This window comes from Pseudomonas sp. TNT2022 ID642 (assembly GCF_028656995.1).
In the GTDB taxonomy this organism is placed as follows: Bacteria; Pseudomonadota; Gammaproteobacteria; order Pseudomonadales; family Pseudomonadaceae; genus Aquipseudomonas.
Genome location: NZ_JAMDGW010000018.1, coordinates 115034 through 166983, shown reverse-complemented (window position 1 = coordinate 166983; position 51950 = coordinate 115034). Strand labels below are relative to the sequence as shown.

The 51950-nt window shown below is 59.5% G+C and carries 47 protein-coding genes and 1 pseudogene (1 of these 48 cut by a window edge); 24 read left to right on the top strand and 24 right to left on the bottom strand.

What is annotated here, in order from left to right; genetic code table 11:
- Window positions 1-262: 262 nt before the first annotated feature.
- From M5G26_RS18235 to M5G26_RS18220, 4 genes are read right to left on the bottom strand one after another with little or no spacing between them, the layout of a single operon-like run.
- Window positions 263-1576, bottom strand: a complete 1314-nt coding sequence (locus tag M5G26_RS18235; RefSeq protein WP_122597046.1) for a sensor histidine kinase — start codon at window positions 1574-1576, stop codon at window positions 263-265.
- Complete coding sequence (locus tag M5G26_RS18230) at window positions 1573-2241, bottom strand: response regulator transcription factor (protein WP_007915592.1); 669 nt, start codon at window positions 2239-2241, stop codon at window positions 1573-1575. Before M5G26_RS18230 ends, M5G26_RS18235 begins: the two co-directional genes overlap by 4 nt.
- A 3-nt stretch (window positions 2242-2244) precedes the next feature.
- Window positions 2245-2556 (bottom strand): PepSY domain-containing protein, encoded by a 312-nt coding sequence (locus M5G26_RS18225; RefSeq protein WP_007915591.1) that lies wholly within the window; start codon window positions 2554-2556, stop codon window positions 2245-2247.
- The gene (locus M5G26_RS18220) at window positions 2556-2864 is read right to left on the bottom strand and encodes a PepSY domain-containing protein (RefSeq protein ID WP_273916156.1); all 309 of its coding nucleotides are present in this window, start codon (window positions 2862-2864) and stop codon (window positions 2556-2558) included. Before M5G26_RS18220 ends, M5G26_RS18225 begins: the two co-directional genes overlap by 1 nt.
- Before the next feature lie 256 nt (window positions 2865-3120).
- On the opposite strand from M5G26_RS18220, the gene M5G26_RS18215 reads away from it, so the two are divergent.
- From M5G26_RS18215 to codA, 5 genes are all read left to right on the top strand, one after another.
- Window positions 3121-4200 (top strand): patatin-like phospholipase family protein, encoded by a 1080-nt coding sequence (locus M5G26_RS18215; RefSeq protein ID WP_134176992.1) that lies wholly within the window; start codon window positions 3121-3123, stop codon window positions 4198-4200.
- Between the two features lie 85 nt (window positions 4201-4285).
- Window positions 4286-4642 (top strand): 6-carboxytetrahydropterin synthase QueD, encoded by a 357-nt coding sequence (gene queD / locus M5G26_RS18210; RefSeq protein ID WP_007915588.1) that lies wholly within the window; start codon window positions 4286-4288, stop codon window positions 4640-4642.
- 207 nt (window positions 4643-4849) lie between these two features.
- Window positions 4850-5662, top strand: a complete 813-nt coding sequence (locus M5G26_RS18205) for an alpha/beta fold hydrolase (RefSeq protein WP_273916155.1) — start codon at window positions 4850-4852, stop codon at window positions 5660-5662.
- Window positions 5663-5960: 298 nt separating this feature from the next.
- Entirely contained in the window at window positions 5961-7232 is a 1272-nt protein-coding gene (gene codB / locus M5G26_RS18200) for a cytosine permease (protein ID WP_273916154.1), read from the top strand.
- Between the two features lie 15 nt (window positions 7233-7247).
- Window positions 7248-8495 carry a cytosine deaminase gene (codA, locus tag M5G26_RS18195; protein ID WP_273916153.1) on the top strand — a complete coding sequence of 416 codons (1248 nt, stop codon included), beginning with the start codon at window positions 7248-7250 and terminating at the stop codon, window positions 8493-8495.
- A gap of 264 nt (window positions 8496-8759) precedes the next feature.
- Here codA and M5G26_RS18190 read toward each other — a convergent pair whose 3' ends face one another.
- Window positions 8760-9740 carry a diaminopimelate epimerase gene (locus tag M5G26_RS18190; RefSeq protein ID WP_273916152.1) on the bottom strand — a complete coding sequence of 327 codons (981 nt, stop codon included), beginning with the start codon at window positions 9738-9740 and terminating at the stop codon, window positions 8760-8762.
- Window positions 9741-9977: 237 nt separating this feature from the next.
- Between M5G26_RS18190 and M5G26_RS18185 the strand changes: the two genes are divergently transcribed.
- Window positions 9978-11129, top strand: a complete 1152-nt coding sequence (locus tag M5G26_RS18185; RefSeq protein WP_273916151.1) for an MFS transporter — start codon at window positions 9978-9980, stop codon at window positions 11127-11129.
- 88 nt (window positions 11130-11217) lie between these two features.
- Here the strand turns inward: M5G26_RS18185 and M5G26_RS18180 are convergent, their stop codons facing one another.
- The 7 genes from M5G26_RS18180 to M5G26_RS18150 form a co-directional block, all read right to left on the bottom strand.
- A complete protein-coding gene (locus M5G26_RS18180) occupies window positions 11218-13644 on the bottom strand; it encodes a TonB-dependent siderophore receptor (protein WP_273916150.1) in 2427 nt (808 codons plus the stop codon).
- A 98-nt stretch (window positions 13645-13742) separates the two neighbouring features.
- Window positions 13743-14726, bottom strand: a complete 984-nt coding sequence (locus M5G26_RS18175) for a FecR family protein (protein WP_273916149.1) — start codon at window positions 14724-14726, stop codon at window positions 13743-13745.
- 88 nt (window positions 14727-14814) lie between these two features.
- Window positions 14815-15306 carry a sigma-70 family RNA polymerase sigma factor gene (locus M5G26_RS18170; RefSeq protein ID WP_134177000.1) on the bottom strand — a complete coding sequence of 164 codons (492 nt, stop codon included), beginning with the start codon at window positions 15304-15306 and terminating at the stop codon, window positions 14815-14817.
- A 103-nt stretch (window positions 15307-15409) separates the two neighbouring features.
- Complete coding sequence (locus tag M5G26_RS18165) at window positions 15410-15787, bottom strand: c-type cytochrome (protein WP_273916148.1); 378 nt, start codon at window positions 15785-15787, stop codon at window positions 15410-15412.
- 207 nt (window positions 15788-15994) lie between these two features.
- Window positions 15995-20464, bottom strand: a complete 4470-nt coding sequence (locus tag M5G26_RS18160) for a hemagglutinin repeat-containing protein (RefSeq protein WP_273916147.1) — start codon at window positions 20462-20464, stop codon at window positions 15995-15997.
- A gap of 97 nt (window positions 20465-20561) precedes the next feature.
- A complete protein-coding gene (locus tag M5G26_RS18155) occupies window positions 20562-22289 on the bottom strand; it encodes a ShlB/FhaC/HecB family hemolysin secretion/activation protein (RefSeq protein WP_273916146.1) in 1728 nt (575 codons plus the stop codon).
- 108 nt (window positions 22290-22397) lie between these two features.
- The gene (locus M5G26_RS18150) at window positions 22398-23531 is read right to left on the bottom strand and encodes a multidrug effflux MFS transporter (RefSeq protein ID WP_273916145.1); all 1134 of its coding nucleotides are present in this window, start codon (window positions 23529-23531) and stop codon (window positions 22398-22400) included.
- 98 nt (window positions 23532-23629) lie between these two features.
- Here M5G26_RS18150 and M5G26_RS18145 point away from each other — a divergent pair, with 98 nt between their 5' ends.
- The 3 genes from M5G26_RS18145 to M5G26_RS18135 all read left to right on the top strand — a co-directional run bounded on the left by M5G26_RS18145 (window position 23630) and on the right by M5G26_RS18135 (window position 27189).
- Window positions 23630-24394 (top strand): AraC family transcriptional regulator, encoded by a 765-nt coding sequence (locus tag M5G26_RS18145; protein ID WP_273916144.1) that lies wholly within the window; start codon window positions 23630-23632, stop codon window positions 24392-24394.
- Window positions 24395-24490: 96 nt separating this feature from the next.
- Entirely contained in the window at window positions 24491-25600 is a 1110-nt protein-coding gene (locus M5G26_RS18140) for an HlyD family secretion protein (protein WP_273916143.1), read from the top strand.
- A complete protein-coding gene (locus M5G26_RS18135; protein ID WP_273916142.1) occupies window positions 25597-27189 on the top strand; it encodes a DHA2 family efflux MFS transporter permease subunit in 1593 nt (530 codons plus the stop codon). The genes M5G26_RS18140 and M5G26_RS18135 overlap by 4 nt, the downstream gene beginning before the upstream one ends.
- Before the next feature lie 108 nt (window positions 27190-27297).
- Here M5G26_RS18135 and M5G26_RS18130 read toward each other — a convergent pair whose 3' ends face one another.
- The gene (locus M5G26_RS18130) at window positions 27298-27738 is read right to left on the bottom strand and encodes a carboxymuconolactone decarboxylase family protein (protein ID WP_034156377.1); all 441 of its coding nucleotides are present in this window, start codon (window positions 27736-27738) and stop codon (window positions 27298-27300) included.
- A 186-nt stretch (window positions 27739-27924) separates the two neighbouring features.
- Between M5G26_RS18130 and M5G26_RS18125 the strand changes: the two genes are divergently transcribed.
- Complete coding sequence (locus M5G26_RS18125) at window positions 27925-28224, top strand: hypothetical protein (protein WP_110720605.1); 300 nt, start codon at window positions 27925-27927, stop codon at window positions 28222-28224.
- Between the two features lie 224 nt (window positions 28225-28448).
- Here the strand turns inward: M5G26_RS18125 and M5G26_RS18120 are convergent, their stop codons facing one another.
- Both M5G26_RS18120 and M5G26_RS18115 read right to left on the bottom strand, forming a co-directional pair.
- Window positions 28449-30017: a sensor domain-containing diguanylate cyclase gene (locus M5G26_RS18120; RefSeq protein ID WP_273916141.1), complete on the bottom strand. Its 1569-nt coding sequence runs from the start codon at window positions 30015-30017 to the stop codon at window positions 28449-28451.
- Window positions 30018-30369: 352 nt separating this feature from the next.
- Entirely contained in the window at window positions 30370-31035 is a 666-nt protein-coding gene (locus tag M5G26_RS18115) for a ribonuclease T2 (RefSeq protein ID WP_273916140.1), read from the bottom strand.
- A gap of 166 nt (window positions 31036-31201) precedes the next feature.
- Between M5G26_RS18115 and M5G26_RS18110 the strand changes: the two genes are divergently transcribed.
- A complete protein-coding gene (locus tag M5G26_RS18110; RefSeq protein WP_273916139.1) occupies window positions 31202-31672 on the top strand; it encodes a hypothetical protein in 471 nt (156 codons plus the stop codon).
- 6 nt (window positions 31673-31678) lie between these two features.
- On the opposite strand, the gene M5G26_RS18105 is transcribed toward M5G26_RS18110, so the two are convergent.
- On the bottom strand, window positions 31679-32533 hold the full coding sequence (locus M5G26_RS18105) for a LysR substrate-binding domain-containing protein (RefSeq protein WP_273916138.1): 855 nt from the start codon (window positions 32531-32533) through the stop codon (window positions 31679-31681).
- Window positions 32534-32635: 102 nt separating this feature from the next.
- Between M5G26_RS18105 and M5G26_RS18100 the strand changes: the two genes are divergently transcribed.
- Both M5G26_RS18100 and M5G26_RS18095 read left to right on the top strand, forming a co-directional pair.
- On the top strand, window positions 32636-33277 hold the full coding sequence (locus M5G26_RS18100; RefSeq protein WP_273916137.1) for an FMN-dependent NADH-azoreductase: 642 nt from the start codon (window positions 32636-32638) through the stop codon (window positions 33275-33277).
- Between the two features lie 104 nt (window positions 33278-33381).
- A complete protein-coding gene (locus M5G26_RS18095; protein ID WP_273916136.1) occupies window positions 33382-34173 on the top strand; it encodes a transporter substrate-binding domain-containing protein in 792 nt (263 codons plus the stop codon).
- Between the two features lie 3 nt (window positions 34174-34176).
- Here the strand turns inward: M5G26_RS18095 and M5G26_RS18090 are convergent, their stop codons facing one another.
- From M5G26_RS18090 to M5G26_RS18075, 5 genes and pseudogenes are all read right to left on the bottom strand, one after another.
- Window positions 34177-34389, bottom strand: coding sequence for a hypothetical protein (locus M5G26_RS18090; RefSeq protein WP_273916135.1), 213 nt, complete (start codon window positions 34387-34389; stop codon window positions 34177-34179).
- Window positions 34390-34565: 176 nt separating this feature from the next.
- Window positions 34566-35345 (bottom strand): S6 modification regulatory phosphodiesterase RimA, encoded by a 780-nt coding sequence (rimA, locus tag M5G26_RS18085; protein ID WP_273916158.1) that lies wholly within the window; start codon window positions 35343-35345, stop codon window positions 34566-34568.
- Window positions 35346-35486: 141 nt separating this feature from the next.
- Window positions 35487-36266 carry a methyl-accepting chemotaxis protein gene (locus M5G26_RS29560; protein ID WP_443218392.1) on the bottom strand — a complete coding sequence of 260 codons (780 nt, stop codon included), beginning with the start codon at window positions 36264-36266 and terminating at the stop codon, window positions 35487-35489.
- Window positions 36267-36344: 78 nt separating this feature from the next.
- Window positions 36345-37421 (bottom strand): annotated as a pseudogene (locus M5G26_RS29555) (methyl-accepting chemotaxis protein); the annotation flags it as partial.
- 412 nt (window positions 37422-37833) lie between these two features.
- Window positions 37834-38334, bottom strand: coding sequence for an Lrp/AsnC family transcriptional regulator (locus M5G26_RS18075; RefSeq protein WP_103306326.1), 501 nt, complete (start codon window positions 38332-38334; stop codon window positions 37834-37836).
- Between the two features lie 119 nt (window positions 38335-38453).
- On the opposite strand from M5G26_RS18075, the gene M5G26_RS18070 reads away from it, so the two are divergent.
- From M5G26_RS18070 to M5G26_RS18060, 3 genes are all read left to right on the top strand, one after another.
- The gene (locus M5G26_RS18070; RefSeq protein ID WP_007915526.1) at window positions 38454-39488 is read left to right on the top strand and encodes a histone deacetylase family protein; all 1035 of its coding nucleotides are present in this window, start codon (window positions 38454-38456) and stop codon (window positions 39486-39488) included.
- Between the two features lie 50 nt (window positions 39489-39538).
- Complete coding sequence (locus tag M5G26_RS18065) at window positions 39539-40591, top strand: ornithine cyclodeaminase (protein ID WP_273916133.1); 1053 nt, start codon at window positions 39539-39541, stop codon at window positions 40589-40591.
- A 127-nt stretch (window positions 40592-40718) separates the two neighbouring features.
- A complete protein-coding gene (locus tag M5G26_RS18060) occupies window positions 40719-42134 on the top strand; it encodes an amino acid permease (RefSeq protein ID WP_273916132.1) in 1416 nt (471 codons plus the stop codon).
- A gap of 86 nt (window positions 42135-42220) precedes the next feature.
- Here M5G26_RS18060 and M5G26_RS18055 read toward each other — a convergent pair whose 3' ends face one another.
- Together M5G26_RS18055 and M5G26_RS18050 are read right to left on the bottom strand one after the other, a co-directional pair.
- Window positions 42221-42583 (bottom strand): DUF6124 family protein, encoded by a 363-nt coding sequence (locus M5G26_RS18055; protein WP_122608670.1) that lies wholly within the window; start codon window positions 42581-42583, stop codon window positions 42221-42223.
- 521 nt (window positions 42584-43104) lie between these two features.
- The gene (locus tag M5G26_RS18050) at window positions 43105-44007 is read right to left on the bottom strand and encodes a hypothetical protein (protein WP_273916131.1); all 903 of its coding nucleotides are present in this window, start codon (window positions 44005-44007) and stop codon (window positions 43105-43107) included.
- Between the two features lie 446 nt (window positions 44008-44453).
- Here M5G26_RS18050 and M5G26_RS18045 point away from each other — a divergent pair, with 446 nt between their 5' ends.
- A complete protein-coding gene (locus M5G26_RS18045) occupies window positions 44454-44858 on the top strand; it encodes a DUF7079 family protein (RefSeq protein WP_273916130.1) in 405 nt (134 codons plus the stop codon).
- A 121-nt stretch (window positions 44859-44979) separates the two neighbouring features.
- On the opposite strand, the gene M5G26_RS18040 is transcribed toward M5G26_RS18045, so the two are convergent.
- On the bottom strand, window positions 44980-45342 hold the full coding sequence (locus M5G26_RS18040; RefSeq protein ID WP_273916129.1) for a DUF6124 family protein: 363 nt from the start codon (window positions 45340-45342) through the stop codon (window positions 44980-44982).
- 646 nt (window positions 45343-45988) lie between these two features.
- Here M5G26_RS18040 and M5G26_RS18035 point away from each other — a divergent pair.
- The 7 genes from M5G26_RS18035 to M5G26_RS18005 form a co-directional block, all read left to right on the top strand.
- Complete coding sequence (locus M5G26_RS18035; protein ID WP_273916128.1) at window positions 45989-46810, top strand: hypothetical protein; 822 nt, start codon at window positions 45989-45991, stop codon at window positions 46808-46810.
- A 117-nt stretch (window positions 46811-46927) separates the two neighbouring features.
- Window positions 46928-47125, top strand: coding sequence for a hypothetical protein (locus M5G26_RS18030; protein ID WP_273916127.1), 198 nt, complete (start codon window positions 46928-46930; stop codon window positions 47123-47125).
- Window positions 47126-47128: 3 nt separating this feature from the next.
- The gene (locus tag M5G26_RS18025; protein WP_273916126.1) at window positions 47129-48844 is read left to right on the top strand and encodes a hypothetical protein; all 1716 of its coding nucleotides are present in this window, start codon (window positions 47129-47131) and stop codon (window positions 48842-48844) included.
- Window positions 48845-48857: 13 nt separating this feature from the next.
- Window positions 48858-49280 carry a hypothetical protein gene (locus tag M5G26_RS18020; RefSeq protein WP_161548786.1) on the top strand — a complete coding sequence of 141 codons (423 nt, stop codon included), beginning with the start codon at window positions 48858-48860 and terminating at the stop codon, window positions 49278-49280.
- Between the two features lie 99 nt (window positions 49281-49379).
- On the top strand, window positions 49380-49784 hold the full coding sequence (locus M5G26_RS18015) for a hypothetical protein (protein WP_273916125.1): 405 nt from the start codon (window positions 49380-49382) through the stop codon (window positions 49782-49784).
- The gene (locus M5G26_RS18010) at window positions 49732-50031 is read left to right on the top strand and encodes a hypothetical protein (RefSeq protein ID WP_273916124.1); all 300 of its coding nucleotides are present in this window, start codon (window positions 49732-49734) and stop codon (window positions 50029-50031) included. Before M5G26_RS18015 ends, M5G26_RS18010 begins: the two co-directional genes overlap by 53 nt.
- Window positions 50028-51950: the 5' portion of a transglycosylase SLT domain-containing protein gene (locus M5G26_RS18005; protein WP_273916123.1), read on the top strand. 852 nt of this gene lie beyond the right edge of the window; only the first 1923 of its 2775 coding nucleotides appear in the window; it begins with the start codon at window positions 50028-50030; its stop codon lies off the right edge, out of view. Before M5G26_RS18010 ends, M5G26_RS18005 begins: the two co-directional genes overlap by 4 nt.

Sequence of the window (51950 nt, the reverse complement as noted above, 5' to 3'; positions counted from 1 at the left end):
ATCAACCCCAGCCCTCTCCCCCCAAGGGGGGCGAGGGGGAAAGGGAGCCGATCTCCGTGCCATTCAAAACCTGAGTTCGACTCCATATTTCAGATCACGGTGATGCTTTCAAAACCTGAGTTCGACTCGGTGTCTCACGTCACAGGGAAGCTTTCAAACCTGAGTTCGACTCGGTATCTCACGTCGGTGTACCTCTCCCAAACAACGCGGTCAGTCCCCTCTCCCTCCGGGAGAGGGTTAGGGTGAGGGGCTTCTCAAAGACTCACCGCCGAGGCAACTCGATCACCACCTTCAGCCCGCCCCATTCACTCTCCCCCAACACCAGCAACCCGCCCCAGGTCTCGACAATATCGCGGACAATCCCCAGCCCCAACCCATGCCCGTGGGTCTGCTCATCCAGCCGCGTGCCCCGGCTGAACACCTCAGTGCGCTGCTCTTCGGGAATCCCCGGGCCGTCATCTTCCACGCTCAGGGCAAAGCCATCCGTACGCTCAATCACACTCAGACGCACCTCGGCGTCCGCCCACTTGCAAGCGTTATCCAAAAGATTGCCGAGCAACTCGAGCAAATCCTCACGATCCCACGGCAGTTGCAACCCCGCCGGGGCGACATAGCTCAGCGCCAGATGCTCGCCATGAATCATGTTCAACGTCGCCAGCAACCCCGGCAGTTCCGCGTCGCAATCAAACAGCGCCCCCGGCAACGCATCACCGGACAGCCGCGCACGGTTCAACTCGCGATTGAGCCGCTGCTGCACCTGCTCCAGCTGTTCCTTGAGCACTTTGCGCAGCTCAGGATGCGCATCGAGTTTTTCACTGGACGCCAGGCTCAACAGCACCGCCAGCGGCGTTTTCAACGCGTGCCCGAGATTGCCCAAAGCATTGCGTGAACGCTTGAGGCTGTCTTCAGTGTGCGCAAGCAAATGGTTGATTTGCGCCACCAGGGGCTCGAGTTCCACCGGCACCTGATCATCCAGTTGTGAACGCTGCCCCTGCTGCAATTGCGCGATCTGTTCGCGAGCCCTTTCCAGCGGTTTCAGCGCGCGGCGCACGGTCAATCGCTGCAAGAACAGAATCAGCAACAATGCCGCCAGACCGAGGCCGAGGCCGATCTGGCGCATGCGCTGAAAGCTCTCGCGCACCGGCGTGTAATCCTGCGCGACGCTGATCGAAATCGATTGGCCCAGACGCCGATAGTCCGAGCGCAGCACCAGTAATTGCTGACCGTCCGGGCCCAGTTGCAGATTGCTATGCAGACCGGGGTGGTCGAGTAGCGGCAGATCCTGATCCCACAACGAGCGTGAACGCCAATGGCTGTCGGCAAAATCAATGCGGAAATAGTGCCCGGAAAACGGCCGCTGATAGGCCGGTGAAAGATGACGTTCATCCAGCTGCAAACCCTGCGGGCCGCGGACTAACGCGACCAACAGGCTCTCGCTGTCATTGCGCAGACCGGCTTCGAGATAACGCTGCAAACCCACTTCGAACAACCACAGACTGGTTTGCGCCACCACTACACCGACGACCACCATCACGCTGATCAAACCCAGGCTCAAACGGCGCTGGATCGACCTCACGAAGCTTGCCCGCCGAACAGGTAACCCTGGCCGCGACGGGTTTCGATCACGCTTTTGCCGAGCTTGCGGCGCAAGTGATTGACGTGAACTTCGAGGACGTTGGAATCGCGCTCGGTTTCGCCGTCGTAGAGGTGTTCGGCGAGGTGGCTTTTGGAGAGGATCTGCTCCGGGTGCAGCATGAAATACCGCAGCAGGCGGAATTCCGCGGCGGTCAGTTGAATGTCGGCGCCATCGCGCACCACGCACTGGCGGCCCTCGTCCAGATGCAAACCGGCCGCCTGCAATGTCGGCTGATTGGCCTGGCCTTTGGAGCGGCGCAACAACGACTGAATGCGCAGTTGCAGCTCTTCAGGATGGAACGGTTTGGTCAGGTAGTCATCGGCGCCAGCCTTCAGGCCTTCGATGCGTTCGGCCCAGGAATCGCGCGCCGTGAGGATCAGCACTGGAATCGCCAAGCCGCCGGCGCGCCACTGCGCCAGCACTTCGAGCCCCGGCACGCCGGGCAGGCCGAGGTCGAGAATGATCAGGTCATACGGCTCGCTGCTGCCCTGATACAGCGCATCGCGGCCATCCGCCAGCCAATCCACCGCGTAGCCTTGGCGTTGCAGGCCGGCGAGCAGTTCGTCGGCCAGCGGTACATGGTCTTCCACCAATAGCAAACGCATCGATCAATCTTCCTTGTCTTTCACAAGTTCGCCGGTATCGGCCTTCAAATGCAGCTCACGGGCGACACCTTCGACGGTGAGCAACTCGACTTCATAAATGTAGACGTCGTGTTTTTCTTCCAGCTCGACTTCCAGCAGTTTCGCGCCGGGATAGCGATCCATCGCCTGCTGCAACACTTGTTCCAGCGGCAGGATCACGCCCTGCTTGCGCAAATCAAGCGCTTCGTCCGGGCCGAGGTCGCGAGCCATCGCCGTCGAGCAACACATTACCAGCGCCAACGCCGTACGGCGGGTGGCGCGAACATTAACCTTCATTACGTATCCTGATGATCCTTGAGAACCTGCCCAGTCACCGCGTCTAATTCCAGATCCCAATTGACGCCCTGCGTATCACGTATTTCGATCTGGTAGATGTACTTGCCGTACTGCTCTTCCAGCTCGGTGTCGGTGATCGTCGAACCCGGGTGTTTGGCTAACGCGGCGGCGTTGAGCTTCTCGAAGGAGACGATAGTACCAGCGTCGCGCAGACGCAGGGCTTCGTCAGGGCCGAGATCGCGGGCATGGGCGAGGCTGGCGGTGCAGCCGATGATCGAGGCAATGGACAGGGCAGTCAGGGTTTTCATGGAGTCTCCGTATTTTTATGTGTTGCTTACGGTGGGCACCTTAGCGGGATGAACTTAACTGAAACTGAATTGCCATCATTGCCCCAGCTCAATACATGCCCCCGTGTAGGAGCTGCCGCAGGCTCGGGCCGCGTTCGGACGATCTTTTGATCTTGTCTTTTAAAAACAAAATCAAAAGATCGCAGCCTGCGGCAGCTCCTACAGGATTTTGCAACATGTGCTTATAATTGTTCGCTTGCTAACGATCGAGACCGGTATGACCGCCATCCACATCAAATTCCCCGCCCTCACCCTCAAGGCCGGCCCGCGTGCCATGGCGCGCATTCGTGCGCACGGCCTGAACGCCGCCGACGTCGGCACCCTGCCCGGCGCCGCCGGTGGGCCGAAGGCGTTGGGGATTCAGGGACTGGATCTGGCGCTGTTCGGTGAATGGCTGCCGAGCGCACCGCGTGAACGCTCGCTGATCGGCGCCTCGGTCGGTTCCTGGCGCTTCGCCAGCGCGTGTCTGCCCGACGCCGCCGAAGGCATTCGCCGTCTCGGTCATCTGTACGCCGAGCAGAATTTCAACAAAGGCGTGACCATGGCCGAGATCAGTCAGAGCTCGCAGCGCATGCTCAATGACCTGCTCGACGGCCGCGACGCAAGCATCCTCGACAACGCGCATTACCGCCTGAACATCATGGTGGTGAAAAGTCAGGGACGTCTGGCCGATGACCATCGCGGCCGCCTCGGACTGGCACTGGGTTCGGTGATTGCCGACAACTTACGCGGTCGCGCGCGGCTGTCGCGGCACTTTGAACGGCTGATCATCCATGACCCGCGCCTGGCCCCGCCGGTGAATGCGCTGAACGATTTCCCGTCGCGCTTCGTTGCACTGAATGCCGGCAACCTGCGTCAGGCGCTGCTGGCTTCGGGTTCGATCCCGATGGTCATGGAAGGCGTGCGCGATCTGCCGGGCGCCGGTGCCGGCACGTTCCGCGATGGCGGTCTGCTCGATTATCACCTCGACCTGCCGTACAGCGGCGACGGCATCGTGCTCTATCCGCACTTCACTGATCGGGTGATTCCCGGCTGGTTCGACAAGACCCTGCCATGGCGCAAGGCCTCGGTGGAGCGCTTGCAGGACGTGCTGTTACTCGCGCCGTCGAAGGAATATCTGGCGCGCCTGCCCTACGGCAAATTGCCTGACCGCAACGACTTCAAACGCTTCATGGGCGATGCGTCGAGCCGGCAGAAATACTGGCACGCGGCGATGAGCGAAAGCCGTCGCCTCGGTGACGAGTTCCTTGAACTGACTGCCAATGGTCGCCTCGCCGAGCGCTTGCTGACCCTTTAGTCAGCACGGCCAAACACAAGCTGATAAACTCGCCGCCTGCCCGAATCGCTGCGGCGAACGCCATCTGAACAGAGCTGAAAATACCGTGGAAATCTTCAAAGAATTTACCTTCGAGTCCGCCCACCGCCTGCCGCACGTCCCGGACGGCCACAAGTGCGGGCGTCTGCACGGTCACTCGTTCAAAGTGGCGCTTCACCTCAGCGGCGACCTCGATCCGCACACCGGCTGGATCCGTGATTTTTCCGAAATCAAAGCGATCTTCAAGCCGCTGTACGAGCGCCTCGATCACAACTACCTGAACGACATTCCCGGTCTGGAAAACCCGACCAGCGAAGTGCTGGCCAAATTCATCTGGAATGAAATGAAGCCATTGCTGCCGGAATTGAGCGCGATCCGTATTCACGAGACGTGCACCAGCGGTTGTATCTATCGCGGTGAATAACCTGGGATAGATCTCCCTTGTAGGAGCTGCCGAAGGCTGCGATCTTTTGATCTTGGTTCTTAAAAGCAAAATCAAAAGATCGTCCGAACGCGGCCCGAGCCTTCGGCAGCTCCTACAGAGGGATTGGTTTTTTGCCAGAGAACAGCCTTCACGGCTGTTTTTTTACGCCTATGCTTTTTGGCTCTCACCCGCCAAGAGGACAGGCCCATGACAGACTGGCTGCTGGATCAGGTCTTTGACTTCAACGGCCGACAGATACGCTACGCCGTACACGGCGACGGCCCGCCGCTGGTGTTCGTGCATGGCACGCCGTTTTCGTCATACGTGTGGCACCGGATCGCGCCGCACTTTTTCGCCACGCATCGCGTGCATTACTTCGATCTGCTGGGCTACGGCCGCTCCGAGCACCCTGACGCCGATGTCTCTCTCGGCGTGCAAAACCAACTGTTGGCGCAGTTGCTCGATCACTGGAATCTACAATGCCCGGACGTGGTGGCCCACGACTTCGGAGGCGCCACCGTGTTGCGTATGCATCTGCTCAACGGCAAGGATTACCGCAGCCTGACGCTGATCGATCCGGTGGCGCTGACGCCGTGGGGTTCGCCATTCGTGCAGCATGTGCGTCAGCATGAAGCGGCGTTCAGCGGTCTGCCCGACTACATCCAGCGCGCCATCGTGCCGACCTATATTCGCGGGGCGATTCACCGCGATATCCCCGACGACGAACTCGCACCCTACGTGCAGCCGTGGCTCGGCGATCCCGGGCAAGCGGCATTCTATCGGCAGATTGCGCAGATGGACGAGCGCTATACCCGTGAAGCAGAAAGCCTGTACCCGACGATCCGCTGTCCGGTGCAGATTCTCTGGGGCGAAGAGGACCAGTGGATCCCCATCGAGCGTGGCCGAGCGTTACATCAAATGATCCCGGGATCACAATTCCACCCGATTGCCAACGCCGGCCACCTCGTCCAGGAAGACGCCCCCGAAGCCATCGTCGCCGCCCTGCTGCGCTTCCTCTGACCTTGATCGTTCCCACGCTCTGCGTGGGAATGCCTCAACGGACGCTCCGCGTTCGGCTTTGAAGTGGGGCGCGGAGCGTCCCGGGCAGCATTCCCACGCAGAGCTTGGGAACGATCAAAAACAAGATAAAAAGATCGCAGCCTTCGGCAGCTCCTACATTGGGGCTCCGGTGTATTCAGGTGCACTGTTTTCGCGCTTGCCGACGCGACTCGTCTATACATAACCCGCGCCATCCGGCATTTGGCACGACCACTGCAACCCTCCCCCGCGTCTTCCCTACTCCAGCAAGGACCGCCCCATGACGCAGAACGATCCCGGCAACGATTACCCCCTCAGCGAAGTCCCGATGCACGCGCGCAAAGGCCTGGCCTCGACGGCGATGGTGTTACTGGGCTTCACGTTTTTCACCGCAACCATGTTTGCCGGCGGCAAGCTGGGCGTGGCGTTCAGTTTCGCCGAGATGATGGCGGTGATCATCGTCGGTAATCTGCTGCTCGGTCTCTACGCGGCAGGCCTTGGCTACATCGCCTTCAAAAGCGGCCTCAACTCGGTCCTGATGGGCCGCTTCTGCTTCGGCGAAGTCGGCAGCAAGCTCAGCGACCTGATTCTCGGTTTCACCCAGATCGGCTGGTACGCCTGGGGCACGGCGACGGCTGCCGTCGTGATCGGTAAATACTTCAATCTCGACGAAAGCACGGTGCTCGGCCTGATGGTGCTGTTCGGTCTGCTGTTCTGCGCCACGGCCTACGTCGGTTATCGCGGGCTGGAAATCCTCTCGTACATCGCCGTGCCAGCGATGATGTTGCTGCTGATGCTGTCGATGTGGGTGGCGACGGTGAAAGTCGGCGGTATCGAAGGCTTGCTCAGCGTCGTGCCGACAGGCTCGCTGGACTGGTCGACCGCAATCACCCTGGTGTTCGGCACCTTCGTCAGCGGCGCCACGCAGGCGACCAACTGGACACGCTTCTCGCGCTCGGCGCGGGTGGCGGTGCTGGCCAGCCTGATCGGATTCTTCATCGGCAATGGCCTGATGGTGCTGATCGGTGCGTATGGCGCCATCGTCTACCAACAACCCGACGTGGTTGAAGTGCTGCTGTTACAAGGTTTCGCCATGGCCGCGATGGCCATGTTGTTGCTGAACATCTGGAGCACCCAGGACAATACCATCTACAACTTCGCCGTCGCTGGTTGCAATCTGCTGCGCACCGGCCGACGTAAAACCGTGACCCTCGCCGGTGCGGTGATCGGCACCCTGCTCGCACTGCTGGGCATGTACGACATGCTGGTGCCTTACCTGATTCTGCTCGGCACGGTGATTCCGCCGATTGGCGGGGTGATCATGGCGGACTTTTTCTTCCGTTGGCGCGGGCGTTACCCGCGTCTGGCCGACGCACGGTTGCCGGCGTTCAACTGGCCGGGGCTCGGGGCCTATGCGGTCGGCACCGTTGCCGCGTTCAACTCGCCGTGGGTCGCGCCGCTGGTAGGGATCGCCGCTGCCGCGCTAACGTATGTCATCGTTACCGGCGTGCTCGGCGCTCGCAGCGCGACCGCGCCACTACAAGACCTATAAAAAAGGATTCGCCTGATGCACATCATTAACGCCCGTTTGCGCAACCAGGAAGGTTTGCACGAATTGCACCTTGAAGACGGCCTGATCCGCAGCATCGCCCGGCAGACCGAAGCACCGACCCTTGGCCCGAATGACCTCGATGCCGGCGGCAATCTGGTGGTGCCGCCCTTCGTCGAACCGCACATCCACCTCGATGCCACGCTGACCGCTGGCGAGCCACGCTGGAACATGAGCGGCACGCTGTTCGAAGGCATCGAATGCTGGGGCGAGCGCAAGGTCACCATCACCGAAGAAGACACCAAAAACCGCGCCAAGAAGACCATTCAGACGCTGGCGGCCCACGGCATTCAGCATGTGCGCACTCACGTCGACGTCACCGACCCGCAACTCACCGCACTGAAAGCCATGCTCGAAGTGCGCGAGGAAAGCCGTCACCTCATCGACCTGCAAATCGTCGCGTTTCCGCAGGAAGGCATCGAGTCGTTTCGCAACGGTCGCGAGTTGATGGAAGAAGCGATCCGCATGGGCGCGGACGTGGTCGGTGGGATTCCGCATTTCGAATACACCCGCGATCAGGGCGTGAGTTCGGTGAAGTTCCTGATGGACCTGGCCGAGCGCACCGGTTGCCTGGTCGACGTGCATTGCGACGAGACCGACGACCCGCATTCGCGCTTCCTCGAAGTGCTCGCCGAAGAAGCGCGCAGCCGCGACATGGGCGCCCTCGTCACCGCTAGCCACACCACGGCGATGGGTTCTTACGACAACGCTTACTGCGCGAAACTGTTCCGCCTGCTCGGGCATTCCGGAATCAGTTTTGTCTCCTGCCCGACCGAAAGCATCCACCTGCAAGGACGCTTCGACAACTTCCCGAAACGCCGGGGCGTCACCCGTGTAAACGAACTGCTCGAAGCCGGCATGAATGTGTGTTTCGGCCAAGACTCGATCGTCGATCCGTGGTATCCGCTGGGCAACGGCAACATCCTGCGGGTGCTTGAGGCGGGGCTGCACATCTGCCACATGCTCGGTTACCGCAACCTGCAAAGTGCGCTGGATCTGGTCACCGATAACAGCGCCAAAGCCATGCACCTGGGTGAGCGCTATGGACTGGAACAGGGGCGCCCGGCGAACCTGCTGATTCTGTCGGCGGACAGCGATTACGAGGTAATCCGCAGTCAGGGCTTGCCGTTGTATTCGATTCGCGGCGGCAAGGTGTTGATGAAGCGGCAGATGCCGGTGGTGGAATTCAGTACCGCGCTGAGCTGAGACTTGTGTTGACGCCGATGGCCCCATCGCTGGCAAGCCAGACTCCCACAGGGTTTGATGCTGAACACAAAACTGAGTACAGCCACTATCCACTGTAGGAGTGAGCCTGCTCGCGATAGCGGTGTATCAGGCGATATTATGTTGAATGTATTTCCGCTATCGCGAGCAGGCTCACCCCTACAGGGTTATGTGTTTGAACATACTATTTGTGTTCACCACAAAACCCTGTGGGAGTCTGGCTTGCCAGCGATGGCGGTTTTGAATTCAGCCCATCAGCCGTGCCGTACCAAACAATCTGACCCGCACTAATTCTCCGTCCGCCTCTACCAGCAAAATCGGCGCCGTGCCACCGGGCATGACCACTTGCACTTCTCCCGCCGCGACCCAACCCACTCGCCACGCCGCGCAAGCCACCGCACTGGCGCTGGTCCCGGATGAAGCCGTCGGCCCTTCGCCACGCTCGAACACCCGGGCGAGGATTCGCTGCGGCGACTCCAGCACCGCCCATTGCAGATTGACGCCCGCCGGGCACGGATCACCGCCACCGGTGGGCATGGCGTAGGCGATTGCAGTCAACCCTTCGCTCAGGGGGGATTCACGCATCGGCTCGTTGCCCGGCAACGCCGCTTCGTCGGCGAGCAGGGTTACGCAATGCGGGTTGCCGATGCGCACGAACTGGCTGTGCGCCCACTCGCAATCAAGTTGTGCCAAGGGCGCGACGTGGCTCACGTCCCGACCGTTGAACTGAAGGCTTTCAACCACCTGCGCGCCCACGGCATCCGGCCCGAATCGCGGTTGGCCGAGATCAAGCCAGAAACCTTGAACGCCTTCGACTTCAGCCGGTTTCACCGAAGTCTCCACCGCGCCACCCTTGTCGTGATGCACGCGCAACAACACGCTCTCCTCTGGCATCAAGCCTTGCTCGGTCAGCGCCTGCGAGAAAATCGTCAGGCCATTGCCACTGCGCTCGGCAAGTGTGCCGTCGGTGTTGACGATCAATACGTCGAACGGCGGCGACGTCTGGAACGGGCCGATCAGCAGGCCGTCGCTGCGATGGGATTTGCTGTTCGCCGGGCGCTGGCCTTCGGGCCAGTCGCAGCAGAGTTTGATTGCTGCTTCGCTCCACGACTGACGCGAAGAGGCGCATTCGGTGGCGCTGGCAGGCAAGGCAAGGCCCGCGTCGCGCAGTGCCTGCGGCGCAATCACCCCGTAAATATTGCCCCGTGCATCGTAAAACTGCGTCATCAGTTTTTGTCCCTGTTACAGAAGAAAGCCAATGTAAACCGCAATCTATTGTAGGAGTGAGCCTGCTCGCGATAGCGGTGTGTCAGACAAAAAATATCGACTGACAGTACGCTATCGCGAGCAGGCTCACTCCTACAGGTTACGATGTTGCCTGTACTTCCCCGAATGGCCGGCGATCGAACCTCGTCGCTGAATCACTGTCCTTCGGGGACGCGAAGTTTTTTGCCAAGGATCGATATGACCAGCCTCAACTCCCAAGACACCTTCGTCCCCGGACGCCTGCAACAAATGTCCACGCGCATCGCCTTTTTCATCGCCGGACTCGGCATCGCCGCGTGGGCGCCCTTGGTGCCGTACGCCAAGGCACGCGCCGGGCTCGACGAAGGCACGTTGGGGTTGTTGCTGTTGTGCCTCGGCGTCGGTTCGATTCTGGCGATGCCGCTGGCGGGGATTCTGGCCACGCGCTTCGGCTGTCGGCGCGTCGCCACCGGTGGCACGTTATTGATCTGCGCGGCGTTGCCGTTACTGGCGACGGTGTCGTCGATACCGGCGTTGATCGCCACGCTGTTCATGTTCGGTGCGGGCCTGGGCACGGTGGATTCGACCGTGAACCTGCAAGCGGTGATTGTCGAACGCGCCAGCGGCAAGAACATGATGTCGGGTTTCCACGGTTTGTTCAGTCTGGGCGGGATTGTCGGCGCAGCGGGTGTCAGTGCCCTGCTCGGCCTGGGTTTGACGCCACTGGCCGCCATGCTGGTGGTGGTGGTCGTGCTGATCGCGGCGCTGTTCAAGTGCGTGCCGCACATGTTGCCTTACGGCAGTGAAAGCTCGGGACCGGCATTCGCCATCCCTCATGGCATCGTGCTGTTTATCGGCGGGATGTGCTTCATCGTCTTCCTGACTGAAGGCGCGGCGCTGGACTGGAGTGCGGTGTTTCTGGCACAGGAACGCGGGATCGACACGGCGTACGCGGGGTTGGGCTACGCGGCGTTTGCCCTGACCATGACCGCCGGACGTTTGCTGGGTGACCGGATTGTGCGGATTGTCGGTGCAACGCGGATCATTTTGTTTGGCGGTCTATTGGCAGCGGCAGGCTTGTTTCTGGCGACCTTCGCCCCGAGCTGGGAAGCGGCGCTGGTCGGTTATGCGCTGGTCGGCGCTGGCTGCTCGAACATTGTGCCGGTGCTGTACACGGCGGTGGGCAAGCAGACGGTGATGCCGGAAAGCATCGCCGTGCCGGCCATTACCACGCTCGGTTATGCAGGGATTCTGGCCGGGCCGGCGGTGATTGGCTTTGTCGCCCATGCCAGCAGTCTGAGTTTCGCCTTTGGCTTGATGGCGGTGCTGTTGGTGGCAGTGGCCATCGGCGGCAAAGTCCTGAAAGTCTGAAGCAAAAGATCGCAGCCTGCGGCAGCTCCTAAAGGAACGCATTCCAATGTAGGAGCTGCCGCAGGCTGCGATCTTTTGATCTTATGCTTTAGAAGCCGACGCTGGCCTGCACAAAGAACGTGCGCGGCGCGCCGACATACATCCCCGAGTTGTTGTCGCTGGAGCGGGTGAAGTACTGCTTGTCGAAGATGTTCTTCACCCCGGCGCCCAGCTTCAGGTTCGACACCTGCGGCCCGAAGTCATAACCCCCACGCACGTTCCAGGTCACGTAACCCGGAATGTCGCCGTACTGCCCGTCCGCCGTGCCGTCGGTGATGTAGTTGCCATTGAAGCTGCCGTCGGCGTTGACACCGGTGCCCGGCGAGCGCTGTTTCGACTGGGCGAAACCGTCGAGGTTGTAGGTCCAGCGGTTGATGTCATAACGCAAACCAACGGTCGCCACCTTACGCGAATAGAACGGCAGATCACGGCCCTTGAAGCCCGGAATCTCACCTTCATAAGTGGCGCGGGTGTAGGTGAAGCCAGCGTTGGCGGTCAAGCCATCGAGACGCGGATCCAGTGCCGCCATGTCGTAGTGCACCGACGCTTCGATGCCTTGGTGCTTGGTCGCGCCGAGGTTGGTCCAGCCGACATCGTTGCTGATGTATTGCAGTTCGTCGTCGAAGTCGATGTAGAAAAGCGTCACTTCCCCGCCCCACACATCGTCGTTGTAGCGTGTGCCGATCTCGTAGGTCTTGGCCTTTTCCGGCTCCAGACCATTGGCGGTCTGATCACCCGAACCACCTTGGCCGAGCTGGAAATACTGCAGGCTGCCAAACGAGGTTTCGTAGTTGGCGAACAGTTTCCACGCGTCCGACAGGTGATACATCACGCTCAGCGCCGGCAGCGGTTCGTTGCTTTCGATGCTGCGGTTTTTCGCCTGCACCGGTTTGCCGGCCGTGTCGAGCACCGCGCGGTCATGCCAGTCGGTGCTGATGTGTTCGAAGCGAATGCCAGGGGTGATGGTCCAGTTGCCGACGTCGATCTTGTTATCGATGTAGACCGAGTTGGCCTCGGTACCGCCCGTGCGGTCCTGGAATACATGACCATCAGACGTCGGCGTGAGCACCGGCTGGTTGTTGACCAGCGCCACTCGGCTCGACGATTCGTGCATCGCCTCTTTCAAGTAACGGTAACCGACGCTGACTTCCTGGGTGGTCGGGCCGACATCGAATACCCGCGACACCCGTGGCTCGATGCCCAGCGTGTAATACGAACGCGGGTAAGAGCTGAGGGTTTTCTGATCGCGGGCGGCGATGGTGCTGCCACGGAAACTGTCGGTGTAATAGGTGAGGATTTCCGCCTGGGTGCGTTCGTCGATCTGACGGATCCATTTGAACGACACGTCTTTGCGCCGACCGGTGAATTGGTCGTAGTCACGCACCGAGTCGTACGGTTTATCGTCGTACTGCTTCTGGGTCAGACCGCCGGGCATATCGGCCGTGGCGTCGTAGTAGTGGAAGTTGAGGCTGAAATCGTCCTGGTCGGTGGGCGCCCAGTGGGTCTTGAGCAACACGTCATCGATATCGTTGCCGTTGTTGCGCTCGCGGTAGCCGTTACCGTTGACACCGGAATACAGCAGCGCCACGCCCATGCCGTTGTCGGCAGTGCCGCCGAGGAACGCGGTGTCGATGTGTTTCCAGCCACCGTACTGAGTGGTTTCCAGGGTGGTGCCGATTTCGCCGGTGGCTTTTTCCGGGATCGCCCGGGTGACGAAGTTGATCACCCCGCCGACGTTTTGCGGCCCATAACGCACCGAGCCGGCGCCACGTACCACGTCGATGCTGTCGAGGTTGCCCGAGGAAATCGGCGCCATCGACAGTTGCGGCTGGCCGTAAGGGGCGAACGCCGCCGGCACGCCATCGATCAACACGGTAGAGCGGGGCGACAGGCGCGAAGTCAGACCACGCACGCCGACGTTCAGGGAAATGTCACTGCCGCCGGTACCGTTGGAGTCCTGCACCTGCACACCCGGCACGCGCTTGAGCACGTCACTGACGTTCATCGCGCCCTGCTCGACCATCGCTTCGCGGCGGATCACCGTGCGCGCACCGGGGTGGTTCTGCACCACGGCGGCGTTGGCATCACCGAGCCAGTCGCCGACCACTTTGATGTCGGTCACGCCCAGCTCCAGTGGGCCGTTACCGGCGGCGGAAATCGCGGCTGGCGACAGCGTCACCGAACCTTCGTTGATCTGATAATCCAGACCACTGCCCTGCAGCAATTGGCGCAGCGCCTGCTCCGGGGAGATATCGCCGTCGACCGCCGGCGCCTGTTTGCCGGCGACCAGGTCCGGGCTGAAAAACACTTGCAGCGATGTCTGCTGACCGAGTTCGCTGAGGGCCTGACCCAGTGGCTGTGCGCGGATATGGATCGCTTCGCCAGCGAAGGCCAGCGGCATCGCAGCGTTGACCGCCAGCGCGAGAGCGAGCGGTAACCAAGGGGATTTTTTGTTGTTGGCAATGGTGTTTTTCACGTCGTACGTAGTCCTGTGGATCGCAAGAGTGTGCGGCTGTTAATGCAAACCAGTTGCAGTTGAACAGGAAGACGATGAACTCGAAAAAAACCTGAATTTTATTTTGCGATTATTTCCTGACTGCCATCTGCGAGGGTGCGAACGGCCACCGGCAGGATGCTCGGCAAGGCTTTGAGCAAAGCGTCGGTGTTGTCGGATTTGAACACGCTGGTCAGGCGCAGACTGGCCACGGTCGGGTTGGCCACGGTCAGCGGCTTCTCACGATAGCGCGACACCTCGGCCACCACTTCGCTGAGGCTGGCGTTGTTGAACACCAGTTTGCCACCGCGCCACGCCGTCAGTTCCGCCGCGTTGACCGCATAGGCAGCGGCGACTTTGCCCTGCGCGTCGACATAGGTGCCGAGGCCCGCTGTCAGGTTGATGAACTGATCATCCGCTGCATCACGCCCCTGCACTTTCACCGTGCCCTGCTCCACCGCCACACGGGTTTGCGTGACATCACGGCGCACATCGAAACGCGTGCCGGTGACCGTGACTTTGCCATGGCCGGCCTCGACCACAAACGGTCGCGCAGTATCGTGCGCGACGCTGAACATCGCCTCGCCTTCGCTCAACTCGATGACTCGGCGATCTTTTTCATAGCGCACCTGCAAGCGGCTGCGGCTGTTCAGATCGATCACCGAACCGTCCGGCAGCGCCACGTGTTTACGCTCGCCCAACGCCGTGGCGAATTCAGCGCGGTAACCGCCCGGATGATTCAAACCACTGAACAAACCCAGCCCAATTGCTACCGCCAGCACACTGGCGGCCACTGCATAACGCAACAACGGACGGCGTTTGCGACGGCTCGGCGGTGTTTCGACAAGCGCTTGGAGGCGTGGCGCCGGCAGCAAATCCGCCGCAGACCACAAGCCCTTCAGCAACTGGAATTCATCACGGTGTTGCGGATGTTGATTCAGCCACGCGTCGAAGCGCTGCTGCTCGTCGCCATCAATAGCCGGCTCCTGCAAACGCACAAACCAGCGAGCCGCGTCATCGCGCACCGTTGTTTGCCCGCACGCGCAATCACGCGTATCCATCATGGAATGTCCTGTTTGGCCGGGAATATAAATACACACAGCCCTCTGTAGGAGCTGCCGAAGGCTGCGATCTTTTTGCCATGACGCACATTCACGATTGCAAACCATCCAGTCGATCACGCAGATGCCGCAGGGTGCGGATCATATACTTTTCGACCATGTTCTTGGACAGCCCCAGGCGTTCGGCGATTTCCGCCTGGGTCAGGCCCTCGATCTTCTGCCAGACAAAGATCTTGCGACAATTGACCGGCAGCTCGCTGAGCGCCCGCTCGATGGAGTCGGCCAGCTGGATCGCCTGCATGTAATGCTCCGGGTCGCCGGACGACGACTCACTGTGATCGATGGCCTGCAACTCCATGGCGCCGCGCCGATCCTCGCGCCGATAGCCGTCGACCGCGATATTGCGCGCGGTCTGGTGCAAATACGCCCGTGGCTGCTGCACCGCCGCCGAATCCGACTCAAGCACCCGTACAAAAGTGTCGTGCGCCAGATCCTCGGCCTGCGCGCGGTTGCGCAGGCGACGAGTCCAGGTGCCGATCAACTCTTCGTAATGCTCGAAAAAGCCGGGTCTGCGGGGACGCATGGGGGTTTGGGCGGCGTGCTGAGGAAAGGGCGTGAATAGTAATGGTTACCATTAAGCCGAAGCAATGGATTCCTCGACCGACTGTCCGCGCAGCAACTGAAGATCAGCGTTTTAGCGCAATCACGCCGCTCATGTATTCATGCAGATCGCGCAGATCCTTAACGCTCCAGGCGTGTGGCGGTATCTTTACCCCGTTCTCCTGCAACGTTTTCGGAATCAGGTTGCCGTTCGGCCGAAGGATGATCGACGACACAATCACGCCCGGATATTCATTCAGGCGTTTTTTGAACGCAGGCGTTGTCAGGTCAGGAGTGGGCGGATTGCTTTTGTGCGCCAGTGGCCCTGTTCCTTTGATATCGGCGCCGTGGCACACAGCGCAGCGCTGTGAATAGAGGTTTTTGCCGTTGCTGTTATCCGCGAAGGACACGGATGGTTGGGCGATCAACAAAGCCGCGAGTACAGCGACGAATGCCGTTTTCATTGTTTGCCTCCCTGGCGTCTTTAAGGTCGCGCATGATGCGCGAGATTTAACGCCCGGCGCAAAACAATGTGGGAGCGAGCCTGCTCGCGAAGGCGCTACATCAGTCACTTAATGCATCGACCGACCGGACGCTTTCGCGAGCAGGCTCGCTCCCACAGGGTTCGGTGATGGATGCAGGTTCAAGTGCATCCACCACTGGCCATTGGATCAGCCTTTTTCGTCGATCCCGGCTTGCAGGGTCTGGGTGTCCAGATGCCCGCTCAGGGTGACCGGGCCGACTTTCAGGTTGCCGTTTTCCAGGGAAACCTTCGGTGCGTTTTCCTCGGGTTTATGCGGCAAGTCCAGCCCGGCCTTCACGCCATAATCGCGGTTGCTCAGATCGGTGCTGCTGACCTTCGAACCACCCAGATCGACCTTCCCTTGCGTCGCCGAAATCCGCGCGCCAGTCAGTTGCGTGCCGCCGTCAACCGCGAGGTTCACGCTCTGGCTGGCATTGATCGCGGCGGCTTGCGCCACGCTGTCTTTGTGGGCGTACTCACCCTGCGCTTTCAGCGTCGGTTTGTAGTCGGTGCTGGCGAGTTTCTCTTTGTCGCTCGGTGGATTTTTCTTCGCAGTCAGGCCCAGATCGACATCGACCTTGGCGTGGTTGCTTGAGTCCTGACGGCTTTCGACGCTCAGATCACCCGCGACCTTGCCGCTGACATCTTTAGCGTCGATCCGCGCACCTGCCAGCTGTGCATCACCGGCGCTGTTCAGCACCACGCCGTCAGCCTTGATCTGGCTGTTCTGCTGCGTGCTGCCTTGCAGGTAATCGATACCGACTTTCGCCCCGGCATTGAAACCGTGATCGCTGCTGGCCTTCTCATCAGCGGCAGTCGGGGTTTTGCTGCTCAGGTTGCCGCCGGCGTTCAGCGCGACATTCCAGTTATTGCGGCTGTCGGTGGACTCCGCCGACTCCTGCACATAGCCGCCCTTCTGCGCGTCGATGCTGACGTTCGGTGCGCTGACTTGCGTGCCTTGCAGATGAATCGAATCACCGCTCAGCGCGACGCCGCTCTGGCTGCTGAGCTGGCCACCGGTAAGGGTTTTCGACTCCTCGTTGACCCGACCGATGTTGAAGTTGCCACTCAGATTGCCGCCCTGATCACGGCTCTTCTCGCTGCTGGTTTTGCTGCCGCCGCCCTTCAGGCCGCCGCCGAGGTTACTGCCGGTCGCGGTGTGAGTGTCGGTTGCGGCTTGCAGATCGAGCTTACCGTCAGCGTGCAGATCGATGGCGCCAGCACTGTCGACTTTCGTGCCTTGCTGCACCTGATTGCCGCCGCTGCTCAACTGCACCGGACCGTTGCCTGAGATGTTGGCAACGTGGGCTTGGGTATCAGTGGTCTGCTTGCCGGTGTGATCGAGCTGGAAACCGGCGCCGAGGTCGACGTTGGTGCCATCGGTGCCCGGCAAGGTGCCGACCGTCAGCGAGCCATTGCCGCGCAGGCTGCTGTCATTGTTGCTCTGGCGGTCGTTGGCCTGATTCAGCGCCAGATCACCGCCGGTGTTGATGCTCACACCGCCCTGCCCGCCATTTAAACGGCTGCCTTCGAACTGCGCATCGCCGCCGACCTTGATGTTCACACCCTGGCTGCCGGCGTAACCGCCAACCACCGCGCTGGAGTTGTCCTTGCTCGACGCACTGCTGCCACCCGCGCCACTGCCGGCGACATTCACGTCTTCACCGGTCTTGGTGTAGACGCGCACATCGACCTTGGCATCCACCGCGTTAGCGCTGCTGTTGTGTGTGTTGCTGGCGGCATCGGCAAGCAGTTGGTCAGCGCTGATGTTCACTTGGCCGGCGCTGGCGTTGTATTGCGTGCCTTGGTCGTGCAGCGTGCCGGTGGTTTTCACATCGACAGTGCCGCCGTCAAAACGGCTGACCACAGCGTTGTTGTTTTGCTCGGTTTTGCTGGTGCTGCCATGACCGACTGCGACGTCTATGCCGACATTCGGCTGACCGAGATTGGCCAGCGAGTCCTTGTCCGGCACCTTGCCGTTGAGCACGTCTTTGACTGCGCCCGCGATCGGCCGGGCGATGTCCTTGTACTCGACGTTGGCGCCGATGTCCGCCGACCAATTGCTGTCGTTGTGCGTGCTGCTTTCGCTGTTGCTGGCCGCGCGATTGTCGATCTCGTTGGCGGCAACATTCAGACCGTTGCCAGCCTTGAGCTGCGCGCCTTCGGTAGCGAGTTTGTCGGCATTGATCGTCAGGCTGCCGCTGCTCTGTACGCTGCTGGTTTGCGCAGTGGTTTTGCTGGTCGAATCCTGCGCCGTGCGGTGGGCGAAATCGACGCCACTGCCGGCACGGTCGAGGCCGCCGGTGTAGTAGAAACCGCCACCGGTGCTGGAGGTGTCGGTGGAGGTTTTGTGGCTGTCGGCTTCCGCGAGCAACGAGACGTTTTTGCCGCTCAGCGTGGTATCGCCAGCAGTGGATTTCACTTGCGCGCCTTTGAGCGTCACGTCACCGCCCGCCTTCACCTGCACACTGCCGCCGCTAAGGCTGGAGCCTTGCTGGGTGACGTCGTTGCTAGTGACGGTTTGCTGTTTGTCTTCGTAGTGAATCCCGGCGCGATACTGCTCCGGCGCTTGCTCTTTGGCGTACGCATCGAAGCCACGGGTTTGCGTGGTGTCAGTGCTGTCGTGAGTGTTCTGCGCCGAATGCACATTGACGTCACCCGCCGCGTCGGCCGTCAGCGCCCCGTCAGCCTTGACCGTCGAGCCGGCCACTGCAATGTCCTTGGCGCTCTTGAGCTTGAGGTTGCTGTCGGACACCAGTTCACTGCGCACGGTGCTGCTGTCTTTGCTGTTCTGCCGCGACTCGTCCTTGGTGATGCCGAAGAACTTGCTGTCCTTGTCGTGGTTGTTGCTGTGCGAGGAGTCCTGCACGCCGTCGATGATCAGCGAACCTTTATCGCTGATCACGCTGGCGTCGGTGCCGCCACGCACCTGGCTGCCGCTGATGCGCACATCGTCAGCCTTGACGATCAGTTTGCCGCTGGCGTTGATTTTGCTGCCCTGATGCTGGGTCTTGCCCTTGTCGGCATCGCCGGTCTTGCCGAAGAAACCACCGCCAACCAGGTCACCAGAGTAACGGTTGTCGCTGCTGCGATGGGTCCGTGTGGTGGTGCTGATTTCCACTTGTTTACCGGCCAGTTGCACGTCGCCAGCGCTGGTCAACTCGGCGCCTTCTGAGCGCAACAACGCGGCGGTTTGCAGGGCAATGTTGCCGGCCTTCAACTGGCTGGTGACGCTGCGCTGCTCTTCGCTGCTGCTGTTCCAGTCGGCTTTCCACAGGTGTTTACGGTGGTTGCCTTGATCGGTTTGCGTGTGGCTTTCAGTGGCGGCGGTCAGGCGCAGATCACCGCCGCTTTGCACGTCGAGACTTTTCGCGGCTTCGACCTTGGCGGCTTTCAGCTCGGTGTCTTTACCGGACGACAGTTTCGCATCGCGGCTGGCGATAATCTGGCTGCCATGCTGCCGCGATTCGCTGTCGGTCTGGGTGCGATCGTAAGTTTCCCAGGTGATGCCGATGGTGCTGTTGTTCCAGTTTTCGCGCTTTTCCTGAAGCTTGCGGCTTTCGACCGTCGACAAGGTCAGGTTGCGTTTCGCGTCAACGGCGACGTCGCGAGCGCTGACATCGGTAGCCGCCAACGTCAGATCCTTGCCGCTGTGCAAAGCGACATCGCCCTGACTGCTGCGGATACCGGCGCGGGTCACGTCGAGGCTGTTGGCCACCGCTTCACCGCTGACACTGAGGTCACCGGCCGAGCGAATCTGCACGCCGTCACGCCCGGTCACTTGCACCGCGCCCACCCGCACGCCGGCACCTTCGGCGGTGCTGACAATATTGATGCGCCCGGCCTGCATTGCGCCGAACAGGCTGGCGTCGATGCGTTGATCAGATGTGTTGCCCGCCGGATCCACGGCTTTCACCTGACCGCTGGCGTAATCCACCTGATTGCGTCCCACCGTAAGGTTCAACTGATCGCGCGCAGTGATCGCGCCCTGACTGTCGATACGCGGCGCGATCAGGTTGATCGAGCCCTCGCCATTGCGCAGGCCACCGTTTTGAATCTGCAACTGACCGCTGGCGTCGCGGCTGTTCAGGCTTTGCAGTTTGCCGTCATTCAATTCCGGACGACCGACCACCAGATTGGCGTTCGGCGTGTTGATGAAACTGCCGCCATTGACCGAGATGCCGTTGGGGTTGGCCAGCACGTAATCGGCTGCGCGGCCGAAGATCTCCTGCGCGCCGTTGATGGCGGACGGGTTGCGACTGATCACTTCGTTGAGGATCACGCTCGCGGCCTGGCCTTGCAGTTGCGGGTTGGCCGCCAGTTGCCCGGCCAGTTGCGACTGCCCGGCCTGCAGGGCGTTGTTCAGCACCAGGCCTTGGCGGTCGACGTTGTAGTCGAGGAATTGGTTGTGCGACAGGCCCGAACCGTTGGGCGCAACGATGTTGACGATGGGCACACCGCCCTGGGTCTGCAATTGCGCGGTGCCGCCGGGTCCCGGGGCGACCACGACGCCACCGGCGAGCGCGCTCGGCAGGTGCACGGCGAAGAACAGGCTGGCAATCGCCCAGCGCAATTTGCCCCGAGGCGAAAGATGAAATGCAAAGGTGTGTGCTGGCATAAAAACGTCTCCATGTGAGTACGGCATCACGTTGCGCGTTTAGTCTTGGCCGTGGCTGACGCGCTCAGATCCGACGGCTGTTTGTTCACTGCGTTGTTCAGATTTGCAGGCCCACGCGCATCAGCCAGGTTTCAGGCTCGTGCTGCAGACCGTTCGGCGTGTTAAGCGCGCGTTGGTAATCGACATCCACTTGCAGGTTCTTCCAGCCCAGATTCACGCCGACACTGGCGCCACTCAGGCGCTGGCCCTGAGCGCCGTGATCGGCCTTGATCCAGCCGTGGTCGAGGCCCGCGCGCGGGGTGATCTGCACCGGCCACTCAGTGCGCAAAGGCAAGCGCAAGGTGTTGCGCCAGATCGCACCGCTGGCGCCGGAGGCACTGCTGACCCGATAACCGCGCACCGCCGAATCGTCGGTGCCGAGCAATTGTTCGATGGCCGGCAACGGATCCGGGCTGTACTGCAAATTAAGCTGGCTCTGCCACTGCCAGACCTGCGCGCCAAGCTGACCATTGCGCCACTGACTGAGGCCGGCGCGGTACTTGCGGAACTGCGCCTTGGGCAGGTTGTTGATCTGCTGCTGTGAATCGTCGTCGGCGCCAAACCAGCGCAGCCCCTGGGCGTAATTGACGTCGAGGTTCCACACCGCGCGGTCGAGCCAGAACAGATTGAGCCCAGCCTCGGCCACAGTGAGGGTCGGGCTCTGAATACCGAGGCGAACGTCTTGCAGATAGCTGTCGACATCCTTGTGCGCCAGTTGCAGGTTGGCGCTGAGCTGGCGACTCTGGTCGCGCCACAGCACGCGGTCGGCGCGCAGGCTGACCTGATCGGTGATGCCGGTGCTGTGGAAAGTCACGCTTGGCAGTTTGAACGGCGCACGGTATTCGGCGTGGCTGGCGAACACGCTATAAGTCCAGTAGCCGTAAGGGATCGCGTAATACAGGCTGGCATTGCGGTTGTAGCGGTCACCCTGATTGAGGGTGTCGCTGGCGCTGAGGCTCAACAGGTCGTTGAGTTGCAGCGGGCTATCGAGACTGAGGCTGACGGTGTCGCGGTCGCGCCCGGTACTGGCGCTGCCGAGGTTGTCGATCCCTGCGTTCAAGGCCCAGCGCGAATGCGCGGAGGTGCGCGAACGCAGGATGATCCGCGAGGCACCGGGCTGGCTGCCGGGAGCGATATCGGCGGTGAGATCGATCGAGCGCAGGCGATTCAGTTGATCAAGGCCCTGCTCCAGATCGCGCAGGTTCAGCGGCTCGCCGAGCATGTTCGGAAACGCGCCGCCGAGGGACACCGGCAGACTCTGATCGGCCAGTTCGATGGACTCGATGTAGCCTTCGTCAACGCGGATATCCAGTGACTGCCCGGCTGCCGGTGCGCTGACCAAGTATGGGCGGCTGGCGATGTAGCCCTTCTCGACGTAGCTCGCGGTGATGGTCGCCAGCAGATGATTGATCTGGCCGACGCCCATGCATGGCGCCAGCAGCGGTTTGATCCGCGCATTGAGCTTGTCGCTGTCGATCAGCGTGACACCACCGATGCGCGTACCGCTCAATGGCCAGCAACGTTCATCGGGGGCAACGGTTTGCGGGATGGCTGGGGTGATCGGCGTCGGGCCGAACGCGCCACGCTCCAATTGCCGTTTTCTCTGTTCAAGTTGCAGTTGTTGCAGATCGCGCTGTTGCTGTTGCTGCTGGCGCAGCACTTCCTGGCCCGGCGCTACAGGTTCGGCGGCTTCAATCGAGGAGGCACACACACTCAACACAAAGGCCGACAACAGCGGGCAAAGCGGGGAACGACGGCGAAAAACAGCGCGAAACGGAAACGGCACGCAACATCCTTGCGATCATCAAATGGCGTAATGCCATGTCATCAATGATCGTGATAGTCGGAGCCATCCCACACAAAAGCAAGACGCTTCCTACAGCGCTTACATTTCTTAAACAATTGCTTTGCCTGGCTTTATTGTCAGCAGCAAGGCCACGGTGCTGCACGCTATCAGGGTTTCCCCGAGGGCTTGAAACCAGCCGGCGAGCATCAGCCCCGCGCCGATCAGCAGGTAATACATCAAGCCCAATAACGCCCCGGCGGTGCCCAGCCGATCCGCGTAATTCGCTAACGCCGAACCGAGCACGTTCGGAATCGCCAGGCCAAACGCCAATACCACCAGCAGCATCGGCAGGACGAACGCGACACTGTTCTGCAGCGACCACACGCCGATACCACCGAGCAACGCGGTGCCGCCCGCGAGGCGAATCAATTGCATGGGGTTGAAGCCGGCGGTTATTAAACGCCGGTTGAGCCATGCTCCAAAACCTGAGCCCAACGCGAGGATCACGCCGCTGTAACCGAACACACTGGCGTCCACCCCCAGCCGCTGAAACATGAACGGAGCGAGGCTGTAATAACTGAACAACGCCACGTTGAATGACGCGATCCACAGCGCCGAGCGCCAGATTCCCGGGTCACGCAACATGCGCCCGAGGGTTTCGAACAGACCGACATGGCCGGTTGGCGCTGTCCGGGTTTCCGCCAAGTTGTACCAACTCCATAGCCACAACAGCGTTGCCAGCACCAGCAACGCAGCGAGCACACCGCGATAACCGAAGGCCTGAACCAGACTGGCGCCAGTGAACAAACCAATCGCCGGACTGGCCGCCAGCGCCATGCCCACCAAGGAAAACACCTGCGCCAGTTCTGTGCCGTTGAAGCGGTCGCGCAACACCGTTTGTGTGACCACCGAGCCCACAGCGGCACCGAACGCCGCCAGCATCTGCGCCAGTAACAAGCCGTTGAAGCTGTTGACCCGCAAGCCGAACAGCGTCGCTGCGGCATAGATCGCCAGACCCGCGAGCATCGCCGGGCGCCGACCGATGCGATCACATAAACGCCCCCACACCACCACACCGACGGCGAACGCTAGGAAATAAACCGATAACGTCTGCGCCGCCGCTTGCGGGCCAACATTAAACACCCGCCCTATATCACCGAGCGCCGGGCTGTAGAGGGTTTGTGCGATCTGCGGAAACATCAGCAGCGCAATCGCCAGCCACAGGAAATGTCTGTTGTTCATTCTTCATAACTCCTCGCATAAACCGCCGAGGATTTTAAGAATCGCTGAGTGGCGTATTATCCGAATCCTGCCAATTTATCGATGAAATCGGACAACCCATGGCTTGGCTCGATACCCACGCAACATTTGACGCTGATCGCTTTCAGGCACCGGTAATCGGTATCGCCTCGACCCTGGGCAATCACGACTCCGGTTTGCACCGCCATCAACGCGGGCAACTGCTGTACACGCGACAAGGCTGCACGCGGATTACCCTGGCGCAGCAACTGTGCCTGTTGCCGCCGTCGCGGGCGGCGTGGATTCCGCCGGGTGTCAGCCATCGCGCGGTGATGCAGCAGAGTGTCGATTACCGCTCCATCTACTTGATCCCCGAGCTGTGCGCCAAGCTGCCGCAACAAGTCTGCGTGATCGAAGTCAGCCCTTTGTTGCGCGCCGTGCTCGAACCGATGGCGCTGGCCGATTTCGCCACCGATTGGCAGCTGGGCAAATTCGCCCACCTGCTCGGCCTGTGCCTGAGCGAAATCGCTGAAGCGGCGCAGCAACCGCTGCTGTTGCCGTTACCTCAGGACAAACGCCTGGCGCCATTACTGAAAACGCCCGAACGGCTGCCGCCGGAGCTGCAAGTGCTGGAGCAGCAGATCGGCGCCAGCAGCCGCACCATCGGGCGGATCTTCCAGCGCGAAACCGGCATGAGTTATCAGCAATGGCGCCAGCAGTGGCGCTTGATGCGCGCCATGGAGTTGCTCGCCACTGGACGCAGCCTCAGTTACTGCGCTTTTGAATCGGGTTTTGCCAGCGACAGCGCCTTTATCGCCTTCTTCAAATCCATGACCGGCAGTACACCGGGCCACTGGCTCAAGTGAGCAACTGACGATCGGCATCAGAAATAATTTGCCACCAAATATTACCTACGTCATATTACAGCCGTAATAACGATCCGCTTACTCAGGTAATCCGCCATGACCAGCATGCCCACCCTCGAACCTGTTGTGGTGAAGACCAGGCCTCCCCTGCTCAAACGCTTGCTGCTTCCCGGCGCCGGATTGCTCGCGCTGATCTTCGCCGGTGTATACGCCGTGCACTGGTGGGGCGCCGGGCGTTTTCTCGAAGAAACCGACGATGCCTATATTGGTGGCGACGTCACGGTGATCGGGCCGAAAGTCGCCGGTTACATCGACGAAGTGCTGGTCAGCGACAACCAGCACGTCAAGGCTGGCGACGTGCTGATTCGTCTCGACGCCCGCGACTATCGCGCCAACCTCGCCAAGGCCGAAGGCGCAGTGGCCGCCGAAGAAGCCCTGCTGGCCAACCTCGACGCCACCGAACAACTGCAACAAGCGGTGATCGGCCAGGCCCGCGCCGGCATCGATGCTGCCGGTGCGGAAACCGCACGTTCACGGGATGACAACGCGCGCTACAAACGCCTGGTGACCACCAATGCCGTGTCGGTAGAAAGCGCACAACGCGCCGACGCCACCTTCAAAACCGCGCAAGCCCTGAGCGCCCGCGCCCAGGCCGAACTGCTCGCCGCGCAACGCCAACTGGCGGTGATCGACACCCAGAAACAACAGGCCCGCGCCGCCCTTCAACAAGCCCGCGCCGAACGTGATCTGGCACAACTGAACCTCGGCTACACCGAACTGCGCGCGCCGGTCGATGGGGTGATCGGCAACCGTCGCGCACGGGTCGGCGCCTATGCCCAGGCCGGTTCACAACAGTTGTCAGTGGTGCCGGCCAGCGGCCTGTGGGTCGATGCCAATTTCAAGGAAGACCAATTGGCGCGGATGAAACCCGGGCAGCGCGTGAGCATCCGTGCCGACGTGCTCGCCGGTCAGGAATTCCACGGTCGCCTCGACAGCCTCGCCCCCGCGACCGGCTCACAGTTCAGCGTGCTGCCACCGGAAAACGCCACCGGCAACTTCACCAAAATTGTCCAGCGCGTGCCGGTGCGCATCCTCCTCGACCCGGCCGACGGCGTGCTCGGTCACTTGCGTCCGGGCCTGTCGGTGACGGCAGAAGTCGACACCCGCGCGCAACCGGAAACCAGCGCCGTGGCCGTCGCGCCATGAGCAACGCCCTCGCCGCTCCCGCACAACCATTCAATGCGGCGGACATGGAGACCGCGACCAAGGTGTTCGCCTTCGCAACCATGTGCATCGGCATGTTCATCGCGCTGTTGGATATCCAGATCGTCTCGGCGTCGCTGCGCGATATCGGCGGCGGGCTGTCCGCCGGCACCGACGAAACCGCGTGGGTGCAGACCAGTTACCTGATCGCCGAAATCATCGTGATTCCGCTGTCCGGCTGGCTGTCGCGGGTGTTTTCCACACGCTGGTTGTTCTGCGCTTCGGCGGTCGGCTTCACCCTCGCCAGTTTGCTCTGCGGTGTGGCCTGGAATATCCAGAGCATGATTGCCTTTCGGGCGCTGCAAGGTTTTCTTGGCGGCTCGATGATCCCGCTGGTGTTTACCACCGCGTTCTTTTTCTTCACCGGCAAACAACGGGTGATTGCCGCCGCGACCATCGGCGCAGTCGCGTCACTGGCGCCGACATTGGGGCCGGTGATCGGCGGCTGGATTACTGATATTTCCTCGTGGCACTGGCTGTTCTATATCAACCTGGTGCCGGGGATTTTCGTTGCCGTTGCGGTGCCGATGCTGGTGAAAATCGACCAACCGGAATTGTCCCTGCTCAAAGGCGCGGACTATCTGAGCATGGTGTTTCTCGCGCTGTTCCTTGGTTGCCTGGAATACACCCTCGAAGAAGGCCCGCGCTGGAACTGGTTCAGCGATCAGACCATTCTGACGACCGCGTGGATCAGCGGCCTCGCCGGATTGGCTTTCATTGGCCGCACCTTGCACGTGGCCAATCCGATCGTTGATCTGCGTGCGTTGAAGGATCGCAATTTCGCCCTCGGCTGTTTCTTTTCGTTCGTCACTGGCATTGGCCTGTTCGCGACGATTTACCTGACGCCGCTATTCCTCGGCCGGGTGCGCGGCTATAGCGCACTGGACATTGGTCTGGCGGTTTTCTCCACCGGCGTGTTCCAGATCATGGCGATTCCGTTGTATGCCTTTCTGGCCAATCGCATGGACCTGCGCTGGATCATGATGATCGGTCTGGGCCTGTTCGCGGTGTCGATGTGGGAGTTCAGCCCGATCACCCACGACTGGGGTGCCGGCGAGTTGATGCTACCGCAAGCGTTACGCGGAATTGCCCAGCAACTGGCGGTGCCGCCAGCTGTGACATTGACCTTGGGAGGGTTGGCGCCGGCACGTTTGAAGCATGCGTCGGGGTTGTTCAATCTGATGCGCAATCTGGGTGGGGCGATTGGTATTGCGGCGTGTGCGACGATTCTCAATGACCGCACCAACCTGCACTTCACGCGGTTGGCCGAACACTTGAACAGCAGCAATGAAGCGATGAATCAGTGGCTGGCGCAGGTCGGCGGCAACCTCGCGAGTCTGGGCCAGAGCGGCGACATCGGTGTCACCGCCAGCCTGCGCCAGTTGTGGCTGCTGACTTACCGCGAGGCGCAAACCCAGACCTACGGCGACACCTTTTTGATGATCGGGGCATGCTTCGTCATCGCCACCGCGATGGTGCCCTTGATGCGCAAAGTGCAACCACCGGCGGCGCCGAGTGCGGATGGGCATTGATGCCTCCTGTAGGAGCTGCCGAAGGCTGCGATCTTTTGATCTTGTCTTTTAAAAGCAAAGTCAAAAGATCGCAGCCTTCGGCAGCTCCTACAGAGGATTGTGGGCAGCTTAAGCCTGTGGGATTTTGCGGAAGCCCACCGCCAGACGATTCCAGCTGTTGATGGTGTTGATCGCCACGCTCAGGTCGACCATTTCTTTGGGCGTGAACTGCGCCGCGACCACATCGTAATCTTCGTCCGGGGCGTGGGTCAGGCTCAGTTGCGTCAGCGATTCAGTCCACAGCAGCGCGGCGCGTTCGCGGTCGCTGAAGAACGGCGCTTCACGCCATGCGGTCACCGCGAACAGCCGACGCGGGGTTTCGCCGCCCTTGATCGCATCGGTGGTGTGCATGTCGATGCAGAATGCGCAGCCGTTGATTTGCGAAGCGCGCAGCTTGACCAGCTCGATCAGGGTTTTTTCCAGCGGCAGTCTGGACACAGCCGTTTCCAGAGCCATCATCGCTTTCAAGGCGTCTGGGGAGGCGGTGTAGAAATCGGTACGAGGTTGCATGGTAGCTCCGGGTAGCAAGTGAATGTGTGGCTACGTTAGCCCTCACACCCGGTTCGACAAATAGCCAATATTCCAGAAGATCAGTAGGCCACTCGGTTTCACCGCTGACCGCTCGTCAGCCGCCCGGCACCAAGGGGTCTGCGCGTCAGACCAATATCAGGTACAGACCCTTTCTGGAGACTGATCATGATCACGCGCAAACTTACCTCGTTATTACTCGCCGGCCTGCTGGCCAGCGCCTCGGCCGCCAGCTTCGCCGCCAACGATGGCGCTGACGCCACCGGCACCAAATCCGGCGCTACGAGCGGTTCGACCATGCCACCGGATAACACGCCGGGCGCGCCTTCGGGCGGTAATGGCTCCGACGGTGCCGGTTCCGGTACCGGCACCAACGGCGGCGCCAGCGGTTCGGGTTCGGGGGCTGGCGGCGGCACCGGTTCGGCAGGTGGCGGGACTGGCGGTGCGGGCGGTGGCACGGGCGGCTGAACGAACAAGAGCCACCCGTGGTGAAAACCCTCGGTTGTATGGGTATTCACATAACCTTGGCTTGATGAAAATCACTGTGGGAGCTGGCTTGCCAGCGATAGCGTCAGCACAGTCAACATCTTCCTTGACTGACCGACCGTTATCGCTGGCAAGCCAGCTCCCACAAGTTCCTGCGACAATCACACAATACCCTCTCAACCGTAGGGTTTGTGCCAGGCTCTGGGTCAGCGATCGGAGCGCATCAACTCGGCCAGGCCGCTGTCCAGCGACAACACTGCCGCACGATTGCGTCCGGCATTTTTTGCCTGATACAGCGCCGCATCGGCACGCTGGATAAACACTTCCGGACTGTCATTGCCGCTCGGAATAAACGAATAACAGCCCAGACTCACCGTCAGATACCCGGTCGGCGAGCCGCTGTGGATGATGTGCTTGTCGATCACACTGCGGCGGATCTGTCCGGCAATCGCCAGCGCGCCGTTGATGTCAGTGCCCGGCAACAACACCGCAAACTCTTCACCACCGTAGCGTACCGCCAGATCCGACTTGCGTTGGCAGCACGTCTGCAGCACCTGGGCGACCTGAGTCAGACAATGATCGCCGGCGACATGACCATAGGCATCGTTGTAGCGTTTGAAGAAATCGATATCGAGCATGATCAGGCTGACCGGGCTGACCTGCCGCGCGCCACGGGCGAATTCGATCTCCAGCGAACGCTCGAACAGACGTCGATTGGCCAGCCCGGTCAGGCTGTCGTGGGTCGCGATCTGCTCCAGCGTGCGCTGCGCCTTGCGCAGGTTTTTCTCGATCCGTTCGCCGTCACGCACCTGATGAATGAACACCCAGCCAAACAGGCCGATGCCGAGAATCACCAGGGCGACAATCACACTCGACTGAAACGCGCGCTCGTACCAGCCCTTGAGAATCGTGTCGCGCGAGGTCGCCGCCGACACCACCAGCGGATACGCCGCCAAGCGCCGATAGCCGTACAAACGCACAACGCCATCGACCACCGAATCGATCATCGCCGTGCCGGCAGCGGCCTCGGGCAGCAACGTGCGATAAATCCGCCCTTGCGCCAGCGACGTGCCGATCAGGTTTTCATCGAACGGACGGCGGGCGAGCAAGGTGCCGTCGCTCAGACCGAGAAACATGATGCCTTGGTCATCGAGGCTGAAGCTTTCGAAGAAGCGGTCGAAGTACGACATCTTGATCCCGGCCAGCAACACCCCCTGAAAATTGCCGGCATGATCATTGACGCGCTTGGAGATCGGGATGACCCACTCGCCGTTCTCGCGGCTGCGGATTGCCGGACCGATGTGCGCCAGCGTCGAGGCATTCTGCTGGTGAAACTTGAAGTACTCGCGGTCCGCCACGCCATTGCCACGGGGCAGATCGGCAAACGAGGTAATCACCCATTGGCCTTCGCGATCGAACAGGAACACCCCGTGCAACTGATCGAGTTGCTGCACCCGTCGGGCAAAAGTTCTTTGTAAACGCGGTTTCTGCGCGGCGCCGTAGCCGTCGTCCTGAATCCAGTCGACCAGGCTGGTCATCACCAGATCGGCGGCGAGGAATGTGTCCTCCGCCTGCTGCGCCATCGCCCGGGTCAGGTTGCTCGAAGCCACCTTCGCCACCGCCAGATCCTGCCGTCGCGACTGCTCCAGTTGCAGGTACAGCAAACCGCACAGGCACAGACTCACTGCAACGATAAACAGCACCGCGGCTTTGCGTAACGGCAGGCGTTTAAGCGCGCCGGGGGCCTGTTGCGGGTCGTGAATGGGGATAGGCAAAAGCAAGTCCTGGGCAGGTACGACAAGGGCGCCAGCGGGAAAACCCTTATGTTTGTGAGCGTAGCCCACCGGGATGTAGGGGGCAAACGCCTAGGTCCCACCCAGTTATATCGGCGCGCAGCGAGTTTGGATGATCGCTGTTCGCAGATTTATTTTCGATTGCCTCTTTAGGGTTAGTCAGTTGTGAAGGCTTTTTGAGCGGGTCGCAGCGTGGGTTGATGGAATTTTTGCGGGGAGAGTTGGCCGTGGATGCAGACGGGTATCTGATGACTCAGGCTTGCCGAAAGCCCTATGGCGAGGGATCTTAAGCCCTCGCCACAGGTTTAGTGTTCAGCCGATACACTCAGGCCTGTCAACGCGACGGCGGCACCCGAATATCCCCCGCCCGGCACTGGGTTTTCACGCCCTTGCCACACGCGCCGAACTGCAGATCCTTGCCCATGCACACGCGTACTTCCGACAACTCCGGGCCACTGCAAATGACGGCGATGCCATCCGCCGGAATGCCCGGGTTGGCCTTGCGGAACAGGTCGGCGATTTCCTGGGCTTCGAAGTAATAGGAACTGCTGAACGGTTGCAGTTCATCGGGGATTTTCACCGCCGCCACGGCTTTGTCCGCTTCATCCAGATAGCCCATTGCGCCGAGGCCGCTGCAGGTGCCGTGCTTGGACCATTCGTGGTCGAGCAGTTTTTTGGTCGGGAACAGCGTCAATCCCTGGGTGGTTTGCGCCGCGTTCAGCGCAGTCAGCGGCGGGCAGGATTCAGGCCAGCCACCCTTGGCGTATTGCGGCCACAAACCGTGCAGCACGAAGCCGTAGCCCTTGCCCGTGCACTGCGAGTCGTCCTTGTGCGTCAAACAAAAGGTCGGCGACCAGGACAACGCCAGCAGGTAGTAATCGAATACCCCCGCCACCGATTCCGCCTGGGCTTTGCTCGACTGTGATTGCCGCGCCGAACTCAAACCGATGCTACCGGCCGTCAGCGCAATCACTGCCAAAATTGTAAACAGCTTTTTCATGTACCCACTCCTTTGGGACGCCTGCGTCCGTGGTTTTCGATCCTGACCAGACTTGGCCAGCGCTGATTTCGCCATGCTTGTGTTGCAAGCGCATGACGCAAGGCAACGCCGCACGCCGTTGTAAGGTCTACGATTAACAGGCAGACATCAAACCAAGGGATCCGAAATGAGTAAAGCAGACGAACTCGCCGCCAAACTCAAGCAAACCCGGCACACCCATGCCGATGCCGCGCTGGAGATCGATTGCTGGCCGAAGCAGGTAGACAGCCTGTTCCACCGTATCGAAGAGTGGCTGAAACCGGTGATCGAAGTCGGCCTGAAGATTCGCCGCAATCCGACCCACGTTTGCGAAACTTCACCCGATGGTGAATCCCACGATTACGCCATCGACCAATTGGTGATCGAAGCCAATGATCGAAGCCTGACATTTGATCCCATCGCACGGTTTACCGAGGATGGCGCCGGGCGGGTGCAGATCATCCCGTCAGCCACGGACACCTATCTGCTGCGTACCGTGGATGAACACGGTGAAAGCCATTGGTGGGTGCAGTCGATTGAAACGGGCCAGCAGTTGGATGCCATCGCGCTGACCGAAAACAATCTTTTGCAGGCGGTGCAGGAAGGCCTCGGCCTCTAGCCCCGATTACTGCCGCCGCGCCGAGCAAAATTCGACGATCACCTGCGATACCGCATCGATTATCTGCGGATCAGCGTGAGGTGCGACAAACAAGCGGAACTGCGCATCCGGCAAATCCGGCAAGCCCTGTTCCGCGCCCAGCGCTGCCAACCCCTGCCCCACCTGACTCGCCGGCATCGGCGCCACGGCAAATCCTGACTGCGCCGCCGCGCGTAACCCGGCGGTGCTCGAGCACAGCATCGCGGTGCGCTGGGAAATGCCCGCCTGAGCCAAACGCGTCAGCGCTGCTTCACGATACGGACATGGTTCCGGAAACAGCGCCAGCGGCAATGGCGTCGGCAGTTGAATCACGGGTTGCGCGGCCCACGCCCACACCAGTGGTTCTTGCCAAAGCAAACGCCCCGACTCGCCGGTTTCGCACAGCGAGCCGATGACCATTTCCAGATCACCCTGCCGCATCTGGCCCAGCAACGTCCCCGGAATGTTCACCTGCACATCGATCTCCATCCCCGGATGCTGCGCCGCGCAATCCTGCAACGCGCGCAGCAACCGCGCCTCGACAAAATCCTCAGACACGCCAATCCGCACCCGCCCCTGAAACGGCGTGCGCTTGAGCTGCGCCCAGGCATCGCGGTTCAGCGCCAGAATCGTCCGCGCATAGGCGATCAAACGCTCGCCGTCGGCGGTGAGTTGCTGAGAACGAGTGGTGCGCTTGAGCAGCGGTTTGCCGATTTGTTCTTCGAGTCGGCGCAGATGGCCGCTGACCGCCGATTGGGTCAGATGCAGTTTTTCTGCGGCACGACTGAAGCCGTCCTCATCGACAACGGTCACAAAGGTCTTGAGCAGCAGGGCGTCAAACATAGTTAGATACGTGATCAATGGATGATTTATTCACGATTTATAGTTTGAAGAGAGCTATGTTGCAATGCCTCTCACTCACTCCACCGACTGCCGAGGCTTCACGTGACCACCCTTCTGCACATCGAATGCTCACCGCGCAAACAACGCTCTGCCTCACTGCAAGTGGCCCGCAGCTTCATCGACCGTTATCTGCAGCATCAGCCGCAGACCCACGTCGAAACCCTGGATCTGTGGAGCTTGCACCTGCCGGAGTTCGACGAGGAAGCGATGAACGCCAAGTACGCCGGCCTCAGCGGTACGCCGCTGACGCCCGCCCAACAATCGGCGTGGAATGAACTCAAGCACCTCGCCGCGTACCTGCATCGCGCCGACCTGATTGTGCTGTCGGTGCCACTGTGGAATTTCAGCATTCCCTACAAACTCAAGCACTTCATCGACCTGGTGTCGCAGAAAGACATCCTCTTCAGCTTCGATCCGCAGCATGGTCTGCAAGGTCTGCTGAAAAACAAAACCGCCGTGGGCGCCTATGCGTGCGGGATGGATTTCTCGGCGCAATCGGCCACGCCCGCCGAACGCTTCGATTTTCAGAAACCTTATGTGGCCGCGTGGCTCGAGTTTATCGGCATCAGCGATGTGCATGAGTTGAGCGTCGAGAAGACCATTCTCGGCGAAGACATTGATCGTGAGTCGCGGCTCGCGGCGTCACAACAGGCGCGGGATCTGGCCGATCATCTCGCCTGCTGAAGCGGTCAAAACAGTCATCCGCCGCTCAGCGATCCATTCTGATGACACTCACTAAAGGCTTTTACTACACTGGGCCACCTTCCCTTTCAGAAGCCCCCAGCTCAATGACAATTCTAAAAAGCACGATGACTCTCTGCGGTGCGCTGACATTGGCCACCGCCGTTCAGGCTCAGGAACCCCCTTCGCACCTCGACAGCATCCAGCAACAAGGCCAGTTGCGCGTGTGCACCACCGGCGACTACAAGCCCTATACCTTCAAACGCCCCGACGGCGACTTCGAAGGCATCGACATCGCCATGGCCCGCTCGCTGGCCGACAGCCTCGGCGTCAAAGTGCAATGGGTGCAAACCACCTGGAAAACCCTGATGCCGGACATGCAGGCCGGCAAGTGCGACATCGGTATGGGCGGCATTTCGGTGACGCTCGAACGGCAGAAAAAAGCCTACTTCAGCAACACCCTCGACACCGACGGCAAGATCCCGCTGGTACGCTGCGCCGATGTCAGCAAGTACCAGACAGTCGAACAGATCAACCAGCCCGGCGTGCGCCTGGTCGAACCCGCCGGCGGTACCAACGAAGCCTTCGTCCACGCCTTCCTGCCCAAAGCGCAACTGGCCCTGCACGACAACGTGACGATCTTCCAGCAACTGCTCGACAACAAGGCCGACGTGATGATCACCGACGCCTCGGAAGCGCTGTATCAGCAGAAACTCAAGCCTGGCTTGTGCGCGGTGAATCCGCATCAGTACATGCAGTACGGCGAGAAGGCTTATCTGCTGCCGCGCGATGACATCAGCTGGAAACTGTACGTCGATCAGTGGCTGCACTTGAGCAAAGTCACCGGCAAGTATCAGCAAACCCTGAGCGAATGGATTGCCGTACCTGCCGCGCAGTAATCCTTAATCGTCATGCAGCATGCCGGAGCTGTACTGATTGAGGCTGCTGCCAATACTGTTGCCGCCAAACTTCAACGTATTGGCGTTGCGCCCCTCCGGCGACTGACAGTCGCTGGAGAAACAACTGGTGGAGGTCAAACCACCCGCGCCGGAACAGGCACTCAATACCGATACTGCAGCAGCAATCAACAGCACTTTGACGACAGTAAGGCGCATGGCACGACTCCCCTCGGGATGAACAGCGTCGATCTTGTCTGAACATCCTAGGCCTGCGCCGCACCCGGCAAGATGAAACTTTGCTCATCGACAGGGGGACTACCAACGCTGAATGGCTCAACAAAGGTCCGGCGCTGAGCCAAGTTATCGAGCGGATCAGTGCGAGCTGAAAGAGATCATCTCTCCAGCCACGCACTCGTCGGGATCTGCGCCAATGATTTGAAGGCAGGCCTGGCGAACCAGTAACCCTGCATCAAGTAAATACCGCAATCGGCGAGAAAATCTCGTTCCTCGGCATCTTCTATGCCCTCGGCGATCACCTCCACGCCCAACTCTCTACACATGTTCACCACGTTACGCACGATGGTCTGGCGCACCCGGTCACGGTGAATATTGCGGATCAACGCCATATCCAGCTTGATAAGATCCGGTTGAAAATCCGCCAACAAGTTAAGGCCGGAATAGCCTGCGCCAAAGTCGTCGATCGCCGTCTTGAAACCAAACTCGCGATACTCACGCAAGATAGTCATCAAATGCTTGTTGCTTTCAACGTGCTCGCCTTCTACTGCTTCGAAGATCAGCCGCTCCAGCGGAAAGCCGTAAGTGCGCGCCGCTTCCAGCGTGCTGCGAATACACATCTGAGGCCGGTAAACGGCATTCGGCAAAAAATTGATCGACAGGTACTGCGTCATCCCTAACTCAGCCGCCGTGGAAATCGCCCGCACACGACACAGTTGATCGAATCGATAACGGTTTTGATCGTCCACCTGCTCCAGGACAGACAAGGCACCTTCACCCTTCACGCCTCGAACCAACGCTTCGTGGGCAAACGTCGTTTGATCGCGCAGATCCACAATGGGCTGAAAGGCGAAGGCAAAATCCATGTCCGACATGCCTTTGCTCTTACAGCCCTGGCAGCCTCCGGCAGACGCGAATGATGTTGGAAAGTCGGTCATGACACCCTCTGATAACGGGTTGTAACCTTCCATGGCGGTTAATAAACAGCCGCAGGACTGACTCATCTGCAAACCAGGCGACAACTGCAGCCCGACGGCGCCTGAATATTTGAAGGCGCCGCGTGCTCTACATACAAATGATCAGGTGCGGAAATGCGCGGTCATTCGCTGCAGGTCCTGCCCCAGTGACGCCAACTCGACCGTCGCAGCCGCACTCTCCTCACTGGCAACCGCCGACTGGTCAGCCACATCCCGTACGCTGACGATGCTGCGATTGATCTCGTCGGCCACGGCACTTTGCTGCTCGGCAGCGGCCGAGATTTGCAGGCTCATCTCCTGGATCGTACCGATGGACTGGTTGATCTCGGTGATTGCCAACTCGGCCTTCTGCGCCAACACCACCGTATCGAGGGTGCGCTCGCGGCTGGAGGCCATCAGTGTCGAGGCCGCTTGCGCGCCTTGTTGCAGGGTGACAATCAGCGCTTCGATTTCCTTGGTCGAGTCCTGTGTCCGCTGCGCCAGCGAGCGCACTTCGTCTGCCACCACGGCGAACCCACGCCCCTGTTCTCCCGCCCGCGCGGCTTCGATTGCGGCGTTCAACGCGAGCAGATTGGTCTGCTCGGCGACGGCTTTGATGACATCGATCACTTTGCCGATCTGCTCACTGTCCTGAGACAGCACGTTCATCGCGCCGCCCAACTCTTCAATGGCCAACGCGAGCTCACTGATCTGCAACGTCGCCTGCTTCACCACCGTACTGCCGTGGCGCGCCTGTTGATCGGCCAGGGTCGCGGCGGCGGACGCATCGGTCGTGTTACGCGCAACTTCCTGCACCGTCGAAGCCATTTCGTGCATCGCCGTGGCGACTTGATCCACTTCGCTTTTTTGCTGACGCACGCCAGCGCTGGTCTGCTCGCTCATGGCCGAGAGCTTTTCCGCAGAAGTGGAAATATGCGTCACGCCATTGCCGATACCTTGCACCAGTGTGTTGAGGTTTTGCGCCATGTCCTGCATCGCATTTTGCAGATCGCCCAACTCGTCTTTGCGGTTTGATTTGGCCTGTACCGTCAGATCGCCCTTGGCAATCCGTCGAGCCAGTTCAACCGTCAGCGCCAGCGGTGCAGTGATCTGGCGCGAGATGACCACCGAAGCAAACAGCCCGATCACCAGCGCCAACACGGTCAATACGGCGATCTGAACAAAGGCTGAGTGCTGATCTTCACGCGCCAGGCGCTGCTGGGTGTCCATCAGGCCATTCATGATCTTGTCCATCGCCTTGCTTTCCTGGTCGACCTGCTCGCGCATGTTCTGCTTCTGCTCAAACAGCTCGGCCACTTCCACCAATACTTCGCGATAACGACGCATCCCGGCGTGCGCTTCTTCCAGTTGACTCGACAGGGTCGCCGGCAAGTTGCTACGCGCCTTGGTGATATCACTCAAGAAGGTATCGATGGTTTCCATCATCAGTTTTTTGTTCGCGTCGTTAGGCACCGCAATGTAACGACGCAACATCAGGCGAAACGTGGTCATGCCATTGCGCAAGTCGGCCACCGTGCGCAGATCCCGAACGCGTTCGCCGTCGGCAGACGCCAGCGCATTGGTCGTGGTGGCTTCAAGCATGCCGGCAAAAGTTTGCGCGTACTTGTCCGACAGCGCAGTCAGCGGTTTCAGGGCATCGGTGGTCGACTGATCAGCAGCGATCAGCCGCTTGACCTTTTGGTCGTAGGTGACAATCGTGGATTGCAACGCCTTCAAGGCTTGCTGGTTTTCAGCGCGCGTCAACGTGTCCAGCGCCTTGCTCACAAGGCCCTGCAAGACATTCAACTGCGCGTTATAGGACTCGGCGAACGCTGCGTCAGCCGCGGCCTCGTACTGTTTCTCAGACAGACGCATATCTTGCGTCGCGTCATTCAACGTGCCGATCAGACGCGTCGTACTCAAGCGATCAACCAGCACGCTGTTGCTGTTATAGCCAATGAAGGCAACCGCCAAAACGGCCAGCAGAAGAATGCCGAAGCCGGTTCCCAGCTTGCGGGAAACTTTGATGTCACCCAGGAAATTCGATGCTACTGCCATATTCAGCCTCAAACGCCCTGACGCGAAACGCCAGGCACAAAAAATTGATCTCTGGTAACCACAGTCACCGTCCAGACATTCGGGGGTCGTCATCCAAGGCGTAATACGGGACGCTCCAACTGTCCCGGAAATGCAAATGCAGATGCTGTTGAAGCGTCGAGAAACACCCGACGCGAGCACCGGCAGACAAACCCATCACGTCGCAGACAGGGCGTCTGCACGCTGGATTTATCGTTTCAGCAAAGGTGTCTGGAGGGATGCTAGTAATTTTGCGAAAACTTGTACAACTTTATATTTTTGTACAATCGTTGAACTTTTTGAGCGGTGTGATGACGCATTGCCATCATGGTTTATGGCACATCGCTACTGGCGAAAAACCAGGCTGAAAATGCTGAATCAGACGCCTGCCGACTCAGTCCTTTGCTGGCTTGGGAATCGCAATCCGGCTCCCAGTCTTGACCTCGCGCAACGCCAGACTCGACTGAATGGAGGCAATCCCCACCTGACGCCTGAGCACCTGCTCAATGAAGTCGCTGTAGCTATCAAGATCCTCCGCCAACACCTGCAACACATAATCGGCATCGCCGGTGATCTTGTGGCAGGCCACCACCTGCGGCAATTGCGCAATCACCGCCTCGAAGGCGTCCGGCGCGTGGTCGGCGTGGGTGGAAAAACGAATGTGCACGAACGCCATGATATCCAGCCCGAGCATTCGCCGATCAAGATTGGCCTGATAGCCCTTGATGACTCCCGCCTCCTCCATGCGCTTGCGCCGCCGCCAGCACGGCGTAAGGCTCAGCGACAGTCGCTCGCTGAGTTCAGCGTTGGAAATACTCGCGTCCTCCTGCAACAACTCAAGAATCGCCAGGTCGGTCTCGTCGAGGCTGATGCGTTTGGATATTTTTTTCTGCATGACGCCATTCCTGAGTAAAAACGCCCGATTAATCAACCAAACCACGAAAACAAAGCAAAGAAAGCGCAGCCAAGCCGGAACAGAATATTTGCACTAGCTAACAATAACGGATGCGCAGAATGTTTACAGTTTTCAGTGATTCCCACCGTTTGCACCACGGCACCGAATTGAAAGACGGCGTGCTCAAGCCGTCGTTCGAACAACCGAGTCGGGCCGACACCGTGCACAACCGCGTGAAACAGGTCGGCCTCGGGCAGATCGTTGAACCACGCGCGTTTGACCGCTCGTGCTACGTCAACGCGCACAGCGAGCGCTACGTCAGTTTTCTCGAAACTGCCTGGGCCGAATGGAGCGCAACCGGTCGCACTCACGACGCCTTGCCACTGGTCTGGCCAGTGCGCGATCTAGCCGGCGAAGAGGTGCCGACGTTCATCGACGGAAAGCTCGGTTTTTATGCGATGGATGCCGGCTCACCGATCACCGCCACGACCTGGCAAGCGGTAAAAACCAGCGCCGATATCGCCCTCACTGGCCTGGCCCTGCTCGATGAAGGCCACGACAGTGCCTTCGCCCTGTGCCGTCCGCCCGGCCATCACGCCGCGCGCGAATACATGGGCGGTTATTGCTACCTCAACAACGCCGCCATTGCCGCGCAACAAGCCATCACCCAAGGCGCCAAACGTGTCGCGGTGCTCGACGTCGACTTCCATCACGGCAACGGCACGCAGAACATTTTTTACCAGCGCAGCGACGTCATGTTCGTCTCGTTGCACGGCGAACCGGCGGTGTCCTATCCGTACTTTTCGGGTTACAGCCACGAAGTCGGCGCGGGTGTCGGCGAGGGTTACAACCTCAACTATCCCCTGCCGAAAAACACCACCTGGGAGAGCTACCGCAACGCCCTGCTCCACGCCTGCAAAAAGCTCCAGCAGTTCGCCCCTGAAGTGCTGGTGATTTCCCTCGGTGTCGACACGTTCAAGGACGACCCCATCAGCCACTTCCTGCTGGAAAGCGAGGATTTCATCGGCATCGGTGAACTGATCGCCAGCGTCGGCTGCCCGACTCTGTTCGTCATGGAGGGCGGCTACATGGTCGATGAGATCGGTATCAATGCGGTCAACGTGCTGCACGGTTTCGAGAGCAAACGCAGCTGAGCCAGCCCGCGCGCTACAACCTTTCAATGACTGGATCGGAGAATAAGACCATGACGCTTTTTATTGATGTCGATGATGCTGCACGCCTGTTCACCCAAGTCGGTATCCGCCGCGCCATTCGCGAAATGGCCGGCTACATCGAAGCGGATTACGCACGCTGGGCGCAGTTTGATAAATCGCCGCGCACGGCCAATCACTCGGCGGACGGCGTGATCGAGTTGATGCCCACCGACGACGGCCAGCAGTACTCGTTCAAATACGTGAATGGCCACCCGAACAACGGCCAGCAGAATCTGCTCACGGTCATGGCCTTCGGTCTGCTGGCCGATGTGCAGAGTGGCTACCCCACCCTACTCAGCGAACTGACACTGACCACCGCCGTTCGCACCGCCGCAACCTCGGCGCTGGTGGCGAAATCGCTGGCTCGCCCGGGTGCGACCTCAATGGCCCTCATTGGCAACGGTGCGCAAAGTGAATTTCAGGCGCTGGCCTTCCATGAAATGTTGGGCATCACTGAAATCCGCATCTTCGATATCGATCACGACGCTTCACTCAAGTTGAAGCACAACCTCGCGGCGTACCCGGACATCGACGTGATTCTGGCCAGCTCGGTGAAGGACGCGGTAAAGGGCGCGGACATCGTCACCACCGTTACCGCCGACAAAGCCTACGCAACGATTCTGACCCCCGAGATGATCGAGCCCGGCATGCACATCAACGCGGTCGGCGGTGACTGCCCGGGTAAAACCGAACTGCACGCCGAAATCCTGCGCAACGCCCGGGTCATCGTCGAATTCGAACCGCAAACGCGCATTGAAGGCGACATTCAGCAACTGGCAGCCGATTCCCCGGTGATCGAGTTTTTCCGGATTGTGCAGGGCGAAGTCGCCGGACGCGAAAACGATGCGCAGGTGACGGTGTTCGATTCGGTGGGTTTTGCCCTTGAGGACTTTTCCTCACTGCGTTACGTGAATGACCTGGCTCAGGCACAGCAAATCGGCCAGCGCATCCACCTGGTGCCGACGCCGTCCAACATCAAAAACCTCTTCCAACTGCTCGATCCGCAACCGGCCAAAGCCTCGCGTCTGCGCACCGTCAGTTGATCGGTAATCGCCGCCCCCCAGCCACAGGGGGCGATTCACCTTGTGCTTAGCCGCTGCACCTCTAACAAGAACGCTCGACACCTACTTTCTGCCAAAACTCAAAAACATAAAATCAAGAGGTTTTGCAATGAAATCGACCCCTTCCGGGCTGCCTGAACAGCCCGCGCTGCAGCGCACGCTCAGCAATCGTCATATCCAGTTAATGGCCATGGGCGGTGCCATCGGGACCGGACTGTTCATGGGCTCCGGAAAGATCATCGCGCTCTCCGGGACGTCGATCATCCTCATCTACATGATCATCGGCCTGTTCGTGTTTTTCGTCATGCGCGCCATGGGCGAAATGCTCCTGTCCAACCTCAACTTCAAAACCTTCGCCGACTTCGCCGGTGCCTACCTCGGCCCGCGCGCGGCGTTCTTCCTCGGCTGGTCGTACTGGCTGAGCTGGAGCGTGGCGGTGATCGGCGATGCCGTCGTGGTCGGCGGCTTCTTCCAGTACTGGTTCCCCGACGTACCGGCGTGGATACCCGCCGTCGGCATGCTGGCAACCCTGTTCGCCCTCAACGTGCTGACCGTCAGGCTGTTCGGTGAAGTGGAATTCTGGTTCGCGATCATCAAGATCATCGCCGTCGTGACCCTGATCGGCGTCAGCACCGTGCTGATTGCCAGCTCGTTCGTCTCGCCCAGTGGCGTCACCGCGTCCCTGAGTCACCTGGTGGACAAACAGGCGGCGTTCCCCAACGGTTTGTTCGGCTTCTTCGCCGGATTTCAAATGGCGATCTTCTCCTTCGCCGGCACCGAACTGATCGGCACCGCCGCCGCCGAAACCCGCTCGCCAGAGAATACCCTGCCCAAAGCGATCAACTCGATTCCGCTGCGGATCATCCTGTTCTACGTCCTGGCACTGACCTGCATTATTGCCGTGACCTCGTGGCAACAGGTTTCTCCAGTCAAAAGCCCCTTTGTCGAACTGTTCCTCGTCGCCGGGTTTCCCGCAGCCGCCGGCATCGTCAACTTCGTGGTCCTGACCTCAGCGGCCTCCTCGGCCAACAGCGGCGTGTTTTCATCGAGCCGCATGCTGTTCGGGCTGGCCAACCAAGACAACGCCCCCGGCATATTCCGCCGACTGTCGAGCAACAGCATGCCGCTGCTGAGCCTGGCGTTCACCACGCTGTTGATGCTGGTCGGCGTGCTGGTGCTGTTCATCGTGCCGGAAGTCATGACCGCGTTCACCATCGTCTCCACCGTGTCGGCGATTCTGGTGATCTTCACCTGGTCGACCATCCTCGCGTCTTACATCGCCTACCGGAAAAAACGCCCGGATCTGCATGCGAAATCGGCTTACAAGATGCCGGGCGGTGTGCCGATGGCTTGGTTCTCGTTGGCGTTTTTGGGGTTTGTGCTGGGGTTGCTGGCGTTGCGGCCTGATACGCGGATTGCGTTGATGGTCATGCCGGGGTGGTTTGTTTGGCTGGGGATTGCTTACCAGTTGACGCGGATGAGGAAGCCGAAATCTGCGGTTGAGTCGGCGGGTCAGTTTGGTTAGAGCTGCGAGCGAAAGCCGTCACCTGGAAGTGACGGCTTTTGGTTATCAGTGAACGAGCATTTCACCTGCCCACGGCGGGACAGGCTTTACGCCTTCACCTCAACGTTATCCAACGCCTGATTCACCGCCAACTCCCCCAACATCACCACCTGCGCAATGCCCAAAGCGGTTTTGCGGTGTGAGGGTTCGAGTGCTGCGGCGAAGTTGTTGAGCATCTCCGAGGCGGAACTCAGCGTTTCACTGGCGTTGGCCAGCAGGGATTCCGAGTCGTACTTTGGGTTGGCGAGGTACATGCGCTCGGGCTCGTTGACGCTGGCCATGATGTGGCCGGCGGGAAGGAGGTAGTGATCGAGGGCGCGTTCGGCGGCTTCGTGGAGTTTTTTGGAGTTGAGGGATTCGTAGGGGGATGCGGGATCGGTTTCTGGTGGGTTGGGCGTTACTTTGAACATAGATGGAACCTCTAGCGCGATTACTAAAAGGAGCCATCACCCACGCTACCAAACGATGGGTGGCGGACATACGCGGGTTGGTAGACCGGTCGCACTAGAACCCGGCGCCCACGAATGGGCCCCACGCATGACCACCATGAAATCCGAGTCCTGGGAAAGCGACTGAATTTGGTGATGCGATGCATCTAGACACGAAGCGGGCTACCAAACCCGATCACTGGTTTTCAGTGATGTGGGGACGATAGAACCTGCGGGCTAGACGCACAAGCCGGGGGATTCTGTCTTAGCTGTAGGGGGTGGCGCAAGGTGTTGTAGGGTATTGCTTATGACGAGCAGCATCCTTTAAACAAATGCAGCTTCATCATGTTTGGCTTCCAAGTGGATAAAGGAATTTCCACGTCACACACCCAGAGCATTAAAAATGCAACTCGAGACTAATTGGGAAGACCAATATGCGCGATTCCTGCCATGAGTCACCAAAGAAAAAAGTGTCGAGCACATAGCACTCGACACGCGTAGATCTATTTTTCCTTTTTACAAACATCCGTCCTGAACGAGTATCCTTGCGCACCTTCCTTTATTATCAAATACTGTCCATCCTCTCCTTTTATACCTCGCTCTTTCTCACCCAGTGTGCAATTTGTAAAACTTCTACCCTCTAACAAGTACAATGAAAATGGCAATTGTTTATCCAAAAAACTGTCATAGCCACGAGCCCATTCTTGCCCTTCAGTCTTCACAAATACGAACAGTAGTAAAAAAGCAAAAAAACGAGCAGCCAGCGTTGTCTTGGCAAGAAAGCTGCTAAATATCTTTCCAACAAAACTAAAGCAAGGATTCTGAGCCAAGTCTTTACCCATAAGTAAAAACATAAAAACTATTGGAAGAAAAACAAAACTCATAGTCAGCAAAAAAACCGAAACAACCCACGCAAACAACGGAATCATTATTACCGTGAGTATCGCCTTTGTGTAGGTAACTGATATGAAGTCTACTTTCGTTACGATATTGATAGCATTCTCCGACAGTCCAAGGGCGACATTAGACAGTAAGAAATAAACAACAAGCAAGAATGCCTTACCTAAGGAAGACTCCCAAATCCGCTTATAAACCATGACAAGATCTGAAGTAACTCCAAGCCCTAGCATGAGCATTACAAAATACAGAAGATTAACACCCCCATGAAACCCAACAAGTCGCATTACAATTACACTGAGTGCGATAGAGTAACCAAACGCATACAATTTTTGACTTCTTGATGCCGTTGAACAAAATACAGCGTTTTTATCCATAAGCCATTTGGCGAAGCGCTGACGCCCACTCAGTTCGAAATTGCTATCCTGCGTACTGTTCAATTTTAGTTCCATCCAAATTTTCATTGCTGGGTTATCTTGGGCCGGATCAAAGAGATCCAGACGCCGCACACTATTTTTTCACAAAACGGGTCGCTTCAACGAATCGAATGGATACAGAGCCTGCCCCTTAACGGTCCCGATGCCCAATTCGCTAACCACTCCCTCAGCAATGCCCGCACGGCCTTTGTTGTGCGGGAGCCAGCGCTGCAGAGAAGTTGTTGAACATTTCGGTGCCTGAACCAGGGTTTGCTGAGATCGCAAGCATGGATTCGGTGTCGTACTTCGGATTCGCGGCCTACACGCACTCGACCTCGCTGGCGCCATGATGGGTCTGGCACGAGGGGTATCAACCGACCGAGTACAAATTTGCACGTCCAACTAGCGTCAAAAAATAAATCTCTCCCCTTTTACCGTTGGTTTTGACTGCGCGAGCATAGACATACCAAAGACTGTTTTTTAAGGTGTGATTCGGTCAGGCTTTATACGCTCGCCTCCATTGAGACAGGAAGTCAAACATGGACAAACCAACCTCCTCCAACACTGCTCCCGCCAAGCGAAGCTGGGCATCAGCGACTGAAAAAGAGCGCTCCGATGTCTATTGGTCGTTATCCGACGCGTTTGTCGACAATGAGGTCAACTACGAATTCATCGCGCGCCAGACCGAGGATTACGATCGGCAAGAGATCAAGCGAATCCTCTATGAAGAAGTCGCACCGGTTTGCCATACGAATCTCGAGACCGTGATCCCAATGATTTGGTCTGCGTTCAATCTGGAGCAGTTGAAGGCTGACATCACAGAAACATTGAAAGCTCGAGAACGAAGCCGTTTCAGACGTCAGCTAGACAAACTGCTGATTCGCTGGCTTGAATTTCGATACAAATACATATGGAAAGAGATTTCCAAGCATTACCAAAAATGAGCGCTGCCGTGCTCGATAGCCCCGGTTACCACCGAGCAGAGACATGTGATCCTTTTCGATCAAAGCACGTTTCAGTCCCACCGTGGCGACGGTCAAACCCCTCGCCACAGCGGGACAGGCTTTACGCCTTCACCTCAACGTTATCCAACGCCTGATTCACCGCCAACTCTCCCAACATCACAACCTGCGCGATGCCCAACGCGGTTTTGCGGTGCGAGGGGTCGAGTGCTGCGGCGAAGTTGTTGAGCATTTCCGAGGCGGAACTCAGCGTTTCACTGGCGTTGGCCAGCAGGGATTCCGAGTCGTATTTGGGGTTTGCGAAGTACATGCGCTCGGGCTCGTTGACGCTGGCCATGATGTGGCCGGCGGGAAGGAGGTAGTGATCGAGTGCGCGCTCGGCGGCTTCGTGGAGTTTTTTGGAGTTCAGGGATTCGTAGGGGGATGCGGGATCGGTTTCTGGCGGATTCGGTGTTGGTTTGAACATGGTGTAACTCCTGACGGATGAACGAAAAGGAGCCATCACTCTCGCTACCAAACGAAGGGTGGAGGCCATACGCAGGTTGGTAGACCGGTCGTCAGGAACCCCGGCGCATCCGAAGACGCCCCGCGCATGACCACCATAAAACGAAGACGAGAAACGTCGTCGCAAGACAGTAGTCTTGTGCTTCTGACGGAGACGGGCTACCAAACCCGATCACTGGTTTTCAGTGACGTAGGGACGATAGAACCTGCGGGCTAGAGGCACAAGCCGGGGGATTCTGTCTTAGGTGTAGGGGGAGGCGCAAGGGAGTGTAGGCTTAGGACTGCAGGAACAGGCTTCATTTAAACAAACACGTTTTTTCCGTTTGGAAAGGCTCTACGAGCACGCTGATCGACTTAAATGCTGTCACCAGTGCAGAGCACACAGCGGTTTTTTCCGTGCGCTTTCCGTCGCTCCGATGATGGACTGGAGCCATATAAAATAAATCCTTATATTTTTCATCGCTTTACAAAAACAAGCACCTCTGCTTAAGCAAAATTCAAGCAACAGCTTTTCTAAACCCAAGGTACTCAGCAAAAAATCCCTCACCTCCCGCCCCGACCAATTCATTTCTGCCCCCCTCCCGCCGTCGTGACAGCAACATCCAGGCATGATCTCGATTATTCGGCCGCTCCCCAGTGGCAATGCCCTGCGTGTATTCCTCGAACCCCCCGTCGGCTCGCTGAACTGGCGCGTCCTGCGCAAAGCCTCCGACACCTTCACGGGGCCGGATGACCCGGGCGCCCTGCGCGCCTACGAAGGCAGCGAAAGCAATTTTGTGGATGTGGCATCGCTGGCCAATGACGTCATGGTCTTTTACCGACCGTACTACTGGAATGGCAGCACCTGGTTGTCCGCGGCGAGCGTCAACGCCACGCCTCGCGCCACGTATGTGGATCAGTCACACGACTCAGTCGGTTTCTTGCGCGATCGCCTGGAGGCCGGGCTGTTGGTTGAAGTGCAGCGCGGCAACTTCAGCCCCGAGCTGGGCTACATCGCGGTTTACACCACGGCTCCCACCCCGTCGCCCGAGCTGAAATTTCCTTACGTCACATTGCAGCTTGAGGGCGCCAACCCGGTCAATCGTGCCGGCGAAGAGAGTGGCATGGGCGTCTTGTATGGCGACGAGGGCGAGGAGTCCGAGGGCTGGCTGGAGAAAAACAGCATTCGTGTTCTGGCGTGGTCGCTGAACAGTGACGAACGCCTGGCACTGCGCAACGCCCTGCGTCGCCTCTTGCTGACGAACCTCCCCGTGTTCGATGCCCAGGGATTTCAGCAGGTCAGCTTCGGTTTCAGCGATATCGATGTCAGCAACGGCGCGTCGGGCCACCCGGTGTACCAGGCCCTGTGCAACTTCACCTGTCTTTCCACGGCTCGCGTCTCCAGCACTGTCGGCTTGATCAGTGACATCGACGTCCGCGTCAAGGACTGAATCCAACCTCCAACAAGGCTCCAAACAATGGTTTCCAAGAGTGTCACCCCTAATCCGGCAGACGGTACTGAACCCCCTGCTGGCGATCAAACCGTAACTACCGTCGAGGTTGTTTCCATGTCGGACACCCCTGTACCTGCTGCCTTTGAAATCACGCTGGAAGAATTCATGCAGAAGCTTTCACTGCGTGATTCACGCGTCGAGCTGGTCAACGGCTTCTACTTCACCGCAAAACAGAAAGGCGTCATCAAGGCTCTCGAATCCACGTTCCAGGCCCAATTCGTCGACTTCACCACTATGGTCATTGAGGACTAAACAATGTCTCTTTTTTACAACGGCAAGCTGTGGGTTACCCCGGCGACGATGTCCAAGGTCGACGACTCTGCCTACCAGAGCGCGAACCTGGGCGTGGGCAACTACGCCGCCTTCATCGGTACAAGTGCCGGCGGCGAGCCAAACACGCCGCTGGCGTTCAGTTCGCCAGCGGAAGCCAAAGCGGCGCTGATCAGCGGCCCGCTGCTGGATGCGATCACCAAAGCTTTTGCACCCAGCGCTGAAACGGGCGGTCCGTCGACTGTTTATGCCGTACGCGTCAACCCGGCCGTTCAGGCAACACTGGCCCTGAAGGACACTGCCGGTGCGGACAGTATCCTGCTGAAGTCTTCGGACTACGGCCAGTGGACCAACCAGATCAAGACCAAAATCGAGTCCGGCTCGGTGTCTGGCTTGATGGTCACCACCCAGTACCAGAACGGTTATGTCACCCAAGACAACATCGCGCGTCCGGCCCTCACCGTGCAATACACCGGTGCCCAGGCAAACGCGGCCATGACCGTTTCCGGTACCAGCATCGTGCTGCAGGCGCCGAGCGGCACCACCGTAGCCACTGTCGACCTGAACGTCTATTCCACCTATCAACAAGTGGTTGACTACATCAACACCATCGACGGTTTCAGCGCCGGTGTGGTTGATCCAAACAACATCAATGCCGTGGCCCTGAATGGCCTGGACTACGCCACCGCCGCAAACGTGAAGACCCAGTACACCGTCACCGCAAACCTGCAGGCGGTGATCGACTGGTTCAACAGTGGCAGCGAAGGCCTGGTCACCGCTTCCCGCGCGCCTGATGCCGGAACAATGCCTGCCCTGCTGCCTTTTACTTATCTGGCGGGCGGTTCCAATGGCGTCACCAGCACCCCGGAATGGTCGGCAGCATTCACCACTCTGCAATCGGTTGATGCGCAGTGGATCTGCCCGGTCAGCACCACGCCGGCGATCTGGGCGATGGCCGATGCACACGTGCAATTCATGTCCAAGTTCGGCCGTATGGAGCGTCGTGCGGTTTGCGGTACCGATCTGGGCACCTCCGATGCGGCCGCGATCGCCTTCGCCAAAGCGCTCAACTCTGATCGCACCTCGCTGGTCCACTTGGGTCACTACGGCTACGACGTCAATGGCAACCTGGCGCTGTTCAACGCTTCGTACACTGCGGCGATGCTGACCGGCATGTTCGCCGGCGTTAACCCAGGTACGGCCCTGAGCAACAAATCGATCAATGTCTCGGGCCTGGAACGCAACCTGCGCAATCCGACCGACACCGACGCCCTGATCACCGGCGGCGTGCTGTGCATCGAGAGCACCAAAAACGGCTACAAGGTTGTGCAGTCGATCAGCACCTGGCTGGTGGACAAGAAATTCAACAAAGTCGAGCAGTCCTGCGGCTGGGCCACCGACTACACCGCACGCACCGTTCGTGAGGCGCTGGATGTCCTGCGCGGGCAGAAAAACAACCAGGTCAACCTGGGTCGTGCAGCCACCATCACCGACACCGTGCTCAAAGCATTGTCGGTCGCCGAACCGGCCGGGCCAGGTGTTCTGGCAGGCGACAAGGCCAACCCGCCGTACATGGGCATCACCGTGACCGCCAGCGGCGACACGCTTGCCGTCGCGTTCCAGTGCTCGCCAGTCATCCCTATCAACTACATCCCTGTGTCGATCTCGCTGAAGATCTTCACCGGCACAGCCTCGGCATAAGGAGGGCTAGCCCATGAAAAACAACCAGAAAGTCCGCAGCGGCAACCGTACGGTCATCACCTACGACGGTTTCCAGGTCGGCTTCGTCAAGTCGGTCCGCATGAACGATGACTACGCGCCGGAAGCGGCGTCCGGCATTGGCGATATTCATGTCGGCGAGTGGGTGCCAACCATGGCGCGCCACACCATCACCGTCAGTCGCCTGATTCTCGAAACCGACAAAATGCGCGAGCGCGGCATCTTCGCTGAAAACGGTGATGCCGTCCTGCAAGGCCTGGTCTTCGACATCGAGACCTACAATCGCGATGACGGCTCGCTGCTGCGCAAGTACACCGGCTGCTCCTACGCCTCGGGCGATATGGAAGTGACCGCGCACCAGATCCTGATCGGCTCCGGTCAGTTCAACGCTTTGGACGTGGGTGGCACCGGCGGCTGATCCAGCCCTCCTCTCCTCCCGAAAAGCCCGCGTCATGCGGGCTTTTTGTCGTGACCAGACAATAACCGGAACCTTTCATCCACCCGACCGGGATTCCCAATGAGCCGTACACCTTCCGATACCGACTTCCATGAAGAAATTCCTGGCGTTGGTCAGTTCGTTTTCGCTCGCCGCACCATGCGTGACGAAATGCGCATTGCCTCCGAGTACTCGCGTTTGACCGAAGGCGTGATGACTCCGACTCCGTTTCTGGCCACAGTGGCCGGCTGGATTGCCACGCTGAAAGTCCTGATCGTCGCGGCGCCGGATGCCTGGGATCTGGATGAAATGGATCCGCTGGATGAAGACGCCTACAACCGGATTGCCAAGGTGAACAACGCGCTTCGCCAACGGGAGGGCCAGTTTCGCAAAACAAAGGGAACGGCAGGCAAAGGCGCTGGGCAAGCACCTGGTGGGAACGATCAGCTTCTGGTTTCGCCGCAAGTACCTGCTGTCGCCGATTGATCCGCGCTTTCTGGATCTGACTCTGGAGCAGATGGAAGCGGAGTACTGGGCTTACCACTACTTCGAACAGCCACCGGGCGAGGAATTCGACGATGACGAATTCGACGAAGAATCGATCCTTGCCGAAATTGAAGAGCGGGCTTTGTCAAAGCAGCAGCGTCAGCACACACAAACAGCACATATGGCGGCAGAACTCCTGCCGCCTGATCCGGGCGACTGGGAAGACATCGACGAGGTAACGGCGTGAGCGACATCAAGATCCCAGTGAGCGCGGAGCTGAATCAGCAGGAAATCGATCAGCAGATCGCTCAGGTCAAAGCCGCCCTGACTGATTTGGCGCGCGTGGCCGAACAGGCTGGCAAGACCCGATTCACCCCGATCAGCAAGATCGACCTGGAAGACGTGCGCGCGATGCGTGCGGAATTCGAGGCCATGGTGCGCCTGGCGCCGGCGTTGAAAAAAGCGCTGTCATTGGGCGGCCAGGACGGCCGCAGTTTCGAGCAGGTCGATTGGGGCAAAGTGTGGGAAGGCCAGAGTCAGCGTTCGAGCCAGGCCAACACCGTGCTGCGATACCTTCGGCCGGACGCTTTGGCAACAGCCTCGCCGAATCGGGCTCCATCCGACGCGGGCCAGCCAGACTCGTCATCCCAATCGAGCCCCGGCAGCCAAAGCAGCTGGAGAAGTGTCGCCGGCAGTGCAGCGGCTGATCTTGCCGGCAGCTTGGCCAATCAGGTCGGTGGCCTGGGAGGCGGGATCGCCTCTGGCGCACTGGCCGGCGCCGCCTCGGGTGGTGGCCGGGGTGCCGCTTTGGGTGCGATCACCGGCGGTCTGTCGGCCATCCTCGACATGATGGCTGAAGCGCGAGATCTGGCGGCGAGTTACGACACCCTCAAACGCACGCTGGGCGACGTCAATATTTCCTTTGATGGCCTGCAGAGCAGTTCACGCAGCCTGGCGGATCAATATGCCCTGGGCGACAGCGAAGTTTCGTCATTGCTCAAGCGCTACGCGAATCTGGCAGGGGGAACACTGGATCCGGCCGGATTGGGTAACGAGACTGGCGTAGGCATCGGTTTCGCGCAATCGTTTGGTCTGGAACCGTCGGCCGCGGTGGATTTTTTCGGCCGTATGAAAGGCATGGGCCTGACCAAAGACGCCAATGACAACAAGCGCCTGGCGCTGATGATCGGTGAAAGCGTGGCCAAGGCCGGAGATCTGCCGCGCATGGGTGACGTCCTCAGCAATCTGGGGCGCTATGTGGAAGGCGCGTCGCGCGTCAGCCTCAGCAGCCCGGGCTCCCGAGACTGGCTGTCACGTATGGCGGGCCTTGAAAATACCGGCCTGGCCGGAATGAACCCGAACAGCGCGGCGGGGATTATCAACACCATCGACAACACGATTCGCCAGGGCGGCAACAGCGAAGCGGGCAAAAACTTCATGTCCGGTGTGCTGCAGCGCGACAAGAACCTCAACCCGATCCAGGCGGAGATCCAGTTGGAAGGCGGGGCATTTGGCACCGGCAAGTCAGTCTTCGGCCCTGACTCAGCGATGGCGGCCTACTACGCCAGATTCGGCGGCGGTACCCACCTGCAAAACTGGTCCGACAATGAAAGTACTGTCAGCGTCCTGCAGAAACGCCTGATTGAGCAGTACGCGGGCAAGTCGCCCGACCTGCTGCTCAACGCCTTCAAGACCACCTTCGGAACCAGCTACGGTCAGTCGGCTGCGTGGCTGACCTCCCGACCTGAAGATAACGACCGGATGGTCTCGCGCCTGCAGCGCTTGGGTATCGATCCGCGCGATGTCAGCGGCAGCGGCATCTCACGGTTGAGTCAAATCGAATCTGACGCTTCGCTGTCTGAAGCGCAGAAAGACGCCAAAACCAAAGAAGCCGCCTCGCAGAACCAGGAAGACACCAAAGCCTCCGAAGCGCAGGCGGCTGCTGTGGCCGGGAATAACGCCCTGCTTCGCTTGGCCGGAGAAGGCTTGCCCGCCCTCACGGCCATTCAGAATGCCGTGCAGCGCATGGCCGGCATTGATCCCGTTTCCGCCAAAATCGATGCGGATCACAAAGTTCGCAGAGCGTCGATCAGCAAAAACGAAGAGGCGGAATTCGACGCGGCTCAAGCGGAATACGATCGTCTGGTGCCGTTTGATCTGATTGCC

What these genes read in the sequence shown, in the direction of transcription:
- M5G26_RS18075 (WP_103306326.1), bottom strand. Translation starts at nt 38,334, where the DNA reads ATGCAGAAAAAAATATCCAAACGCATCAGCCTCGACGAGACCGACCTG.
- M5G26_RS18065 (WP_273916133.1), top strand. Translation starts at nt 39,539, where the DNA reads ATGACGCTTTTTATTGATGTCGATGATGCTGCACGCCTGTTCACCCAA.
- M5G26_RS18115 (WP_273916140.1), bottom strand. Translation starts at nt 31,035, where the DNA reads ATGAAAAAGCTGTTTACAATTTTGGCAGTGATTGCGCTGACGGCCGGT.
- codB (WP_273916154.1), top strand. Translation starts at nt 5,961, where the DNA reads ATGACGCAGAACGATCCCGGCAACGATTACCCCCTCAGCGAAGTCCCG.
- M5G26_RS18230 (WP_007915592.1), bottom strand. Translation starts at nt 2,241, where the DNA reads ATGCGTTTGCTATTGGTGGAAGACCATGTACCGCTGGCCGACGAACTG.
- M5G26_RS18185 (WP_273916151.1), top strand. Translation starts at nt 9,978, where the DNA reads ATGACCAGCCTCAACTCCCAAGACACCTTCGTCCCCGGACGCCTGCAA.
- codA (WP_273916153.1), top strand. Translation starts at nt 7,248, where the DNA reads ATGCACATCATTAACGCCCGTTTGCGCAACCAGGAAGGTTTGCACGAA.
- M5G26_RS18095 (WP_273916136.1), top strand. Translation starts at nt 33,382, where the DNA reads ATGACAATTCTAAAAAGCACGATGACTCTCTGCGGTGCGCTGACATTG.
- M5G26_RS18135 (WP_273916142.1), top strand. Translation starts at nt 25,597, where the DNA reads ATGAGCAACGCCCTCGCCGCTCCCGCACAACCATTCAATGCGGCGGAC.
- M5G26_RS18130 (WP_034156377.1), bottom strand. Translation starts at nt 27,738, where the DNA reads ATGCAACCTCGTACCGATTTCTACACCGCCTCCCCAGACGCCTTGAAA.
- M5G26_RS18175 (WP_273916149.1), bottom strand. Translation starts at nt 14,726, where the DNA reads ATGATGGATACGCGTGATTGCGCGTGCGGGCAAACAACGGTGCGCGAT.
- M5G26_RS18190 (WP_273916152.1), bottom strand. Translation starts at nt 9,740, where the DNA reads ATGACGCAGTTTTACGATGCACGGGGCAATATTTACGGGGTGATTGCG.
- M5G26_RS18140 (WP_273916143.1), top strand. Translation starts at nt 24,491, where the DNA reads ATGACCAGCATGCCCACCCTCGAACCTGTTGTGGTGAAGACCAGGCCT.
- M5G26_RS18145 (WP_273916144.1), top strand. Translation starts at nt 23,630, where the DNA reads ATGGCTTGGCTCGATACCCACGCAACATTTGACGCTGATCGCTTTCAG.
- M5G26_RS18040 (WP_273916129.1), bottom strand. Translation starts at nt 45,342, where the DNA reads ATGTTCAAACCAACACCGAATCCGCCAGAAACCGATCCCGCATCCCCC.
- M5G26_RS18110 (WP_273916139.1), top strand. Translation starts at nt 31,202, where the DNA reads ATGAGTAAAGCAGACGAACTCGCCGCCAAACTCAAGCAAACCCGGCAC.
- M5G26_RS18165 (WP_273916148.1), bottom strand. Translation starts at nt 15,787, where the DNA reads ATGAAAACGGCATTCGTCGCTGTACTCGCGGCTTTGTTGATCGCCCAA.
- rimA (WP_273916158.1), bottom strand. Translation starts at nt 35,345, where the DNA reads ATGACCGACTTTCCAACATCATTCGCGTCTGCCGGAGGCTGCCAGGGC.
- M5G26_RS18020 (WP_161548786.1), top strand. Translation starts at nt 48,858, where the DNA reads ATGAAAAACAACCAGAAAGTCCGCAGCGGCAACCGTACGGTCATCACC.
- M5G26_RS29560 (WP_443218392.1), bottom strand. Translation starts at nt 36,266, where the DNA reads ATGAGCGAGCAGACCAGCGCTGGCGTGCGTCAGCAAAAAAGCGAAGTG.
- M5G26_RS18025 (WP_273916126.1), top strand. Translation starts at nt 47,129, where the DNA reads ATGTCTCTTTTTTACAACGGCAAGCTGTGGGTTACCCCGGCGACGATG.
- M5G26_RS18070 (WP_007915526.1), top strand. Translation starts at nt 38,454, where the DNA reads ATGTTTACAGTTTTCAGTGATTCCCACCGTTTGCACCACGGCACCGAA.
- M5G26_RS18015 (WP_273916125.1), top strand. Translation starts at nt 49,380, where the DNA reads ATGAGCCGTACACCTTCCGATACCGACTTCCATGAAGAAATTCCTGGC.
- M5G26_RS18170 (WP_134177000.1), bottom strand. Translation starts at nt 15,306, where the DNA reads ATGCGTCCCCGCAGACCCGGCTTTTTCGAGCATTACGAAGAGTTGATC.
- M5G26_RS18150 (WP_273916145.1), bottom strand. Translation starts at nt 23,531, where the DNA reads ATGAACAACAGACATTTCCTGTGGCTGGCGATTGCGCTGCTGATGTTT.
- M5G26_RS18090 (WP_273916135.1), bottom strand. Translation starts at nt 34,389, where the DNA reads ATGCGCCTTACTGTCGTCAAAGTGCTGTTGATTGCTGCTGCAGTATCG.
- M5G26_RS18125 (WP_110720605.1), top strand. Translation starts at nt 27,925, where the DNA reads ATGATCACGCGCAAACTTACCTCGTTATTACTCGCCGGCCTGCTGGCC.
- M5G26_RS18205 (WP_273916155.1), top strand. Translation starts at nt 4,850, where the DNA reads ATGACAGACTGGCTGCTGGATCAGGTCTTTGACTTCAACGGCCGACAG.
- M5G26_RS18160 (WP_273916147.1), bottom strand. Translation starts at nt 20,464, where the DNA reads ATGCCAGCACACACCTTTGCATTTCATCTTTCGCCTCGGGGCAAATTG.
- M5G26_RS18225 (WP_007915591.1), bottom strand. Translation starts at nt 2,556, where the DNA reads ATGAAGGTTAATGTTCGCGCCACCCGCCGTACGGCGTTGGCGCTGGTA.
- M5G26_RS18055 (WP_122608670.1), bottom strand. Translation starts at nt 42,583, where the DNA reads ATGTTCAAAGTAACGCCCAACCCACCAGAAACCGATCCCGCATCCCCC.
- M5G26_RS18105 (WP_273916138.1), bottom strand. Translation starts at nt 32,533, where the DNA reads ATGTTTGACGCCCTGCTGCTCAAGACCTTTGTGACCGTTGTCGATGAG.
- M5G26_RS18045 (WP_273916130.1), top strand. Translation starts at nt 44,454, where the DNA reads ATGGACAAACCAACCTCCTCCAACACTGCTCCCGCCAAGCGAAGCTGG.
- M5G26_RS18030 (WP_273916127.1), top strand. Translation starts at nt 46,928, where the DNA reads ATGTCGGACACCCCTGTACCTGCTGCCTTTGAAATCACGCTGGAAGAA.
- M5G26_RS18035 (WP_273916128.1), top strand. Translation starts at nt 45,989, where the DNA reads ATGATCTCGATTATTCGGCCGCTCCCCAGTGGCAATGCCCTGCGTGTA.
- M5G26_RS18060 (WP_273916132.1), top strand. Translation starts at nt 40,719, where the DNA reads ATGAAATCGACCCCTTCCGGGCTGCCTGAACAGCCCGCGCTGCAGCGC.
- M5G26_RS18220 (WP_273916156.1), bottom strand. Translation starts at nt 2,864, where the DNA reads ATGAAAACCCTGACTGCCCTGTCCATTGCCTCGATCATCGGCTGCACC.
- M5G26_RS18215 (WP_134176992.1), top strand. Translation starts at nt 3,121, where the DNA reads ATGACCGCCATCCACATCAAATTCCCCGCCCTCACCCTCAAGGCCGGC.